The sequence below is a fragment of the Oribacterium sp. KHPX15 genome (assembly GCF_900107835.1).
Lineage (GTDB): Bacteria > Bacillota > Clostridia > Lachnospirales > Lachnospiraceae > Oribacterium.
Map to the genome: position 1 here is coordinate 1 of NZ_FNRG01000021.1, position 57,671 is coordinate 57,671.

Sequence of the window (57,671 nt, forward strand, 5' to 3'; positions counted from 1 at the left end):
GAATCAGGAGAGCCCCCAGTGCCATACGTAGTGGTTTTGCAGGCATTCCACAATCAGAAGGAAACAGATCTGCATACACAGCTTCTATTTCATCCCAGGGAATCATAGCAGCTTTTTTTATCCATTTATTCTCTGGATCAAGTTTTAGACCCATTGGCTGATTGAAATCTCCGAGACTAAACTGATGATTTTGATTTTTCTTATACATGGGATTCTCCGCGAAAAGTGCAAGGTTTTTGAGAAACTATGATGTAATTCCTTGCATCAATTATCTCACGTATAGGCAAAAAAGTCAGCAATTTCAAGGCATTTTAGTTCTTGAGCATACACTATTTAGTTTATGACTGCTTTTCTTCTTTTTCATATAGTTCTCTGTATTCTGCGCAACCGGCCATCAACTCGGAATGTTTGCCTTCGGCAATGATCTGGCCGTCCTTTAAGTATAGAATCCTGTCCGCATTCACGATAGTCGAGAGTCTATGGGCAATGATCATGACTGTACATTGTCCCTTGATCCTGTCAAGTGATTCCCTGATTCTGTCCTGTGTCACATTGTCAAGGGCACTTGTTGCTTCATCAAGTAAGAGAATCTTCGTTTCTCTTAGAAGTGCTCTTGCGATCGCAAGTCTTTGTCTTTGTCCTCCGGACAAACTGATCCCGCCCTCACCAACTACAGTATCGTATTTTTCAGGCTTGGATTCGATTTCCTCATCAATGCAAGCTAACTTAGCAGCTCTTTTCATTTCGTCTTCGGTCATATCCGGTTTAACAATGCGAAGGTTCTCGCGTATGCTCATCTGGAATATGTAAGGTGACTGAGTTACCACACTCATACTTCCCCGAAGAGAATCTCTGTCGAGATCTTTTATGTTTGTCCCATCGATAGTGATCATTCCGGAGAAAGGATCATAGAGTCTGCTGATAAGATTCATGATGGTTGTCTTTCCTGAGCCGCTTCTTCCAACCAACGCTACTGTTTCACCGGGTAATATCTTAAAACTCAGATCATTTAAAACCCATCTGGTAGAGGTTTTCAGTTTTCCAATATTATATGAAAATCTGACATTCCTGAATTCTATTTCACCCTTAAGGTTCTCTTTATGAATATTTCCAAATGACTCTTTCGGGAAAACATTGTTATCCGTAATATCCTGAAGTCTTTCACTGGAAAGATTAAACTGTGTAACAAAATCAAGGATTGTTCCCAAAAGTGTAATTGCCGGTGTACCAAGACTTGTATAATAATTAAATAAAACAAGTGCCGTGGCAACATCCAATTTTCCATCGGAGAGCAAGCATCCTAAAAGGGCAACAAATAAAAGAGCTCCGCTTTCACGTACTAACGAAATAAACAGTTTGTACTTTCTGTTTCCTGCATCCCATTTCATTCTGGAATCATTTGCATTTGTGATACTCTCCTGAAGGTCACTTTCAAACTGCTGCTGTGCGTTTACCAGTTTGATATCCTTACCGCCTCGCACCATTTCGCCAACAATTCCGGTATATCTTTCTGCAAAATTCCTATAAATACGCCCATTTTCATGGGAAACCTTCTGCCGTTTTAATTCCGTAACAATCTGCAAGGATAGTAATATCACAACTGCAAGGAAAACCGGCAGACTGACGATAAACATCGCAGCCAGTATTCCGACATACTGGCAGATTTGGGATATATTATCTGCCAAGGTATTAAAGGCTGTGGCAAGGTTTGAAGTATCAACTGTAAGCCTCTGGATAAAAAGTCCTGTTCCGTTTTCTTCTACTGCCCTGTTCTCAATTCTAAGAACATTTTTGGATATTTCTACTTCAAGCAGAGTCAGTGTTTTATTGTAAACTACATTGTAAGCCCAGTTGCAGCCTGACATTATTGCAGCATTAGCCAGATTAACAACAAATAGTATAAGAGCTGTCCACAATACCTGATATACTGCTTTATCCGTCAGATGGACGATGATCTTTGCACTCAAAACCGGTGCTATGATCAAAAAAACCACACTTACAAGCTGAAGCACCACGGCAAGAGTGAGATATCCTTTGCTCTGCCCGGTATATTTCCAGGTAAAGATAAGATTCTCTCTTAATGAGCCTCTTATTTTAAAGGCATAGGTCAATATATTTCTGCCGATACCTTTTTTCGTATTTTTGTATTGAAAAGAAGGCGCAGAATTCCATTTATGGATGGTTTTGATCAGAACAAGAGAATCGGTCTCTTTTAACGGATTGAATTCGTCTCCTTCAAGTGTTATCCGAACATAAAAAATATCCGATCTCTTTTTCAGGCTAACTGTCAATGCAGCATTTTCCAAAAACACATTTTGATAATCCAGAAGGATTTCTTCCAGGGAAATTCTGAATCGCAGACAGTCATCCTTTGGGACACCTGCCTTTTCCAGTTCTGTAAGCATTTCCGCCAAAAGAGAGTTTATGGAGTTATTATCCAGTGACCATTTATTCTTCATATCATAAACTGCTTAAATATTCATCGAGCTGTCTTTGTGCTTCTTCCCTGACCTTATCAAGCCCGGCAGCTTCCATCTGCCTGGTAATCTCTTCTGCCGCTTCATCTGTATCTGATGTTCCTGTCACCAATTCTGCGCTGTAACTACTCCATATAGCATCAAGCGCAGCAATTTCAGCTTCTACATTTGTTGGATCAAAAGAAAATCCCTTCGTATCGCTGATCCTTGCATGCTTATAACCGTCATATACCTTCTCCCACTGGCCCGGGTCTGCAGGATTATCCTTGTCAGCAGATACTACCGAAGCGCTTATTGCAGGACCTGTAACATAGGCATCCTGCATATAATGTTTATTTCCATCCGCAGTGCGTATTACAGTATCTTCATAATATTCAAAATGTTTCCCCTTAATTCCATAAGCGAGAGTATCTCTGAATTGTCTGTCTGTATACAAAAGTTCCATATATTTAAGGCATGCTTCTGCATTCTTTTCAGACGCTGCAGCATTGATTGCAATAAGCGAACCCTGCTGGGTAGCCCTGGACATGTTGGGACCGATAAAACGAACGAGCTTAACATTAAATCCGTAAGCTTCCGGATCTGACCACCCCATGAATCCTGTCCATGCTGTACCGGTTCGTACCGGTGTCTTTATCGACTTAGGAACCTCTGTAGTTGTAGCCGCATCCGGGTTAATGTAAGAAAGCGCATACCACTTATGAAGAAGTCGCAGCATTCCCATGTATTCCTCATCATCAAAAACAGAGATGATTTTTGTTCCATCAGGAGTCCCTGCCTTACTATATGGTATTACAAGATACTTGGACACAATTCTTTCATGTACCTGGAAAGCGCCTGACAACCCCGTACCCGGAATGTAAAACGGATAATCACCCGGATGATCATCCTTCCACTGCTTGAGATAAGGTTCGAGATCCGCAAAGGTCATTTCCTCCGGGAGAATCATTCCTTTTTCTTTTTCAAAATAGTCACTGTTCATTCGGAAGAATACTTCTGCTCCAAGATCTTTCAGCATCGGTACGCCGTATATCTTTCCATGAAGTGTTCCGATTTCCCACCATGGATCAACAGCTTTATAAAGATCCGGTGCTGTTTTATGAAGCATATCAGTAATGTCATAGTAATATCCCTTGCCGGCATTGCCGTCAAAATCATTGCACCAGTCACAGCTGAAAGTCATGTCATAATACTCTCCTGTCTGTAGATCCAGGTCAAACTGTTCCTCTGACTTATATATCATTTTTACTGTAACACCAATTTTTTCTTTTGATATTTCATTGGCTGCCTTTAGTACCTCCTCAGAGTCATCGGGTGCTGTTCCGTTAGGAGCATATGTCCACCAAATAAGCTCTATGGGCGCATCACCCGGCCCTTTACTATCATCTGTCGGACTTACCTCATTATTCAGGGCATTTCCACATCCTGATACAGCAAAGATCACCAAAAGAACTAATGACATACATAATTTTTTCATTTTTGTCATCGCTCGTCTTTCCTCATATTTAAACGGATATCTCATTCCATCTCTAAACATAAAACTTATCGTTTCCCTTTGTCGTATATCTCTCCCAATGCACGGGGACTGTTGTTATGCTTACTGAAGAATACCAGGAGCAGCAGTGTCACAACGTATGGAATTATCCTTACGATATCATTGTAGGTTGAAGGCATGCCCAATTGCTGGATAAGTGCCTGGCCTCCGCTTCTGGCAAACCCAAATATAAGGCAGGCTTCAAGGGTCGGAAGTATGGACCAGTTGCCGAATATCAGGGCTGCGATGGAAAGATATCCGAAGCCAAGATAAATATCCGGTGAAAAGTTTGCTGTTATTGAATAGGCATAGCTCATACCTGCAATTGCAGAAAGGCCACCGGAGATGATTACGGAGATCAGCCTTATGCGGTTAACATCGATTCCGGCTGCATCTGCTGCATGAGGATTATCACCGCAGGCTCTTAAATGCATTCCAAAGGGAGTTTTATACATCACGTACCACATAATTACGGCAATAATTATAATGATCACTTCAAAGGGATATACATTTCTGAAAAAAGCTCCGATAACCGGGATGCCGGAAATGCCGGGAACGGAAAACCTGATACTTGTTCCAAGGACAAACTTATTGGAAGTCTTGCCAAATATACTTTCATTCAAACGCTTTGTCAGGAAGCTTGTAAGTGCTGCCGCAAGAATATTTACTACTACACCACTGATGACCTGATTGGCTTTAAACTTTATACAGAGAAGCACATGGACCAGCGAAAACAGCATGCCGCCCAATGCTGCAGCAATAAAGGAAATGTAATAAGGCACCTGGGAAGAACCTCCGAACTGCTGCATTAACAGAACTGCGGTAAAGGCTCCGAAGAAAGCTCCGAAACCCTGAAGACCCTCCAGAGCAAGGTTGGTTATACCGCTCTTTTCACTGTATATTCCGCCTATTGCCATTATGAACATGGGAAGTGCAAAAGCAAGACCGTCTATAATAATGTTATCTATCATACTCTCTTCACATCCTTTTTGTCATTTTGCTCCATGCTTATCTTTTCGATATACATCCTGAGGAATTCCGAGCAGGCAGCAAATATCAGTATCACTGAAGTTATAAGGTCAGCTATTTCTATTTCGACTCCCTGCTGTGAGCTCATATATATGGATCCATTGGATATTGCGGTTATCAGGAAGGATGCAAATATACATCCTATGGGGTCACAGCATCCAAGCAGTGCCACGGCTATGGCATTGAAACCCATGCTCGGGACCACTCCCGGACGAATGGAGGCATTGTAACCACAAAAATAGGTGACACCGGCAAGTCCGGCAAGGGCGCCGGAGATGATCATGGCAAGCATCATATTCTTTGAAATACTGATTCCTGCATAGTTTGCAGCCTTTTTCCCAAGGCCTACAGCCTGTATCTCAAATCCGGTGGTTGTTCTGTTGATCAAATACCGGACGAGGATTGCGACTATAATGGCAAGGGGAAAGGCAAGGGGTATACAAAACTTAAGACCAAAGGCTTTGACATTAACAAGTGTAAGTCTTGCTTCATCGGCAATCACTATGCTTTGTCTTGAAGTCGGTTCCAGGAAAAAGGTGTTTATGAAAAATGTAAATATATACATAAGCGTATAATTTATCATAATGGACGAAACCACTTCATTTATATTAAACCTGTACTTAAGCCATCCTATCAGAGCTCCTACCAGCGCACCGGAAACCGCACCTATTATAAGCACCAGTGGTTTAGCCAGGAAGGCAGGAAGTGAGGAATATCCAACAGTTAAAGTTGCGATGAATCCTGCTGTCAGCATCATTCCGGAAACACCGATATTAAACAGTCCGGCTTTTAGGGCAACAGCCACAGCCAGAGCTGCAAATATCATGGGTGTAAGAGTGTCAAGGAAACTCATGAAATCGGTAAACATATTCTGCCGTCCGGCATACTTTTGCTTCATAAGAAGCCCTGAGCCCTGAAGCAGATTACCATATGCTGAAAATGGATTCTTTCCCATGGCTATGAATATTATTGCTCCAACAAAAAGACTTATGATGATTGAAAACAGGGATATTCTGACCATTTGCAGCTTCTCTCCGCCAAGAAGCTTTATAAGTATTTTTTTCATGCGCTCTCACCTCGATTCCCAACACCCATCATAAATCTTCCTACTTCATCTATAGTAAGCTCTGAAGCTTTCGCAATGCGGTTTATTCTTCCGTCAAATATGACTCCGATTGTATCGGCACAATCCATTACCTCATCCAGCTCAAGTGATATGAGTAGTACAGCTGCCCCTCTGTCTCTTTCGGCGATCATCTGCTTATGGATGTTTGAAATGGCACCTATATCAAGACCTCTTGTGGGCTGCATGAATATGATAAGAGGGGTTTGCAGTTCCAGCTCTCTGGCTATGATCGCCTTCTGCTGATTGCCTCCCGACATGGTCCGGACGATGGTATTGATTCCCTTGCTGCTTCTTATGTCATAATCCTTAATAAGCCTCTCTCCGTTTTCTGTCATGGCCTTTAAATCAAGGCGTGAATTATGTGACATTTTGGGACGATAATACTCTTTAAGTGAAAGATTTTTCTTAAGATCAAAACCAAGAACAAGGCCTACATTGTGTCTGTCCTCCGGAATATAAGCTACACCCTCTTCTGTTCGTTTTCTTATGGAATAAGAACTTAAATCTTTTCCGTTAAGGATTATTCTTCCGCTTTTTGTCTTTATTAAACCGGCTATTGCATCCGCCAGTTCATTTTGACCATTTCCGGAAACTCCAGCCAGAGCAAATATCTCTCCCGAGTGAATCTCGAAGGAAACGTCCTTGACTGCCTCATAGCCCACCTCGTTACATACAGTGAGTCCCTCAACCTTGAGTACTACCTCTCCGGGTTTTGCTTCGCTCTTTTCCGAAGTAAAGGAAATATCTCTGCCTACCATAAGTCTTGCCAGCTCTTCGGTAGAAGCTTCCGGAACATTCAGAACATCGATCAGCTTTCCTCTGTTAAGGATGGCACATCTGTCGGCTATGGACTTAATCTCTTCAAGCTTATGAGTGATAATGATGATGGTCTTTCCGCCGTCACGAAGTCCTCTGATTATATCAAGAAGAAATTTTATTTCCTGAGGTGTAAGCACAGCTGTGGGCTCATCAAATATAAGTATTTCCGCATCACGGTACAGCATCTTGAGAATCTCCACCCTCTGCTGGGTAGAAACATTAAGATCACTGATAACTGCCGTCGGATTAACCTTAAGCCCATATTTATCAGAAAGCTCTGCTATGTCCTGATTTGCTTTTTTAATATTCACATGGGGAATGAAGCCCATAAGCTTATCCTGAGGTTCGGCTCCAAGGATGATATTCTCTGCAACGGTATAGTTTGATACAAGTCTGAAATGCTGATGTACCATGCCTATACCAAGCTTTGTTGCGTGACGCGGAGAAACTATATTGACTTTTTCACCGCGTATAAATATCTCCCCCTCATCAGGTTCGTACATACCAAACAGAACACTCATGAGTGTAGATTTGCCGGCTCCGTTTTCTCCCAGAAGAGCATATATCTCCCCTTTTTTAATGCTTATGGATACATCGTCATTTGCAACGAGTCCGGGAAAACGTTTTGTTATATGTTTCATCTCAATTATATATTCGGAATCCATAAAACTTCACTCCTATATCAGTAGCTGTAATGAAAAATCGGACGCGGACTATTTTGTCAGCGTCCGATATCATCGGCCCTATTGGTTTATCAGTCTAACCGAAAGGCAGATGTCTGCTTTGCAGAACGACGACCTGTGGGAGCCCCATCTGTCCGGTTACTCAGCATCCAGTCCTGTGAAATTGTCAGGAGTCATACCATTAAAATTATCGGCGGGAACGATGGTTCCGTTTTTAATGAGTTCATAAGCTTTATTTATCTTCTCAATGGTATCGGCCGAAAGCTGACATCTGGAGGAGTCACTTACGTATCCTACAGAATCCGTATCTGCGCCAAGGATGTAATTACCGCCTTTGAAGGAACCGTCCGAAATTGTCTCAAGAACCCTCTTGTCATTAACTCCCATTACTTTAAGAGCCGAAGTGAGAATTACATTATCATTGCCATTCACACCATCATCATACTGGTCAGTATCACAGCCTATCATATAATCCTTTGCAGAGCTTTCTTTAATGGCTGTGAGAACTCCTGTTCCTGAACCTCCTGCAGCAACGAATATGATATCACAGCCTTCTTTGATAAGGGCATCGCCAACAACCTTGCCATTTGCAGGATCGCCGAAAGAACCTACGTAGTTACCGCCTACATTAGCCCCTGTCATATCGGTACCTGCATATGAAGCCAGTTCAACTATCTCAACATCTGTTCCATAATGCTTATTTGCATAATTAACTCCGCACATAAATCCATACTGATAATTTACGTTTGACGAAACTGCTATTCCATTTACAACTGCAACCTTCTTGGTAACGGTAGATAATGCCGCAGCCATTCCTGCAAGGAAGCCTGCTTCCTGCTCCTTAAATGTCATGGCATAAACATTATCAAGCTCGACTTCCTTTCCATCCGCATCTGAAGGAAAAGTATCGACCAGAATGAATTTTTTATCGGGATTGTCTGCAGCAATCTCGCCGATTCCCGCGAACTGGTAACCGTCGCATACCATTACATCATAATCCACGACAATATCTCCAACAGCTTTTACAGCAGCATCTATAGCTCCTGACTTTTCCTGAACCGGGGTTACCGTTGAACCGGGATGTGCATCAATAAAACTAAGGATTCCATTGTAGTTTTCCTGGTGAAATGAACCATCGTCTACACCGGTCGGAGAAGTTACTATCGCGATCTTAAGTCCTGTTCCCTCTGTTTTGTTTACGTTATCATTAGCCGGTTTTGCACCTCCACCGCAGCCTGTAAGAGCTGCTGCCATTACAATACTCAAAAATACTGAAATAATTCTTTTTTTCATAGCACATCACTTTCTTTATATTATTAATAAGGGGATACAAGAAAATTATACTCTGTATGACCAAAAAATACTACCATTTTGAATATCCCTGATAAGGTTCTCCACTGCAAACCAATCGTATTCCTAAGTCTTTATATCAAATTCATTTACATAGCTCCTCTATGTCCCTGATACAGGTTTTAATGCATTTTTCCCTGTCCGGAGCATCCTTATGTCTGTCAATGTAATCAAGGATTCTGATGCATCCAAATATCCTGGCTCTCTCTGCTGTTTCTTTTACGGTAGCAGGATCTGACCCTTCCATATATATTTCCAAAGTCCTCAAGATTTTCAGGGGATTCGTTTACATAGTCCGCAGCAGAACAGGCATCCAGAAGCTCGTAGACAACGCCATAGCTGTCGCCCACCCTGACAATGTCATAGGAAATCGCCGTGGGTACGCCTTTTACAAAGGCCCATCTTGCCAGTTCCTTCTCCTTCCGGATGTCCTCCATGAGCACGAAGGGACGATATACTTTTACGATGGTATCCTCCGCAATCCGGTAAACCTCACCGTGGGCACCTTCACCAATCTTTGGAGCACCATCGATATTTATCTGTCTTAAATTCTGCTTAATTTCCATTTCAGCACTCCTCTATATGGTTTAGTCGGCGTCAATCAGTACTTGTATAATGACTTTGCAAAAAAAAGGCCCCGGCAACAGCCGGGACCGCATAAGCTTAAATTATTGAATATGTAACTTTAGATTCTTGCCACTCCTGACTTTCTTGCAGCCTCTGCTGTTGCCTTGGCTACGGCATCCTTTACACGTGGGTCAAATGCCTTCGGAAGGATGTAGTCAGCATTGAGCTCCTCATCGGATACAAGGCTTGCGATAGCCTTTGCGGCTGCGATCTTCATCTCATCGTTGATGTCAGATGCGCGAACATCCAGGGCTCCACGGAAGATTCCCGGGAAGCAGAGAACGTTGTTGATCTGGTTAGGGAAGTCTGAACGTCCGGTTGAAACTACTGCTGCGCCGGCTTCCTTTGCCTCATCAGGGAAGATCTCCGGTGTAGGGTTGGCACATGCAAAGATGATAGGATCCTTAGCCATGGTGCGGACCATTTCCTTTGTGAGTGTTCCAGGTGCGGATACGCCGATGAAGCAATCAGCTCCCTTGATAACCTCTGCAAGGGTTCCCTTCTCGTGGTTAAAGTTTGTGATCTTTGCCATCTCCTGCTTGATAGGATTGAGGTCTTCTCTTCCCTCATAGATGGCACCCTTACGGTCTGTCATGATAACGTTCTTGAGTCCCATAGCCATAAGAAGCTTAATGATGGCGATTCCGGCAGCACCTGCACCGGAAGTTACGATCTTGATATCCTCGATCTTCTTTCCTACTACCTTAAGTGCATTCATAAGACCTGCAAGAGTGATAACTGCTGTTCCGTGCTGATCATCATGGAATATAGGAATATCGGAAACTTCCTTAAGCTTCTTCTCGATCTCGAAACATCTCGGAGCGGAAATATCCTCAAGGTTGATTCCGCCGAAGGAACCGAGAAGCATCTCTATTGTATGAACGATCTCATCAGGATCCTTGGAACGAACGCAGAGAGGAATAGCATCCACATCGCCGAACGCTTTGAAAAGTACACACTTTCCTTCCATAACCGGCATACCTGCTTCAGGTCCGATGTCGCCAAGACCCAGAACTGCGGTTCCGTCTGTTACAACGGCAACTGTGTTCCATCTTCTGGTAAGCTCATAAGACTTGTTAACATCCTTCTGGATCTCAAGACAAGGCTGAGCAACGCCCGGTGTATATGCGATAGATAGTGCTTCGGAAGAATCAACTGCCGCTCTTGAAACAACCTCTATCTTGCCCTTCCACTCATAATGCTTCTCCAATGATACCTTTGCGTAATCCATAATTTTTTCTCCTTTTATTTTGTATTAGAATAGTCTGCATTAACTTGAGACCATGCCTTCCCGGCTATTATTTTCAAACCATCTTCTCCGGCCTAACCGTTTCGTCATATTGCTCTCCGGTTAAGAAACCGATAGAAAGAACAGCTTCACGAAGTGTTGTATTCTCTTCAAATGCCTTATGTGCGCATTTTGCTGCATTCTCATAGCCGATCACAGGGCTTAAGCAGGTTACAAGCATAAGGGAATTTTTGAGATTCTCCTCCATTTTGTCTTTCTTTGCCTTTATGCCTGACGCACAGTTCTTGTCAAAAGAAACTATACCATCTGCAAGGAGCCTGATGGACTGCATCATGTTATAGGCGAGCACCGGCATGAAGACATTAAGCTCGAAGTTACCCTGGGATGCACCGATGCCTATGGTGGCATCATTGCCCATAACCTGGATGGCAACCATGGTCATGGCCTCACACTGTGTAGGGTTAACCTTGCCCGGCATGATGGAGCTTCCCGGCTCGTTCTCAGGTATGCTTATCTCACCGAGACCGCAGCGGGGTCCGTTGGCAAGCCATCTTACATCATTGGCGATCTTCATAAGATTTGCGGCAAGTCCCTTTAAAGCACCGCTTACGTAAACATATCCGTCCTTTGAAGTTAGTGCATGGAACTTGTTCTCGCTTGGCTTGAATTCCTGTCCGGTTATAGATGAAATCTCTTCACAGCATATCCTGTCAAAACCCTCGGGACAGTTAAGACCTGTTCCTACGGCAGTTCCGCCTATGGCAAGCTTTCTGAGATGTGCTGAAGCCTCTAGGATCTGAGACTTTGACTCCTCAAGCATTCCTCTCCAGCCTGAAATTTCCTGGCTGAACCTGAGGGGTACCGCATCCTGAAGATGTGTGCGGCCGATCTTAATGATGTCTTCATTTTCCTTTTCAAGACGCTTGAAGGTTTCTATAAGCGTGTCCACAGCCGGAATCAGATTCTCGTGTATGGCGATAACTGCAGCCATGTTCATGGCGGTGGGGAAAGTGTCATTGGAAGACTGGGACATATTTACATGGTCATTTGGATGAATGCTTACCTCCGGATGATCATGCACCGCAACATGGGCTATGACTTCATTCATGTTCATGTTGGACTGGGTGCCGGAACCTGTCTGCCATACCTTAAGTGGAAACTCCTCCGGATATTTGTTATCCATGATATCTTCGCAGGCTCCTATGATAGCTTCCGCTTTATCCTTAGCAAGCTTTCCAAGCTTCAGATTAGCACCTGCTGCCGCAGACTTAAGCACTGCAAATGCAAAAATAACCTCTCTCGGTATAGTTTCTGTACCTATACGGAAGTTCTCAAGAGAACGCTCAGTCTGGGCTCCCCAGAAATGATCCGCCGGAACCTTTACTTCTCCCATTGTGTCATGCTCGATCCTGTATTCCATATTTGCCACCTCATTTTTTTACTTCCATGCGAAATTCGAAATCTGATTTTGTGTTCCATAGTCAAATCCCGAAAAACAACACTCACATCATAACATGATGTGAGCGTCAAAGTCGACATCTAATCATTTTGTGGGTAGCTTTCTGCAGAGAACCTGCACGATAAGAACCGTCCCCAGTGGGTTATGCTCTAGGCGTAGCTGTGTACTCCCGGAAGCAGGGTATTCACACCGATATATGTAAATATTACGCATATAAAGCCTATGATGGAAAACCAGGCAGCCCGTTTCTCTTTCCATCCGCTTCTGAGTCTCAGATGAAGATAGATAAAATAGATAAACCAGGTAACCAAAGACCAGGTTTCCTTCGGATCCCAGGACCAGTAGCTTCCCCAGGCATTTTCTGCCCAGATAGCTCCGGAGATCATGCAGAAACTAAGGAATAAAACGCCTAGACTTACAGCTCTGTAGCTTATGAGGTCAAGCTTCTCACCGGAGGGCACGTGTTGCTCAAAAAAAGCATTGGCAACTGATCTTGTACGAAGAAGATACATGATAGAAATGGCAAAGGAAACTCCAAAGGCACCATAGGCTATGATGGCAGTGGATACGTGGAATCCCAGCCAATTGCTCCTGAGTGATGGCATGAGCTCATGTACCTCTTTACTCTGCATTGCGGCATAACCTATCATCAGAAATATCACAGGAACGGAGAAGGTAGCCAATGCCTGAAACTTGTATTTGTATATAAAAATGATGGACACAAAGCATAAACCCCAGGCAAATGCAGACGCAAACTCATACTGGTTGGTGAGGGGAAGTCTTCCTGCATTTATACCTCTTATAAGCATCACAACAGTATGGAGAAGGAAGCCTGTAATCAAAGTTCCGTTTCCTAACTTTGTGACCTTAAGGTTTTTGAACACAAAGAAAACAAAAAAGAGGATCATGCTGACAAAATATAAAAGCATGGCCACCGTAAACAAGTTGTTTTCTAAATTAAAAAGTGTTTCACTTTTCATAGTTATTTCCTTTCAACTTCGCCTTAACTCTGTCAGCAAAAAGAATTCCGCTCTTACCGCCGCTTCCAAAGACCAAATATCCATCACCCTCCTGTTTCAACCATATTTTCTCCGGCTGAACATACAGAGAAAGGAATAATCCCAAAAGAAGAACCACACCACCCAAAAGTACAAAATAAGTGAAACTGTCCTTTTTGATCTGGATAAGCGTATAGTTTCTCGGGTTGTCAAATGTCACGGTATATTCGTCTATGGTCAGCTCTTCACCTTCCATAAGTGTGTTCATCCCAAGTACCGAACCCTGGAAATAAACAATATACAGATAAGCAGGATTATTGAGTTTGGAGCTCAGGGTCAAGGGACCCTTTTCTCTGTCGTAATGATAATCGGGATAAAATGCCATGAATCCGATCTGCAGATCCGTTTTATCAGATACAGTCACATAATTCCCTGCTTCTACCGCTTCTTCCTGGAGAAGCTCGCCGTTTTCAAGTATGTGCATGTCTGCAGCCCATCCAGTGGAATTCTGAAAGAACTTCATTCCAAACAATGATGCAGGAGCATTGACAGAAACACTGGCACTTTCCTTTGCACCCGTTGCTGCATTTCGAACTGTGATATCCGAGGTGTACTGTTCCACCGTATCATCAGCTCTCAGACCGATGTTAAAATCATCAATCTGAAGAATATAATCCGTATCTCCAATCTGTTTTGCATCTCCCGGTAGGCCATAAACGGTATACTCCACTTTAGTCATCTGCCCAAAAGAAAAACCCAGTATCAAAAGAAGCACTCCTATGTGAGTGATAAGCGGGCCTAAAAGTCCTGCCTTATGTCTGACTCCAACTATATAACTCTGCTTTGTTTCGGTTTGCTTTGTTTCGGATTGCTTTGTTCCGGATTGCCTCGAAAAACCCAGACTTTTCAGAAATGCCTCCGGGTCTTTTGAAAGTCTTCCGATATAGTGCGGACTGCTCTCTACTGAGACATTGTTTGAAATGCTGTTTTCATCCGGAAGATCTCCGAAGCTCTTCCACCTTTTTATAAGTGCCGGTGTCCTTAATATGGAGCAGGTAAAGAGATTGAGGCACAGGATGACAGTAAATGCCACGAACCACCAGCTGTGAAAAACATCGTCAAGACTCAGTGCCATTATCAGCCCCGCTGTTCTGTCGCCATATTGCTGCTGGTATAACTTCATGATCTGACCTTGTGGTATCACAGAACCTATGACACATCCGATGATCAAAAGTCCCAGTAAGACCAGGGCAAGCTTCATGGACGAAATGAATTTGTAGAATTTTTTAAAACCGTTCATATCCCATCCCCAAATTTTTGCATACATAAGTCCTACGCATTGCTTCGCTTACGAACTATCAGAATGCAATGTAGCCTGATGCAAGACTTATGCTCTAATTATACAATAAGAGAGGAGGAAAAATCCTCCTCTCTTTAGATATGCACTGAATATTAGTTTAAGTCTATCAATAAGGCGCTATAAGCATTTCTCTTGGAAATCCATCATACCTTGTGAGCCTGTATCTTCTCCATTGCCTGATTAATCATTTCCTCTGAGGTATCCAGACACTTATAAGCAAGCTCACTGTTGTGTGCGCCCTCTGCATTCTCAACGTAATCCCAGTCAAAGTACCACTCGGCATCACTGTAAATCTCACGAACTTCGTTTAATTCATCCTCTGTCCACTTGCCGCTCTGATTTGCTTCAACGAGAGCCTTCTTAAGCTCTACAAGCTTGTCCCCGACCTCATCCTCACGGGCATGAACCTTCTCCTGGATGCCGTGAACGAATTCAACCATATCTGTACTTCCATGGCACTGAGCACAACTCTCAAGAAGGGTCTTACTCTCCAATGGACTAACAAGCTCATGTGATTTATAGGTACTTCCATCAGCTCTTGTAACTGTTTCCATATGACAGTCAGCACAGCTAAGCATCTTTCCATGCTTTCCTAAAAGGAATGTCTCGAATTCGGGATGCTGAGCCTTGAGCATCTTGGCGCCTGTAGATTCCTGTGTCCAGTCGGTGAAGCCGATTTCCTTATAGTACTTAAGCTCCGGTTCAGGTCCCATGGTATCGAGACTGCTGTAAGGAACTGTACATTCAAGGATCTCCGGCTTGAAATAGTATTCTGTATGGCACTGACCGCAGGCAACATTCGCTGCATGGATGGAGCCAACATTATCACCAAGCGCGTCTGCCATATACTGATGGGTCACTGTAAGCTGTCCCATGGCTTCGTTATTACCATGACAGTTATAGCAGCTGATGCCTTCATTCAGGGAGGCAAAAACCTCTTCAAAATCCTTGGTATAAGCATCAACACCTATATCATTGACCAGCTTGGTGAAGTTAACAGTCTTACAGGTAAGACAGTTGGCCTTTGCATGAGGTCTTGCTGTTTCATGAACATCATCAAGATCGTAGTAATGGCCTCTGGCACTCTTATAGTCCTTTGCGAAACCGTAACCCTCATACAGTTCAACCAGATAAGGATCCTCTACGAGATAGTCAGTCTGATAATCATGCTTGCTGTTCAGTTTGATGGACTCAACGATATCCGGAAAGACCTTTGCCCACTCATCTGCAGAAATGACTCCGTCCGGATTCGAAGCTTTCGGCGTCATTGCTGCCGCCTCCTGTTCAGTTTTGGCAACCTCCTGCTTCGGAATACTCATCTTGTACAGGTTTACAATCAGCCCGAACAACAGAAAGGGAACTGCCATGACTACCAACCAGTAATCTTTTAATAGCTTTTTCATGATAGACCTCAACTTTCCTAAGCCTACTATATCTTCAAGAAATCAATAATACTCAACAAGAAAAAACACGATCATTTTTGTGCGCACCAAAAAAAGCGGATACCTACACTTATTTACAGTTTAAACCAAAGGAATGATTTTTTCCATACCTATCGACACCGAAATTTATTTTTATTGCATTCCGTTAAAGTTTGGTCCGGTTAAGCTATGACCTGTGCCAGCTTACCATTTCCAAGCTGAACTGTTATTCCTTTAGCATTTCTTCCAGGGCCTTCTTATATATTTCTTTTCTTTCCTTCTGGCTGTGAATCTCCTGCCGGATCCGGTTTCTGAGTTTGCCCATTTCGTCATTTATCTCGCCGATATTTTCAGGCAGACACTTTGAAATCCTATCCCTAAGGTATTGTGTGACGAGTGGACTTTTTCCGCTGCTGCTGGCTGAGACCACAACATCTCCCTGCCGGTAGATTGCCGGAAAAATAAAACTGCACTTTTCTTCCTCATCTACAGCATTTACAAGTATTCGTTCTTTTTTGCATAGTTCGGAAATGTGAGCATTGACCTCCCCATCCCCGGTGGCAACAATCACCAGAAAATAATCCCTTGATTTTAACAAAAGATCCTCATCTTCAAACTCCTTTTCTTTCAGAACCGCAGCTTTAGGAAATTCATGTTTAAATTCCTTAGCTATCACAAAAACTTTAGCCCCGTAGGACAACATGGTTTCTGCTTTCCGAAGTGCAGTTGCTCCGCCTCCGATTATGAGAACCGCTCTGTTCTCCAGATTGATCATTATAGGGAAATATGCCATTCCGGTTTTCTCTCCTGTCGTAAATCTTTTCATCTATTGCTGCCGGTTAAGCTGCAATAATATGTCTTTAGATCGTTCCCTCGGTAAAATACTTCATCCCGATTTTCTTCAGTTCCCTTACAGTCCTTAGCTCCACATATTTTTTATGGAGAATGTTTTCCTTTAACATATCCATTATGCCATGGTACTCATCCTCGGTTTTTGCATGAAGCATGGTGTAAAAGTTATAATCAAAATCCGGGTCCTTTTCCCTTAGGTAGCAGTGGGACAGATTCTGACAGGAAAGAAGCTTATCCGGGAGCCGGTCTATGTCCTCTTCCCTTATATCCCAAACCACCATAGAGTTTATACTGTAGCCGACTTTATGATGGCTTAGTGCTGCGGATATCCTCTTCAACCTTTTTTCCTCATTAAGCTTCCCGGTCATGCGGAGCACATCCTGTTCTTCCATGCCGATTTTTTCACCTATGACTTCAAAAGGTCTTGAACATATAGGGAACTGTTCCTGAAGCTCACGAATCAGGCGGATTTTCTCAGGGGTAACCTTCGGAAGATGTTCTCCCACATCTTTACCCACCTCCGTAAGATTCGAGTCTCCTGTGATGTCGGTCATAAGTGCACTCTTTTTCACAGAATCGATTCTGACACTTATCTGCGGGTCTGTAACCCCGCTCTCACTTTGTATCTCCTCTTTACCATCGAGATCAAACAACACCTTAAGCTTGAACATCTTAGTCTTTTTAAAGACATAGATCTTTTCCACTAATCCGCTTTCCCGTATCTCAGAAAGAATACGGGTTCTGTCTGCTTCATCTTTTGTCGATACTGTAAACCACCCATTTATTCGATGGTCTCTCAGGTAGTTATGAGTGATACAAGGATACCTGTCCAAAAGTTCTTTGTATAGTTCAATGTTTTCTTCCTGCACCACAGCTCCGCAAAGCGCAGACTGATATCCAAGAGACCCGGCATCAAAGAATCCTGATATCCTTCGAATGATCCCCGACTCCTTCATACTGTTGATTCTTTCGAGGACTGCTTCTTCCGTTAATCCCACACTGTCTGCGATCAGCAGGAAAGGCTTTTCCGTCAGACTGATACCATTTTGGATTTGTTGAAGTATAGCTTTGTCTGAATCATCAAAAATCATTAATAATTCCTCTACCAATTCTTTTTAAATATCAGTATCAGCCCCAACGATTCGGATCAATTATGCTCACTCACTGAATTCTACCTATTACATATCACACACATACGTGAAAATATGTCAATCCGTAAAAACCTTTCTTTCCTCCGCCGTCAGATAGCAAGCCGGATCCATTCCCCAGAAATCTCCGCTTACGGCTTCCGCTCTGGTTCTAAAATTGCCGTTACAGCAGTTCAGCCAACAGCAGGCTTTACAGGTTTCCGGCAACAGCCCGTGTCTGTCCTTAAGCCCTGCCTGTACTGGATTTTCGGTTGAAGTCCAAATCTCCCCAAAGGGCTTTTCCAGAACATTACCGAAGGTATGCTGAGGCGAAAACTGATCGGGATGAACATTACCTAGATAGTCAATGTTTCCGAAAGCCATGCCGGATCTATTGCCGCCATTCATCTTAAGCATCGACAGGATATACTTTGCCCGCTCCGGATCCTTATCCCTGAACTTGAGATAAAGGTAAGGTCCGTCAGCATGATTGTCCACCATCAGAACTTCCTTTTTGAGACCTCTCCTGTGAAAATCCAGTGTCCTCTCGAAAATAAGATCAAGAACCGCTCTGGTCTCTTCAGCAGTCAGATCCTCATCACGTATAGCCGACCCTCTGCCGGAATATACGAGATGATAGAAACAGATACGGTCAACATCCTCTTTCTCCAAAACGTCAAGCACATCCCCGACTTCACTGTAATTCTCTTTATTTATAGTGAATCTTAGTCCGACACGCTGCCCGACGGCCCGACAGTTTCTGATGCCCTCCATGGCCCTTTTATACGCGCCGTCAACTCCCCTGAAGAAATCATTGGTCTTCTCAAGTCCATCCAGGCTGATGCCTACATATCCGACTCCGATGTCTTTTATCTTCTGCGCAGTTTCCCGATCGATAAGCGTGCCATTGGTCGAAAGTGTCGGCCTGATGCCTCTCTTTGCGGCATGCTCCGCAAGAGTAAAAAAATCTATTCTTGATAAAGGTTCTCCTCCCGAAAAAAGGATCACCGGTACATGAAAATCCGCAAGGTCATCTATAACCTTGAGAGCCTGTTCCGTAGTAAGCTCTCCTTCATATTTTTTGTTTTCCGAACCCGCATAGCAGTGTCTGCATTTTAGATTACAGCTTCTGGTATAATTCCAGACCACCACCGGACCTTTGCCCTCTGAAACTCCGTTACGTTGTTCGGCAGCCCCCTTTTTATAGCGAAGCTCATCGCCAAAATAAGTACCGTCAGTCAGCATCCTGGTAAGACTAAGCATTGGACTTCTCCTTTATCCTTCCGTAGGCACAGTAAGGATCCTCCGCAAGGATGTCTCCGTTGTTGTAGTATGCGGCTCTGGCTCTGCAGCCACCGCAGGAATCTTTGTATCCACAGTTTTCACAGCTTCCCTTGTAATCCTTGGTTCTCAGTTTCCTGAATAGGTCGCTGTTTTTCCAGATATAATCAAATTCTTTTTCTCTAATGTCTCCGGCCTCCTCAAGCATGTACGCGCATGGACGCACCTTCCCCACCGGACTTACGATGCAGTAGGTGAGTCCCGCAAGACAGCCCCTGGAAAATCTCGGACTTACCTTTACATCCAGTTGCTTTGCGACTCTCATAAACTGCGGTGCACAGGTCGGCTTTATGGTTATGGGAACCTCATTCTGCTTTAGCATGATATCCTTAAGCAGCTGCTCGTAAGCTTCCACCTGCACCTGATGGTCCTCTATCATTTTTCCTCTTCCAACAGGAATAAGGAAAAAGATGTAAACTGCGATAGCTCCAACCTTCACACCAAAATCAATGATGTCGAGTATCTCGTCCCTGTTCCAGTCCATAACTGTTACATGAAGCTGGAACGGAAGACCAAGCTTCCTACAGTTCTCTATACCCTCCATGGTTTTTTCATAGGCTCTGTCATTCCCACGAAATTCATTATGTTTTTTGGGATCAAGGCTATCAAGGCTTATGCCCATTGCACCGGCTCCGGCATTCTTTAGTTTTTCAACCACACCTTCCGTAAGCAGTGTGCCGTTAGTACCGAATACCGGACGAAGTCCCTTTTCCTTAGCATAGCCCACAAGCTCAAATATATCCGGCCTGGTCAAAGCTTCCCCGCCGCTGAATATCATTATCCTGAAACCGGCTCTTTGTATTCCGTCAATGAGCTTCTTAGCCTCATCGGTTGTCAGCTCTTCAGCCTTTTTGTCACCGGCATCCTGATAACAATGCTTACATTTAAGATTACAACTATTGGTTGTCATCCATGAAACGATCACGTTAATCTCCTTCTTGAGCCGCTTATCATATTTCACTAAGATAAAATTCTGATCGGCTCTTCAACAAGTGTATATTTCACCGTGAAGTTTTGACACACTTCTTTCGGTCTGCATGGCTAATGTTTCATATCTTTCAATATGACTTCACTTATTCCCCCTGCAGTATATTCCCCTGCCATCAGGAAGTCTCCGTCATAGTGTTCCTTAAGTTTTTTCGCAGTGCTTGGCCCTATACAAACCGGCACAGTTCCATCCGAAAGTGAACAAAAAGTAAAAAATGCTTCAACACCTCTTCCGCTTCCAAATATCACGTAATCAGAATCCACTTTCTTTTTAATATCTCCGGCAAGCTCATCAGATATCAGTGTTCTGTATATCGGTACATCTTCAAAATCTATTCCGCCCTTTTCAAGTTCCTCCGAAAGAGCCTCTGAACTTATCTCCGCTCTCAGAAGAAGGCATCGATCATTCTTTCCGAGATGCTCCGCAAGCTCACGGCCAAGCACCTCCGCAGTATATTCCGACGGTACAAAATCCGTGTGGAATCCATGGGCCCGAAGGTCTTCAACCGTCCCTGAACCAATGCAGGCGAATTTCAGCTTCATGATTGAACGCAGATCTATCTGACTTTCCATTAGATATGAGAAGAATGCCTCGATCCCGTTTCTGCTGGTGAAAACTATCCAACTGTAGTCTTCGAAGTTTTTTGGCATCTTATCAAATAAAAACCTGACTTCCATTGTGGTCATGGGAACAAGCTTTGCTTCAAGATTCTCAAGTGCCTTACACTGGATATTCACAAATCTTTCAGTACCGGTAACTGTAATTGTCTTTTTTTCTGCATCAGACCTTAGATCCATTCCCGCAACCGGACCTATAACTATGATCCCCGGGGTCAATGCCTTTCCCTCGCACACATCCGCTATATCAGAAAGCTTACCGTCCAGACGCTGCTCCTCACTGCTGTATGCTTTGGCCAATACGCTTACCGGAGTATCCTCCGGCTTTCCAAACTCAATCAGTTTCCCGCATATCTCTCTCAGATTCTTTATCCCCATAAGAAATACAAGTGTGCCGGGATTTTTTGCAAGATTCTTCCAAGCCACCTTTATTTCGCCATCTTCCATTGTATGGCCGGTGACCACAGTAAAGGATCTGGCAACGCCCCGATGGGTGACAGGAATTCCGAATCTTTCAGGAACAGCAACACAGGATGTCACACCGGGAATGACCTCATGGCGGATGTTTTCTTCCATGAGGGCAAGGATCTCCTCGCCGCCTCTTCCGAAAACGAAACTGTCCCCACCCTTAAGGCGGACAACATTATTTCCTTCCTGCGCTTCCCGGATCAGTATGCGGTTTATCTCCTCCTGAGGAAGACTGTGCTTTTCCGATCTTTTCCCAACATATATTCGTTTTGCTTTCTGTGGTATCCGGGAAAGAACTTCCCCGGCCAGAAGATCATCGTAGACTACGACATCAGCCTCACTTATAGCTTCAAGCCCCTTCAAGGTTATAAGTCCTTCACCGCAGCCTGCTCCCACCAGAGTAACTTTTCCCGTACAGTTTCCGGTTAATTCCTTTGCCATATCCTCACAGATGATCATATGGTCCTTAACCTTACATGTCCGCTCACATCTTCTGCCCCTGAACATTGCGGAAATACGTACCTCTTTTCCGTTTATTTCAGCATGTGCTCCTATAGGAAGAGTGCAATCTGCTTTCATTCTGCTGAAAAGATATCTTTCTATCCCGAATCGAAGCTTCGTTACCGGATCTGATATTCTGTCAAGAAGCTCCACGATCTCTTTATCCTTTTCCCTACATTCAACGGCAATCATCCCCTGGCAAACGGCAGGGATGCACTCCCTGATATCAAGCCTTCTAATGTCATATTCCTGTAGATCCAGATCTAGTCTGTCCAGCGCTGCTGCCGCAACAACTATGGCCGTGTACTGACCCTCACTTAATTTTCTGAGTCTCGTGTCAACATTACCACGAAGGTTTTCAAAAACCGCCTCGGGATAAAGTTGTTTTAATTCACTTATCCTTCTGGGGCTTCCGGTGCCTATGACCATAGGTTGTTCAGGTTCCGCGCCCTTTAGAGTCACAAGGCAATCCCTTGCTTCACCTCTCTTTGGCACGCCGCCTATCACTAGCCCCTCTTCCAGATCGTAGGGAAGATCCTTTGCGCTGTGAACAGCAATGTCAGCATTACCCTCTATAAGTTCCGTCTCAAGAGAACGAATGAAAAGCCCATTCCCGCCTATTTTGGATAATGCATCCTTCTGATTATGATCCCCTTTGGAGTGAACCACCTTGATCTCATAATCTATATTTTGTTTCTTAAGAAGCTCACAAACTATGTCTGTCTGAGCCAGGGCAAGCTTGCTTCCTCTTGTCGCAATGATCAGTTTTTTCATAATGTCATGTTATCAGTCGAAATGATTTTAACCGATATAGTTTTTAACGAGTGGATAAACACGATTATAGGTTACTGCGGCCAGAGCACAGATTATAAAGTCCGGAATGACAGTGCTCAGAAACCACACCTCTATCAGGGCAATTACGCTGATGGATTTTCCGTTTGTGAGAACATAGTTATACATTATGAAATAGTATAGAAGCCCGAAGAAGTAATAAGCCATCTCACCAAGAAATGCCGCCAGTATAAGCTTTCTCATACCTTTTCCACTCTTGCTTTCAGTAACGAGGCCGCTGATCCAGGCTGCTGCTATGAATCCGATTATAAATCCAAAGGTTGGCTTCATCATATACTGGATACCGCCTCCATGTGCAAAAACAGGAACTCCCATAAGTCCGACCAGCACATAAGCAAGCACGCTGTAGAAACCATTTTTGCTGCCGAGGAACATCCCGGCCATAACAGCAAAAAATATCTGCAGTGAAAATGTTACCTGCCATATTCCGATGGGGAGCATGATCTTTATAAATGCTCCTACAGCCATGAGTGCTGTGAAAAGACCACATAAGACAAGTGATGTCGATTTAGTTATATTCAGATTCTTTGTCATTTCCTTTCCCCTTCTTTTCCCTAAAATAAAATTCCTAAATCCACAAAATGATAGATAGATTATATCATGTATAAGTTCTTATTTCTATCGCAGTAATCCATCCGGGACGGTTCTCGCCGGCGAAAACCGTCCCCGGTGGGTTATCGGCATATATTAATTAAATAGAAAAAGGTCATGAGCGACTGCCCATGACCTTTTACATCTTACGGATTACTCCGCATTTTGTTTTTTCTTTTTCTTGTAGACACTAAGCCATGCGCCCAGTATCGCAAGTGAGAAGACTGCTGTGATTCCGTAGATTGTCATATGAGACATATCTCCGGTTCCCGGACGTCTGGCTGCTCCGAGAACTCTTGGCTCCTCCGGCATATCTCTGTCGGCACCGAGAACACTTCCTTCATCAGGAGTTTCTCTGTCAGCACCTTTAACGCTTCCGCCTGAAGGTGAACCCGGATCACGTGAAGAAGATCCGTTTCCGCCTTTTCCTCCGCCGGTTCTCAGTCGGTTGGTAAACTCAACCTCTGAGGTCTGTCCGTTTTCAAGATAAACTCTTGCTGCCTCGATTCCGTTTCCGGTCACAGCAACCTGACCATAGGTCACGGATGAATATGAAGTATCGTAGCCGCTTACACTCTCCTCGGAAAGAACATAGTAGATACGCTTTCCATCTGCTGTATATACCGGAACATCAGCCCAGACAGCTGCATCGGACCAGTTATTGGCTGCTGACAATGTTACTGTCTTTGATATTCCATCAATGTTTATCTCATTTTCCTTTCCGCCTGTAACGGTAAGTGTCTTGAGATTTACCTTGATTTCTGCAGGACGTCTGTTTTTGCTGTTATTTTCATCATCCCAAACCTTTGAAACTCTGAGTGATCCGGTATCCATACGGTTTGTAATGTCCGTGCGGAAACCTGTTTCGGTCTTTTCGGTTGTTGATGTATAAACATAAGCACCGACTGTTCCCTTTACAAAACCATCGTCCTCAACATTAACTTTGCTTCCGTCAGAGAGAATGATACTGCTCTCAACTGCACGGTAGCTGTACTCATTGCCATCCTTGTCGAACCTTGGAAGATCCTTTACGGTCCAGCTTGAATCTGTCTTGTTGATCACATGAGTCATCAGTGATTCTTTACCATCAACAGTTTCGTAAACATTTGCCCAGTCAGCTGCTCCGGTCTTTCTCTGGAGTACAACCTCGGCTCCTGTTACACCATCTCCGATTCCGGCAAATTCATTGTCCCAGTTCTTACGTACGACGATATCTACAGGGTCAAGTGTGTTCTTAATGCTGAACTCCCACTTCTCCGCCTCGTTCTTCTCGATGGAAGACTCGGTTGCAAGAGTGATATCACCTTCGTAACCCTTAACCTCTGTTTCTTCAACGCTGTAGGTGATTCTGCTTCCTACAAGTCCCCTCTTATAAGCAGGGAGTCCTGTCCATGAAGCCTTCCAGCCGTTTGAGGCTTTGAGTGTTTCAGGATTGGTTATCTTCTTGTCCTCGTCATATGCAAGTTCCAGATTCGTGACTTCTTCAGTCACTTCGATGCCATCTTCATTTGTATAAGTAGCATACAGTGTAACCTTGATTTCCTTAGGTCTGTCGCCATACTTATCATCCATATCATCCCACTTCTTTACAGCATCGATATCTACTGTACTGATTCTGTGGATATTGGAGTAAGTACTTATGGACATCTCCCCTTCGGTAAGATTGATTCCGACGTCTTCTTTCGGCTCTGCCTCGAGAACTTCATCTGCAAAGCCTAAAAGATCAAGTACCCATGTTGCTATGTTACGAACCAGATCAACAAAACCATCGACTATTCTTTCGATAAATGTCTCTGATTTAATTGCCCTCATCTCATAATGTGAAACTTCATCTTCTACTGCTCTGTAGCTGTATGCATCACCCTTGGCATCTTCTACAGGAAGCTGTGACCATGTTGCTATAGACCACTGTCCGTTACCTGCCTCAGTCTGATTTGTAATAGTTCTGTCAAACTTAGCCGGTAACTGTGTCCATTCACCATCCCCGGTTTTACGCTCCAGGTGGAATGTAACTTCCTCAGGACGTAAACCGTCACGGTTCTCATCATCATCCCAGATCTTGGTGATAGCATAATCACCCTTCTTCAGGATATTGCTGAGTGTAGCTTTCTGCAGTCTGTCTTCAGCCTGTTCTGTCTCTCCTATGCTGTAGTTGTAGCCTCCGACAGTATTTTTGGTGACATTAACTTTGAGATTCTTTACCTCCTGTCCATTCTTATCGTAAATTATAATATTTGTTTCCTTTGCCCTATAAATGTATGGAGTTCCCTTATTGTTTCTTACAGGAAGGTCATCCCATTTATAAGTGTAATCATTATCCTCGGAAAGAACTTCAGAAACAGTAGCTATGTTCTGTCCATTCTTTGCATTAACAGCAAACCAGTTCTCACCATCGTATGAATACTCAAGTTCAACATTTATATGTCTCTTGTACTCTTCATTTGCATTGGTAGGATCTGTATCTTCTGTATCCCAGGCCTTCTTTACTATGAAGGAAGTGGTTGCAAGCTTGTTTGTGAACTCAACTATTGTAGAGTCTGTTGCTATAGCAAATTCATTTGTTGTGTTTGAATCGTTTTCATCTGCACGAACCAGGTTAGTGGCATCATACGAAGGAAGTTCAACTTCCTTGTCGTCTATAACAACGTACTCCTGAACAGTGTACTTAATAACTGTTCCGTCTGCATCGTATATCGGAAGCTTTGACCATGAAGCCTTATAACCGTTTCCGGCGCTAAGTGTTCTGGTCTCTTCAGATATAGATTTCCTACCGGACTCATCTTTCATGTCTACGGATGCTGTAAGTCTTACGTTGATATCTGTACGAAGTCCGTACTTATCATCCATATCATCCCAGTTCTTGGTTACAGAAATGCTTCCCAGTCTGAGACTGTTGGTGAAATCTGATTTAAGTACTTTCGTGTAAATGTCTTCGGACTTTTCAGGATCAGAGTTCTCCGACCTATATTCGTAAGCCGTTGTACCTCCTTCCTGATTGCCGGTACTCTTATCATCGAGAGTCACCTTGAAGTCATCATCCTTGAGAACTGTTCCGTCCTTAAGAACGATAGCCTTCTCAACTGCTCTGTATGAATATTCACTGCCATTAGGATCCTTGGCAGGTAAGTATTCAAAAGATACAGTCTTGTTCGCTGCTGCATCAGCATGTGAGAGTTCTGCGCTAAGTACCTTGCCTTCGCTCATCACATCTGACCACTCACCGTCACCCTTTCTTCTCTGAAGCTCGAACACTATATGATCAACCTTAGAGTCGAAACCACGTACTTCATCCTTCCATGTCTTGGTAACATCAAGTCTTGTGAGATCAAGTGTGTTGGTTACGGTTGTTTCGAAGTAGTAAGGATTCTTCTCAATGATTTTGCCATTTTTATCCTTGATATCCTCAGTTACATTGTAAACTGATTCAACCTTACTGAATTCACCAAAGCCTGTTCCATTGGTTTCTCCCTCAAGTTCTCCGGAAATGCTGTCAGGATTCTCGACAGTTCTCACAATCGTGCTTCCGTCTGCACCCTCAGGATATGTAACCGAGTACTCCACAGCACGGTACTTTATCTCATGATACGTATGATTTACATCATCGTAAGCATAAGGGAAAAGTCCTGTCTTCTCTGCAATACTGTAGGCGCCTGTCTCCTTTCCATTTTCATCCACTGTTTTCCAGAATACAGATTCCATTGTCACCGGAATATTTTCGTTGGTATCCGGATCCTTCTCTTTAAGCTCAAGTCGCTTCCATTCGTTTTTACCATCCTGGATCTGATAGTAAATATGGTATGTGATGGTCTCAGGTAAAGCTTTCTTATTGTAGAGTTCCAAAAGCTTTTCTCCTGAAATCTCCTTATTACCCTTACCGGTCTTAAACTTCTTGACCGCATGAAGATCAATGGTCTTGAATACGTTCTTTCGGCCGGTAACTGTAACAACTTTACCGCTCTCATCAACGACTTTACCGTCAGGTGGATTGGTTCCGTCTACACCGCCGTCAAGATATACCACTCCGTCAGGTGTATTCTTTACGCCTGCACCTCCGTACCAGAAGCTGCCGTCTCTTGTCTCAACAACAAACGGAGCATAATCCTTCCAGCCTTCAGGTTTAACCTCTTCTACATAGTATCTGTAGTAGTAACCTCTTGTTGGCTCATACTTCAGAAGCTCACTTATTGTAGCAGTCCATCCGTTAGCCTCATTAAGAGTGAATGTATAATCCTGATCGTCTTTTTTGATTAATGTTCTGTTATCTGCTGCCGTACTGTTGTTGTGATACAGTCTGTAAAGATTGAAATGAATTTCCTCAGGAAGGATGTTGATTCCATCATATCCGCTATCCTTAGTATCCCAAAGCTTTAAGACCTTAAGTGGCTCACGGTCCTTTCTATAGGTATTGATGATACCTGCAGCACCGTTACCCTTACCGCTGTCAATGTCATAGCTGCCATCTACTGCGACATCATATCCATCCCAGCTGCTGTCATGACGGACTACCTTTCTTTCTTCAATAGTACTTGTTGTTGCCTTCGCAGACCTGGTTTCATCAAAAGTAATTTTTGATGAAGCTCCGGTCTTCAGGTTTTCTTTCGCTTCAAGTTTTGCATGACCATTCTCAAGAATGTAATTACCATCCTCGTCAACGGCTACAGAAGCATTGTATACATCATAAGCTCTGGTGTAAGGTACTTTTCCGCCATCGGATGTCTCCTCAACCTTTTCAGAAATCACATACTTATATGGATTAAGGTTTGGTGCGTAGTACACCAGATCATTCCACTCAGCATATGCGTATCCCGACTTATCAGGATCGTTCTTGTCAATCTTATATGTCAGCTCCTGCTCATCAAGTATCTTACCGGTGCCGTTAATGATATTACCATCTGCATTCTGGAGATATCTGTAAAGACGAATGGTGATCTTAGGCATATCATTGCCATGAACAGGATCCAGATACTTCTCGTCATATTCATTTTCGGGTTTGAATCCATCCCACTTCTTACAGAACTTGACTGAATAGTTCTTGGTCTCCTTGTACTTATTGACCGCCTTGATACCATTTGTCAAAGTATCATTTTCCTTTACCTCAAAGTCATAGGCTGCATGCAGAACCTTTATTCTTTCTGCTGTTTCCTTTTCTCCTTTCTTTGCGTCAAGTATGGAATACGTATCCGCTTCCTTTACAAAATATGTGTAAGGACGTCCTGTATTATCATACTTCGGTACATATGCCTGAACCTTATTTTCATCATTTTCGGTTTTGTTACCCTTGTAGAATGTGAAGTTTCTCTTATAGAGTTCATTTGCTCCCTCAAGTATAGCTACGAGATTGTTGTCGGTAGCCTCGAGATCCTCCTGACCCATAAGATCCCTTATTATGTCATACTCAGGAACCTTTTCTTCCTTTGGACTTCCCTCCGGTTCTCCGTAAGGTCTTCTCCAGAGTTCGAGTTCTACATCCGGAAGATTCTTATTGCTGTAACCATCCGGAAGGTTTTCATAAATCTTAACACCGCTAACTGTACGCTTGTTTCTCGGTCTGTTAACAAGTGTACCGGCATCATCTTCATTAAGTTCAACCTTCGCTGCAACTATAGTCTTGCCATCATACTCAAAAGTCTGAAGCCTCTTATCAAGATATGAATAAGTTGCTATGGTTTTTGAAAGATCTGTATATTGCGGAGATCCCTCAAATGCACCTATCTCTGCATACTCGTTGGTATTCTCAGAAGCATAAGACTCACCGATATAGTAGTCATACTCGTAGAATTCCTCGGTAAATCTTGACTGAGGGTTGTACTTTACCTGCCACCAGTTATGAGCCTTCTGATCAAAACTTGTTGTATCCCAGTCGTAATCGATGTAGCTCTTCGTATCGAGAAGCTCAACATGATCTACTTTATTCTCATCTGTGTATTTACGATAGAGATGGGAATAGATGTCCGGTCTGTCATTATCTCTGTCATCGTAGTCATCCCAGAACTTATTCACTACAGGAGTAATAGTTGCTGAGAGAGTATTCTTGATGGCAAATGAATACCTGTCACCTGTATGGTGATCTTTTCCAAGCTCGAATTCAGCAGTATTTCCGCTCATTACATAAGCGTCTTTATACTTCTTTGCCGCATCCTCTCTTCCTGTCCTGTAAATGAATTCCTCGTACTTATCCTCAGAATTCTTCACAAGATGTGGATTATAGTCTATAAGCTCACCCTTATCATCGTACTTACGATATGGGCCAAGCTTAGCTGACCAATCATTGGACTCGTCCAATGTTACATCAACTAATTCATTTCCAACCTGTACCTTCAGCTTTAAGGAATCCGGTCTGGAAATATCTTTCATACGACCGTCAACCCATTCTTTTTTGATGTCAATGTATATAACACCGACTCTTACATTGGAGATTGCAAAGTCAAAGTTTCTGTTACCTATTACATTACCGTCTTCGTTGTACTGGTAGTTGATGTATCTGTTGGTTCCGGACTCGTCCTTCGCACTCTCACTGTTACAGATCAGTACATCGTAATCATAGAAATCACCCTGTACGAAACCGTAATCATCATCTTCATACTGCTTTTTCTGAAGCTCTGAGAAAGTCTCCTCTTTACCTTCATACTTATTCCAGAAATGTCCAAGGTAGTAATCCTTGTTAGAGAAATCATCAACGATGGTTCTGCCGGCACCTATATAGTAGTGAACCGGATTATCTCCCATATAGGTTTCTATAACACGAAAATCACCTGATGTTGCAGTAGGGCTGTAATCATTATCTCTCCAGGCAACAAACTGATCATGAACCTCTGACGGTATCTTCATAAATGAATATTTTGAATATACCTCATCATTCGGTGCTATATATGACGGTGTACCAACTGAATTCCATGTGCTTTCTCCGGCTGCCTTATACTGAAGTTCAAAGGTTACCTTCTGCCTTTTCTGAGATTCCTCTCCATCAAGCCACTCCTTATAGACAGTTATATACTCACCTTTACCGAGATTGTTGCTGATTCTGATCTCGTCAACAAGATATTTATCCCTGTCTGCAATATACGGAATGATATCAGTATCACTTGTACCGCTATAAACCTCCTCTGAGATTATATTCTCATATGTCGGATTATATCCGCGATCCATGGCATCCTCATGTTCGAAAACAGAGTATGTGTATTCAGCGCCCTGAAGATCATATCTTGGAAGCAGCTTTTTATCTCTGTAATAATTTATGAGAGTTTTGTTATCGCCTTCAACAGCCTCCTCTGGAATTTCCATGGGACTTTCGAATCTGTCAACGATAATTACATCAGTAAAATCCTGCTGTAACTGGCTAAGATCAGTTATTTCCTTTGAAACCAGATTACCTTCGCCGTCATAGCTCCTGATTATGCTGCCCACCTTGTAGGTTTTACTGATAACACCTATCTTTTCGTTATCCCGGAAAACATCAAAACTAACTGTTGCTTCTTTTCTTTCGATATCACCAAGTGAAATTCCTTCAGGGAATCTCTTGGTGATCTTGACCTGTGCATTACCGACAAGTCTGTTTGTGATATCGACATTTACATTACCGTCGGCATTAACCTCGGTTTCCATTTCCTGTACATATCTGTATCCATCAGCTGTCAGATAATATATTGGGCCATCTTCAATTTTTATCTTCTCGGCAGCCTTGAATCCCTCCTGATCATTCTCATCTGCCACCTTGGTTGAAACATAGCCTTCATCTACATAGTAGTAAAGTCTTCTTCCCTCTTTATCGTACTTATCCAAAGTCCAGCTATGACTCTTTGACTTCTGCTCAGAAGAGAATCCTGTAAGAACTGAAGTTGATGCCAGCTTTACCTTTCCATCCTTGTCACGGCTGTAAACATTGAGCTCAACCTCTGCATCAATATCCTGTCTTGCAGTTGCAGTCCAGGTCTTGGTTGCCTTAACAGTTACTTTATCAGTTATGAGATTTACGAGCTTCTCGCCATTAAGTATGAATTGTCCGCCATGAAGAGTGGTATCGTTTGGATCCTCACTATCAGGTCTTCTGATGAGGCTTCTTACATAGCTGTTGGAACCGCCTTCTGTATGTTCCTTTCCTATATAGATAAGCTGAACACCGTCACCGTTATATGCTGAAAGTGCACCGCTGCCTGGAATCGTCAGCTCATAGAGCTTGTTCTCACCGTTATCGATATTCTTTACTATAGGAACATAAACCTGATCCTGGATAGGAGATCTGTAGGTCCATCTGTCTTCACTGGTTCTTGCATATCTGTAGACAAGGATGCTTGCCTTAGGTCTTGCTTCGACAATATCCTGTGTAGCTTCATCCTTCCACAGCTTATACATCACATAGTCTGTATCACCGGCAAGTATGTTAACGAGAGTTCCGCCATTATATACACCATTGGTTTTATTGGAGGCATTTCCAACATTATTATATGTTGGTTCATAACGACGATTGGTTATAGCATTGCCTTCTTCACCTGTAGTTCGCTCAAGTCCGGTAATCTTTTCCTGAGTCAGATAATAGTGAACATTATAGTCACCCTTATCGTAAGCATATCCCTTAACCGTTACAGTCCAGGTATTATCTCCGTTATCTGTAACTGTAGCTGCGCATTCCTCATAGTCTGAAACCAGATAGTCTTTTTCTTCCTTATCCTTCCAAATAACAGACATTGTAGCAGGATGATCGGCATCACCCTTTACAATCTTATAAAGAGAAACATACTGCTTCCAGTTTTCGATAGATGGTCTGTCACTGCCAAGTTTATCTATATCGTTCCACTGTATGGTTGTAGTGAATGTCTGGATCTCATAGTTTCGAAGAACACTACCGTTTGGATCTTCGTCACCATTCTCATTCTCATACTTACTGAAATAATGCTTCTTTAACTCATCCTCTTCAGCAAGACGATACCTGATATTTGTCTCAACTGTCTCGTTACGCACAACGGCGCCGGTATCGTTCTTTTCACGTATTACATCTACCTTCTTATCAAAAAGAACATCTTTGAAATTATATACATATGATGTCTGAGTTTTAACGATATTGGCATTCACCGGTAAAGGAACATTAGCCTCAGAATAACCAAGTTCCTTCATGGCATCAGCATCAAGTTTTTTCCACTCCGTATAATCAGGACCTAAGGAGTACTCAAGATACATGTAGCTGCTTACATCCACATCCTTGTTGCCCACAAATTTGTTCTTTTCTTCAGGAGTCTTTCCGCCGTCTTCCCAATACTTCTTGACAGACTGGTTTGTACTTCTTCCTTCAATGAAGAATATGTTTTCTTTCTTATTTGAATTCTCCTGTTTTCTTAAGAGATCGATAGCATTAGTTTCACCTATACCGGTTATCACCTGATATTTGGTATCATCTGTTACATCAAGGTACATTCTTAATGTCTCGTCATCTGACTTAACAGTAAAACTATACTCTTTCTTATTGGCATCCAGTTTGATCGTTAATGTATCATTTTTATATGATGATCCACTGGGCAGACCACTTACGCTGACAGCCCTTCCTGCGGCTGCGTCACGATCCAGTATTTTAAATGTTAAATAAGTAGGATTGTTCTTATCGGAAGATACCGGTACATTCTCAAGCTTGAGATATACAGGATATTCTATATACTCCGCATAGGTAAGTGTAAGTACAGCGTCTTCAGTAAGGTCAAATGTTCCCTTGCTTGTCTTGTACTGGAAATCGCTGAGCTGTTTGATATTTGTATAATCTGTATCCCCTACTCTGAGGCTCGCACTTCTGTATCTGTATCCGCTTACTGTAAAGAGCTTCGAAATATCCGTAAGTGTCTTGGGATCTCTCGAATTTGCAGTATATGCAGTGATAGGATTCTTCTTTTCAGTATCCTTTTCATCATATATTTCTACAGTTAAATTGGGGACGATATAATCAATCTTAAATTGATTGTCTGCTTTAAGATTGTTTTCATCTGTAATCTTCGCAGCAAGTACGATATTGTTTACTGCTTTGTTTGGAGTTACTGCAGAAATCTTTGCATCTTTGCTCTTTGTGATAACACTGAAGCTTGCAACATTTGCAGAAACCGTGATATCCAATGTTCCTTCAGAGCCGGCAGTGTACGGTGTATCTTCCCCGCCTTTTGTTCTGACGATTACTTCATCTCCGGCTTTAAGATCCTTTAATGAATAAGTAATAGCATCATCGTCAGCGGCCTCAAATGTTTCTCCGCCCTTCTTTATCTCTTGTCCCACACTATATGCGTAGGTTTTTACATTAGTAATCTCAAAAGATGTAGGCGCATCCTGTTTATTGGAAAGAACCTGTCCTGAAATCTCTCCGGTTTCGGAAACCATGGTATAGTCCTTATTCTGGTACTCCTTAGGATTGATTGACAGAATGTCTGTAACGGCGATAGTGAATGACACATCGCTTGCGTTAACATTGAATTCCTTCTTATCATCGTTCTCTGATGTAACAACGAGCTCACGTGTTTCACCATTCTCACCGGTGATAACGATAGTTGCCTTACCGCCATTACTTCCAAAACCGGTAAGCTCATATGTAACCTCTCCGGTGAGATCTTTCGTTGTCTGCTTTACATAGAAAGTATCATCGAGAGCCCAGCTCACGCTCTTATGCGTAAGTGTTCCATCAGTTTCTCCGGAAACTGCCGATATCTCGCTTGATGTAGCACGATAAGTAACTCCGTCTCTTGTAACTTTTGTAACAGCAAAAGACATACTGTCGGAATCTGATATAAGTCCAAGAGCAGTTTCAGCCGGTACATCATCGATTACTGAGCCGGTTTTATGTTCATTATAGAATTCTTCAAGTGCTGACGGGTCAGAGGAAATCTGTTCTATAAATGTCTTGAATTCATCCTCTGTTTCAGCAGCATCATAATTTGCAGCAACATTTGAACCCTCTGCACCTGTAAGCTCTACTGTGAGAGTATCTCCATCTCTGGAACTAAAGGATTCACTGGAAAGATCTGTATAGTATCCCTTAACCTTCGCTTTATCGGAATAAAATGCGATTGTATATACAGAAAAGTCCTCTGTGTTTACACTGAGTTCTCCGTCTACGGATACATTGATACTGTCATCCGATTCAGGTGCATCCTGTCTCTCTTCATCTACAGATACATTCTCGGGTTCCTCAGCCTTAACAAGCTCAGGTGCCTCAAGTTTCTCTTCCTGATCGGCACCACTTACGAGATCATCCCATGCTTCAAAAATGTTTTCTATAAATGATTCTTTATCGTCATCAGCTTTAGCTGCCTTTTCGACATCTTCTTTATCAATATCCTTGAAGTGATAAACGGAAATGTACTTGTCTTCTGACTCAGCCGCATCAAGGATCTTCTTTGACTTGAAGGTAATGTTTACTTTTCTGTCACCTTCTGTAACAGGATCAAGTTCCTTTCCTTCAGCATCAACAACCTTGATATCATAAGACAATGTGCTATCGATAACCTTGTCATCATCCAGCGCCTTTTCTACCGCCTCATCTATCTTTAAGTTGTCTCTGTCCTTAGTAATCTTCTCTACCTTAAGGCTGCTGTCATTGGGGAATACTCCTGCGGGAGCCGCAACCACGATTTCCACATCGTCGTCTGACCATACAGCCGAAAACTCTACGGCCGCCTCTTCCAAAACCTCTACGCTTATTGTCGGAAGTGAAGAATCAAACAGGACATACTTATCCTCGTCTTCTACTTCAGAAGTAAATCTATATATGCCCGGCTCATCAGTATCATATTCCCCTCCGAAGCTTGCATCATTCTCCCATGAAAGAGGAAGCTTTATAACAGAGTATCCGTCGAGGTCAAGACCTGTTTCCTTTTCTATATTTTTGATAGATGGTTTATCCTTAGAGGACAGCAGTTTCTTAACCTCTTCCCGCTGTTCATCCGTTATAAAGTCAATATTCTTGCTTATAACTGATTTTGTTGCCTCATCGAGGGTTGAAACCGACTCATCATCAATCTCGCTTATGGATGCTTTTTTTGTATCTGAATCTGCCGCTTCATTGACTTCGCTTGCTGATGCATATTCTATACTTATGTCTGCATCATCATCCTCGTCTGTCTCTGCATCCGCATCTGCATCACAGGCCAGTGCAAATATGGTCTTTGGCAGATCGAGACTTGACTCAGGTGTGCCAAACTCAACAACCTGATACGCCACATCTTCCGGCAGGTCGGCCAATGCCTTTACTGCATAATGCGATATGGAACGTACGGCAGACGGGCTTTCCATCGCATAGCCCGTGACCCCGGCACTTAATCCGGAATCAACAACCATAAGTACGCACAATACCAATGATAGTAATTGCTTCGTTAACTTATTCATACTACTTTCCCCATTTGTTAAATGATTCTTTGCCCCATATGACATATTTCTCCAAAATGTCGATTCATTTTAGCATTAAAAGAGTTACAAATTAGATTAAATTTAATGCTAATTATTAAAAAATTTTAAACAAACTTAGTAATTTTTATTAATATTAAATGCCGCATGGATGTATTTAAGTTTTTGTGTTATTTAGTAAAACAAAATAATGATAAACCGATTTACCAAACATTTTTAGAAAGCCACCGGGGACGGTTCTCACTGGCGAGAACCGTCCCCGGTGGCTTAAGACATCTTCAGTTATGACCGTTTTTTATATTAAAATCATTCCTTATTCGGAGAAAAAATATTACAATATTGTATAAACAGGTTTTTTAACGTCGTGATAATTTAATACGAAATCTTTATTTACAAGGGGAGTGTATATGGGTAATGTAATGAACTTTAAGTGTCCCTGCTGTGCAGCGAAACTGGTCTACAACGGAGAGGTACAGGAAATGGCTTGTGAGTATTGCGGCTCACAGTTCAGCATGGAACAGATAAAAGCTGCGGAGGAATCTCTGAAGGATGATGCCGGCGGCAATAATATGGTATGGGACACACCGGATCAGCAGATAATAAGTGATGAAAACGGAAAGGTACAGGGTTACAGATGCCAGTCCTGCGGAGCCGAGATGGTTGCTGACGAAAATACTGCCGCAACAGAATGTCCGTATTGCGGAAATCCTTCCATCATACCTCAGTCCTTCGAAGGTCTGTACCGTCCGGATCTGATGATTCCCTTTGCCGTAGGTAAAAAACAGGCAAGCGAAAAACTTAAGGAATTCACAAGAGGCAAAAAACTCCTGCCGGATTCCTTTACAGCCGGAAATCGTATAGAAAAGATTACGGGTATTTACGTACCTTTCTGGCTCTACAGCTGCCATGCCTCCGGTTCTGTTTCCTTTGACGGAGTAAAGGCAAAAAGCTGGGAAGATGCTAATTTCAAATATGTGAGAAAGGATCACTACCATATTACAAGATCCGGAGATATGGATTTCCATAGAATCCCTGTAGATGCTGCATCCCAAATGGATGATGCCACCATGGATTCATTGGAACCCTTTGACTTCGGAAAAGCAACAGCATATGATCCCGCATACTTCTCCGGATATCTTGCTGACCGCTATGATGTAATGGAAAGTGATGCTCAGCCAAGAGCCAACGAAAGGGTCCAGAATACCTTCAGGAATAAAATGAGGGAAGCTGTAAACGGATATACGGAAGTATCACAGAAAAGCGAGAGCATAAACCTGACTGATGCAAAAGCAGAATATGCCATGCTTCCGGTATGGATGATGACCACAAAATATGAAGGCAAATCATATACCTTCGGCATTAACGGCCAGAGCGGCAAGCTGGTGGGAAGTCTCCCCATAGATATGAATAAATACTATAAGTATCTGGGTATTGCCAGCCTGATATCATTCATCATATTCTTCGCACTATCGTTCCTCATATCATCAAACGGTATAACACTTACAGGAGTACTTATTCCAGCAGTAATCGCCCTCCTCATCGGATGGCTGTACGCAAACGGCCTGAAGAGTGCAATGAACACCATCGCTCCTAAGCGTACCGCAGCGGGCTACCTGAAGGATAGTTCCCTGAAATTTGCCGCCAATGTTGACCGCTTCCTGTATTACAAAACAGAAAAAACAGAAAAGCCGCAGAACAAGAAGTAAAACCAACGATAATCAGCCCCGGGAGGAAAATTCCTGCCGGGGCTGCGTTTTGCAAACGCATATTACTGTACTGTCATAAATGAACAAGACCGGTTCTCAATCACGGGAACCGGTCTTTTAATGTCATAAGATTTAATGTTATTTCTATAAATGTTATTTTCTGTAGCCTCCGGCTGTTACCGGCTTGATTCTTTCCTTCTCATCCTTATCGCCGAATCTGTAGAACTTATTGATCAAAATGAGACTTTCGGTTCCGTCCTTGAATGTCGAGCGGAAGATGGTGGACGCACACTGAATATCGTAGTAATCATTCATAAGATTTGCATAACATTCGGAAAAATGCTTGTCTGTGGGGTTAAGCTTTGTAGTAGTATTGTCTACATTGGTCACCTCTCCATAGAAGTACTCAAAATCATCAAGGAGACTTAAGTAGGAATAATCATTTACAAAATCTTCATCATCTCCATAATAATCATAATATGCCGCAGTCAGATCTCTGGCAGTTACATATCCCTCATCTCCGTCATATACGTATAAGAAATCATCAATGGCATCTGCATAAAAATCTGCAGGGTATTTTATATTGCAGCCTCTTGAAGCAGATTTCATCATCCATCTTCCATCCTCATCATTATAAGAGAATGTAAGATCATCATCATATCTTCCGTAGGCTCTGGTTATCTTATTATCACCTGATGCGTCAGTTGATTTCTCACTTTCCGGGATATATGGAGTCAGAAGATCTCCTTCATCGTCTACAAGACGAACATTACTTGATATAGTGATCTTTTGTGGATCCCCACCATCTTCGGTCAACTCCAGTGTGTTTCCGTCAACCTTAAAGGAACCATCGGAAGTCACATCACCACTCTTGATGTCATAAATCTCATATTTTCCCGTATCATACAATGCAAGATATATGCTGTCTTCTTTTTCATACTTCCAGTTACCGGCCAAATCATCAACGGAATAACTCCGCTCTTCTCTGTCCAATGCAGCACGTACTATGGGATCTTCAGAGTTCTCATCCATTTTTTCTCCGGATTTAGTATCCGACACAGAGTCAAAATCTATATTGAAGTCTTCCTGTTCATCATCCTCCTGACTCCTGGTGTCTTCTTTTTCATCGGACTTAGACTCTTCAGTTTCTGCCGCCTCAGTACCGGCTTCTTCCGTGGTTTCTGCCACTTCGGTGACAAACTCATCCGTAGCTCCTGCCACAGGCACCTCATTAGCACCGCAGGCAGCAATGCTGAAAGCTGCGATCACACCCAGTGCACCGATAAAACCTTTCTTAAATCTCTTTTTCATTACTTCCTCCTTTTTTCATTATATTGAAATGATTTTATTTTTTTCAGGCGGCATTTTAAGGACAGGCTCAAATGTCTTCCATTACCTTTCTGCCTAAACAACACCTGAATTAGATACAATATATTCTCAGGGCTCTACACGTATCCAGTCTGTATAGTAGGTGTTCTTATAAACATCTTCCAAAATAAAGTGAATAACGGTTGAAGGGTCCTCCATGAGCATATACCCGACAGTTAACCCTTCCTCAGGAACAGTGACCCTTTCTCCCATCATACATGGGGTTTTTTCACCATCGTAACTGTGAAAGAATGATACGTAATCCAGCGTATCTCCTGCTTTAAGCTGTTTGAGATTTCGTATTCCGTCCCCTCCTTCTTCGTCCATTTCTTCCACTATCCAGTATCCCTGAACCGTTGCCCAACCATCTCCCTCTTCCGGCTGAACAAATTCCACGCGGATCCAAATGTAGTCATCATCATTGAGAATGGCAGGAATATATCCATAGTCATAAGCACTTCCGTCTGTCCTCATTCCCAAATCCTGCATATAATACGGAACGAAAACATCATTAAGTGTTACCCAGGAATTGTCATAGCTTGCGATAATGTTGCCGTCGCCTGTGTTTTCTTTCCATATGTCAATTCCCATTTCCATATAACCTTCGCCGGTATCCAGCCACACCTCAAGTCCGCAAAACGTCATGGTATCCAACTGTTCATGGGTAATATCTATCACATAGTTTCCGTCAACTTCCCTGTAGGGAATTAATTCCGGTATTTTGGTATCTGTCTCCTCTTCATAGAGCCTTGCAATATCATTACGGTACCAATCCTTTTTGGTATAGCCGTTTCCTTCTTTTGTTTCATCATCTGCCTGTGCCATGATAGTACAGAAGCTGGAAAGACTTTCTTTGTACGCCGGATCATAATTCAATGCATCGAAAACCGTGATCATCTGATCGAACTTCTCAAGGTTTTTATCCGGAAAGTACATGGCCAATCCATTTGCGCCCTTTATATTGGACTTCTGATAGATAACCGCATCAGAAACTGCTTTCTTCAGTTCCTCCTTACCCGAAAGCTCAGTCTTTTCCAGAAAATCTATGATATCCACCTGCTCATAATTGCCGTCGCCAAAACCTCTGGCATCACTTCTTGCTTTTGCTATCCGGCTGTACTCCCGGTTTTCCACTGCTGTTTCCGAATTTTTTGAAAAATCTATAAGTGCATCGTACACCTTTCCGAATTTGCTCAGATCCAGCAGGGAAAGTGTGTAGTTGTCACCGCTTTCTTCATTGGAAGATGCAAAATCATCAACTATCTGTTTGCCAAACTTCTCCGGAGAAAGCCCGGGATCCTTAAGCAGCATTTTGACCCAGTCCGTGTAATACCATCCGTTTCCCGGCTCCATTTCCTCTGATGCTATAAGATAATCTGCATAAGGAGACAGCATATATGCGGTTTCCACAGTCCCCATGAGGCAGGCATCAAAACCGACAAAATCAAAATGCCGGCCTACCGCTTCAAAGGCTTTCTGCATCTGCTGAAGTCTCATCATGTAACCTGAAAACTGTTCATCTGCTCCGAAACCAAGCATCGATCCGCCGCCATGATTCCACAAAATGATGTCATAATGATCTGCAGGATAAGCATTGACACCCCAGTACATAAAGTCGGCCAATGTCTCCGGCTTTGACATATTGGCGAGTTCCAGCTCGTCCTTCGGAATCAGATCATCAGCACCTATTTCGAAACGCTGGAGCTTGTCTGAAGCTATGTTAAAGTCATCGCTCCACTGTTTACATCCCCCTGTCTCTACCAGGATTTTTACACCGGAATCATCAGCTCCCGCATCTCCCAGGGCTGCCTGAATCTCATGAATATCCTTTGTTGCCAAATGATTCTGTGATTCCAGATTTGAGCCCACCATGTAGATGAGAACAACTGTATCCAGGTGCCCGTCATATACCTCTATCTCCCGATCTGACAATTTCAGCTTCTTATCACCGGAGCTTTCTTCAGAGCTCTTCTTTCCCTTAAGACCTCTTGACATATCTTCCGTCTGACCGGTTTCTGCGGAAGAGGAAACGGATTCTGCGGACTTGTTACAGCCTGAAAATATAAGCATGGAAACGGCAAACAATACAAGTCCCGATTTCCCGATTTTCCTGATCATAATGAAAGCTCCTACTCTTTAAAATCCGGTGTTTAATATACCTACGGTTTTTGGCGCCGGCCAAAAGGTGTTTAACGAAATGTATTTTCGTACATATTTTCACGATCACGTTCTGAAACCTTTACATTACTTTAAACTAAAACAAATATTTTTTCAGCATTATAATTTTGGTGGATTTTGTTTTGCGTTTGTAAAATTTATTATAGCATCACGCTTCACATCCAATCCGATATAACAAAGCCGGTTCTCTAACTCGAAAACCGGCTTTATCCATTAATTCAATATTTTTCAATTTTAAACCTCTGTTATATCTGACAGGCCGGGGCTACCTCTATACCGTACCCCATGGTTTCTTCAACACATTATTTTTTCCAATGCCGTCGCAATCCCATCATGGTCATTATCCAAAGTAATCATGTTAAATCTGCTACGCAGATCTGCGGGGGCATTTCCCATGATGACCGGTCTTCCGACTGTTTCCAGCATATGAAGATCGTTATAGTTATCTCCGAAAGCAATTGTGTTTTCCAGTGCAATTCCCTTTATCCTGCAGTACTCATGCACTGCACTTGCCTTGGTTATTCCCTTCGGATTTATTTCCAGCAGGATGTCAGATGACTTTGCAATGGAAAGTTCAGGGAAACTACCTTTCAGACTTTCTTCGACCATATCTATGGTACCGGGCTTGCAAAACAGCAGCACCTTTCCTATCTTTTCGTTATCCGAAAACAATGAAAGATCATAACCTGTAGGAGATGCTTCAACTATTGCCGCTTCATTTATTATACCCGGATCATCCTTGCTATTTGCAATCCATTTTGCAACAGAATATGCACTCCATGCTGCAGGGAGTTTTGCAATTCGTACCTGTTCAAGTATCGCTTTCACAATTTTTATATTCATACCCGCTTCATATATAATGCTGCCATTTTTGTCTCTGATAACGGAACCTCCCAAAGCAATTACCGAGCAGCTGAGATTGTATCTTCGAATGATGGGTTCTATGCCTGATATCCCTCTTGAGGATGCAAGAACCAGCTCCCTTCCTGAGTCCGTCCAGATTTTAAGTGCAGTAACCGTCTTCTCTGATATTCTGTGATCAGAGTTAAGAAGCGTTCCGTCTATATCTGTAAAAATAACCCTGTATTTGTTTTTTTCCATATATTATCCTCATTTTCTGTTAGTGCTGGTTTAAGTCATTTTCATCTGATACATAGATACAGATCTAACCGACTCCGTAAAATCCCGCTTTCGTCGTTTATCTCTTACCTGCAGGTTTCGATCTAATGGACTCCATAAAAACAGAGCTACGGGAACAATTATACCATCGCTCCCATAGCCCTGTGTCTTTCACATAGTAGCGTATCTCATTATTGTCTCTTCAGAGAACTCGTCCTTTTGCAGCTCACCTGTGATTCTGCCCTCATTCATAACGCAGATTCTGTCGCAGGTTCCTATCAGTTCGGGAAGCTCCGAGCTGACCATAATGATGGAAAGTCCCTGTTCCAAAAGTGAATTAAGAATGGTATAGATTTCACGCTTGGATCCTACATCAACGCCTCTCGTAGGCTCATCTACAAGAAGTATCTTGCAGTCTGCAGCGATCCACTTACCGAGAACCACCTTTTGCTGGTTTCCACCGGAGAGATTTTTTACATTGGCATCTCTTCCCGGAGTTCTGATGTTGAAAAGCTCTATATACTTATCAGCGGCAGCTCTTTCCAGCTTTCTGATGATCTTTCCGAACTTATTACTGTAAAGCGGCAATGCCGGAAGAGATATATTAAAAACCAGACTGTTATTGAGCTGAAGCCCTTCAACTTTTCTTTCCTCAGGAACGATTCCGAATCCTGCCTCCAGTGCCTGTTTAATGTTGTCAAATTTACACTCCTTGCCAAAAAGTGTTATCTTGCCGCCATCAATCTTGTCCGCACCGATAATTGCTCTCAGGGTCTCCGTTCTGCCCGCACCGGCAAGTCCCGCAAGACCGAGAACCTCTCCCTTATGAAGTTCCAGGGAAACATTATCCAGCACACCCTTCCTGCTGAGACCTTCAACCTTAAGGACCACATCTCCGATTTTCACATTTCTTGGAGGATAGATATCGCCCATCTCACGACCTACCATCTTTTCAACAAGCTTATCGGTATCGTAATCCTTCGTTATACCGTTCTCAACAAGCTTACCATCCTTCATGATGGTGATCTTGTTGCAGAGTTCGAAGATTTCCTTTAAGCGGTGAGAGATGTAGACAAATGATATTCCCTGCTTTGAAAGTGACTTTACCAGTTCAAAAAGTGTTTTCAGTTCCTCATCCGCAAGAACCGCAGTAGGCTCATCAAGAACTATTATCTTGGCATTCTTGGACAGGGCTTTCGCGATCTCAACCATCTGTCTTTTAGCTACGCTTAAGTTTCCTACCTGCTCACCCGGATCAACGGGAAGATTCACACGGTCAAGAACCTCCTTGGCATCTGTCTTCATCTTCGCAAAGTCTATTTTTCCGAATTTATCTGTGGGATATCTGTTCTGATAGATATTTTCCGCCACGGTAAAATGAGGCAGGAGCATGAGTTCCTGATATATAACAGCCACTCCCTTTTCGATCATAAGAGCAGGAGTCGGATGCTCTATCTTTTCACCGTCAATGATAATCTCTCCCTCATCAAGAGTATAGGCTCCTGACAGTATCTTCATCAGCGTGGATTTTCCGGCACCATTTTCTCCAACTAACCCTAATATATCTCCGTCACAGAGTTCGATTGAGAGATCATCCAGTGCCTTGACACCCGGGAAAGATTTTGAAATATGATTCATTTTTAACATGGCGTTCTCTTCCTTCACATTTTATGAGCCAGGTATCAATAGTATCTGGCACCTGCCTGTAATCGACAGCACATTGACACACATCAGTGTGCAATGTGCTGCTGCTTTAATTACTGAAGACCTGTTCCGAGGTGCTCAGCAACGTTATCTTTTCCTACAAGAGTAGGTATGCAGTTTACAACTTCATCCTGTGGCTGGTTTGTAAGAACATTATATGCAGCGATCATAGCTTCCGGAGACATTGTAGGATAGATGATTGTGAATGCCATCTGTCCGTTCTCTACCATCTGGAATGCAGCCTCTTCACCGTCCATACCTGTGATAAGGATGCCTTCACCATCACGTCCTGCAGCAACTACAGTCTCAGCAACAGCTTCTGCCATCGGATCGTTGTGGCAGTAAATTGCCTGGATTTCGCCTTCACCATACTTCTGAAGCATGTCTTCCATATATGATGCAGCCTTAGCGGAATTGAAATCACAATCCTGTGAATCTACGATCTTCATATCAGGATACTTTGATGCTAATGTCTCTTCAAAGCCTGCCTGACGATCGATAGCAGCTGATGAACCTGTAGTTCCGCATACTTCGATGATATTGCCCTTGCCGCCCATCATCTCAGCAAGCTTGTCTGCAGCCATAACGCCCATTTCCTTGTTGTCGGCTACAACCTTTACGGTAACAGGTGTATCTACTTCACGGTCCATAGTTACAACCGGGATACCTGCATCCATTGCCTCTTTAACAGCATCTGTCAAACCGTCTGATGTAAGAGGGGATACCATGATGAGATCAACACCTCTGGAAATAAGATCCTCAATGTTGGCAGCCTGTGTTGCAACATCGCCCTGTGCATCTGTCTCAACCCACTTAAGGTTAGGATAATGATCCTTTGCATAGTCCTGGTTTCTTTCCTTGATTGCGATTGTATATGCAGCATCGGTAGCTCTCTGTGCATAACCGATTGTAAACTCTTCGTCTCCGCTTGGTTCACCTGTTGATGCTGCTTCTGTTGATGCTGCTTCTGTTGCAGCTTCCTTGGCTTCCTCTTTCTTTGTCTCAGCTGCAGTTTCCTTTGCTGCAGTTGTCTCAGCCTTAGTCTCAGCCGGTGCGGGAGCAGGTGCTGATCCACAACCGTATAAAGACGCTACCATAACTCCGGTTAATAATGCTGACAATACTCTCTTTTTCATTACTTCCTCCTTATCCTGTAAAAAAGATACATTAAGATTTTTGACGAATTGATTCGTCGGGTTTATTTCACATCGGGTCCGGTTCTGAAATGTCCCATCCTCATCCCGAAAGCAAAATCCTGTTAATCTCCATACCGCTGTCGTTCTGTCAGCGGCACAAATAGTCCTGAAATACTTTTTTCTCTGTTTACTTTTTCTTTCTTGCAGAAATTCCACCGAGCAGTACGGCGAAAATAACTATCAGACCCTGAACTATGTTCTGCATGTAAGAATTGATACCAACCAGGTTCATAATGTTTGACAAAACCGTAAGCAAACATGCACCTATAAGAGTTCCTGATATCTTACCGACACCACCCATGGTAGATATTCCACCGATATAGCACATTGAAAGTGCATCCAACTCGTAGCCTTCACCTGCAGTCGGGTCGCAGGAAGAAAGCTTAGAGGTAAGAACCAGTGCTGACATGAAGCATACAAATGCTGTAATGATGAAGCATATAAGCTGTGTCTTTTCAACATTTATACCGTTAAGTCGAGCCGCCTCACGGTTATCACCGATGGCGTAGACACTCCTTCCAAACCAGGTATAACGAAGGATATAAAATCCTATGAGGAACATTACCACGAAAATGATCACAGGTACCGGAATGAATCCGACATATCCCTGACCGATAAACTTGATGTCGATTCCTGTGGCTCTCCAGTTCTGAGGTGAACCGTTGGAAATGTATTTTGCCAATCCTCTCAGCGCTGTCATGGATCCAAGTGTCATGATGAACGGAGCAAGCTTTCCTTTTGAGATACCGAGACCGTTCAGAAATCCGATCAGTATGGCAACTACCAGTGTAACCGGTATTGCGATCAAAGGATTCACATTGTTCTTAAGCATCTGCGCGATCATGATTCCGTATACCGCAACCTGAGATCCTACCGAAAGATCAACGCCTCCTGTCAGACATACAAAAGTCATTCCGAGAGCAATGATTCCGTTTATGGAAATCTGTCTCATGACATTTATAATGTTTGCTCCCTTTAAAAAGCTCGGACTTACAAGTGCTCCAACAATACACAATACAATAAGTGCCCACAACGTCCCCATCTCAGAAATCCATTTTTTTGATGAATTCTCTTTTTTTGCGAAGCTCATATCATTTCTCTCCTTAGTACAGTAAATCTTTTTCTCTGTCACGTTCTGTATATTTGACGGTTTTAGGATATAAAAAAAATGACGCCGGTATAAGTACCAAACGTCATTACAATACAAAACAAATATCACTTATTATGATGACAAATGTCACTTGAAAAATTACATTCGTCATAACAGTTCAGTCGGTGGACCTTTACCATTTGTCATTTTCAGTTATTGATGGTTTTCAGGAAATTGTTAATGTTTCTTGCCTGAATCACCTGCTCCATACGGATATTGGCATCACTTTTCAGGATTTCATTAACAGCAGCATCAACTGCACTTACAGCTTCATTAAAGCCGGAGAAACGCTGAGTGAAAAAAGCCTTCTGCATAGTATATTCCAGGGCTTCGATGTTGGGGGAAGCAATACCTCCCAGTCTTATCTCATTTTCTTTTATGAGTTCAGCCTCTGTCACATCCCTGCAAACAGATATCCCTTCCGAAAATTTAAATATCTCAGCCTGAACTTCTTCATCACAGGTAAGCATTTTCATAAATTCCCAGGCTTCGTCTTCCATAGGCGTTCCCGAATACATGGCAACTGAGATGAGCTCAAGAAGAGACGCATTGTCACCGTCCGGTCCTGCCGGCATGGTGAGATAATCCCAGTCAAAATCCGCATAACGGCTTGCATGAACCGGATTGCTCAAATATGTTCTGTAGCTTGAAAAGTTCATTGGCTGAAAGGCAACATTGCCACGTTCAAAAGAAATATCCGCGCTTCCGGTACCTCGATTCAGAACATCCAGCTGATCAAGGAACATAAGCGCATTATATACTTTCTCATCCGTAAAATTACTCTCCATTCGTTCTTTGTCAAAGAGTGTCACATTATTGGAGGCAAAGGCTTCCTCCCACGAATAATCAACTACACCTGCCTGATCGATGGTTCCGTTGCCGTCAGTGTCTTTTGTGACTTTTTTGCAGATATCGTAGAAATCGTCCCAGGTCCAGTCTGAATCCGGAAGATCAATACCCTCATTCTCCAGTATTGTGCGATTTACAAACATAAGGTCGGGAGCACACTCAACAGGAAGTGAATACCTTATGCCATCTGATTCTCCTCCTGCATATGCTGCCTCATAATATTTCCCGGGATCAAAGGCTGTGTCTCTTTCTATTATACTGTCCAGATTTTTCAAGGCTCCTATATCGGAGAGCATATTGGAATCATCCGGAAGTACTATGAAAACATCCGGTGCTGTTCCCTGTATGATCTGTTCTGCCAGCCACTCGGAATAATCTTCTTTCAGGATTCCCTTCTCATAAACAACCCTGATATTGGAATTCTGCTCTTCATACTTTCTGATCATACTGTCGATAAACTTGTGCTGATTTCCGTTTTGCTGATTCCAATAGCTGTCAGAAAATACGCCCACCGTCAAAACATTTTTATGATGAAAAGGAAGTGTTCTCCACCAGTCAGTCCTCAGCAAAATAACAAAGATCAGAAGAAAAAGAGAAAGCCAATATCTGGTTTTTCTGTTATCCCACATACTCATCTTTTAGTTCCGTTCTTTATTTCTGCTGTTCATCCGATTGATCGCATCGGACTGTACTGCCCAGATCGCGAGCTGCGTCCTGTTCTTGAGACCAAGTTTGTTTAATATATTACTCAGATTATTTCTTATGGTTCCTTCGGAGAAATTGAGCTTTGTGGCGATTTCCTTATTGGAAAGACCTTCAACTATTCCTTCGATGATTGCCCATTCGCTATCCTTTATCTCCTCCAGGCTCTGTTCCGGCACTTCAACAGAATCCTTTGATTTTGCCATTTCCGAAAAGAGCTTGAGCACCTTATTGGTTATGTCGTCATTTATTATGGCTGTCCCGCTGTATACTTTTCGGATCGCTTCTATGAGCTTCTCAAAGGAAACTCCCTTCAGCAGATACCCGCTGGCACCGTTTTTTATGGCATTGAAAACATACTCATCATCATCAAAGGTGGTAAGTATGATTATCTTGATATCGGGTGTATTTTCCTTGATTATCTTGGTGCACACCACTCCGTCCATTTTGGGCATCCGCACGTCCATAAGGATCACATCCGGCTTGTTTTCTCTCACACTTCTGATAACATCCGTGCCGTTGGATACAGCATCCGTAACCTCAAAGTCTTCTACACCACTAAGTATCATTTTAAGGCTCTGACGCATCAGCTCCTGATCATCGGCAATCAATATTTTGATCATCGGTCTAATCTACCTCCGTTCCCCAGCGAATCGGTATCTCCGCCTGAAGCAAAAATCCGTTGTTTCCATCGCATATTATTTTTCCGCCAAGCATCTCCAGACGCTCCTCCATATGGCTGAGACCAAAACCCTTTTCAAAGTCAGGACAACCTGCGCCGTTATCCCTGATGATAATGTTTAGCTTTCCATCTGCTTTGCTGATCGTAACCCAGATATCCTGAGGCTTTCCGTGCCTTACAGAATTGGTGATGCCCTCCTGAACCGTTCGGTATATCGCCTCCGCTTCATCATCTCCGAAATTATCTCTTAGCTTCACAGAGCAGTCATAGTGAAAATGAATTCCCGTGGATCGACGCATTTCATCTATCATCTGCTCGATCGCAAGGTCAAGGGACATATTTTCCAGACCATCCGGCTTCAGGGCTCTTACGGATCTTCGTGCATCCTCCATACCTCTGTGAGCCACTTCCGAAATAGCTTTGAGCTGCTCCTTTACCAGTTCCCCATTGGTATCAAACAGCATGATACAGGCTTCTATTCCTGTTACGATTCCTGTCAGAGAATGCCCTATGGTATCGTGAATCTCTCTGGCCAGGCGGTTTCTCTCACTGGTCTGTGCCATCAGGGCTGACTTTTCCGAATACTCTTCGAGCTTGACATTTGCCTCCCTCAGCTGCTCATTGAGAGACAAAATACGTTCATTTTCACTCATCTGGATTCTGACCATGAAAAACATATAGCACATGAACAGGAATACATTGAGAAGTTTTCCAACATTGATTATTCCCTGAATAATCTTCGCATAATCACTTCTGTAATAGCTCAGATAATCAGAAAGTGAGGTCACCGGAATCCAGATAGACAAAATCTGACTTTCCAGCAGAAAATAACATATGCCAACAAGTACAAAGGTTATGTTACGGTTCCATTTGCCGGTAGGTCTTCTTATGAGATTTGCGATGATCATGAGAAACATTCCCATGTAGCTAAAGCTCATAATCCTGGAGAGTATGATAACTATAAATGTCTCCGTCAAAAGTTTAAATAAAAACTGTATCCCCTGATCTGTTTCGGTTGTAAGCAGCAAAAGTAAAGAAGCATAGAGCAGTCCGGCTGACAGAATCGGTTCAAAGGGGCGGTCGGGAATGAGCTTTGAGTTCATGAGGAATGACAGTGCCGAGCCTTCATGTATATACCCCCACAATGCATGGGACATGATAAACATAATAAAAAGCAGCATCCAGAAATTCAGATGCATCATCAGATTTATCAGCAAATCCGGCAACCGGTAATCTTTTATTATTTTTGCATTATTGCCATCTGTCTTTTTCATATTGATTAATGTTATCCTGTGTCACAATGTCTACAGGTACTGTGATTTTTGTTTCTATTTTGTTTCCGGCAATCAGATCATATAAAACCTCTGCCGCTGTTTCGCCTATTTTGGTGGGAAACTGAACAACAGAAGCCTTCATCGTTCCTGCTGCTATCAAAGCCTTCGCATCAGGAGAAGCGTCAACTCCGTATACATTAACATCTCCTGCAAGTCCCTTCTCCTTCAGGGCAGCCACAACACCTTCCGCGGCCGGATCATTCAGGCAGAATACCGTATCGAATTCGCGTTCCTTATCGAGATAATCCCTCATCTCGGAAAGAGCCTTTTCATATTGGCCATTGCAGTCAATCTGACACTCCAGGGTGTATGCAGGATTTTTAGAAACGGTGTTTAGGAATCCGGCTACACGCTGTCTTCCCGAAACTGCACTGTTGTGGGCCATAACCACAATCTTTCCTTCTTTTTGTGTTTTCAGCATGTATTCCCCATCCAGGCATCCGGCATTATAGTTGTCGGAAACAATAGTACAGTTAACCAGATTTTCAGTACTTACATTTGAATCTACTACGATCACATTGATGCCTTTTGCCCTGGCTTCTATAAGGACATCCACCAGTCCGTCAGGGTCAACCGGCGTCAGGATCAGAGCATCGATGCCCATTTTCATCATTTCCCTTATCTGCTCCTTCTGCCGCTGAACATCCATTCCCGGATCCCGCAGGATCACTCTGTCACCCTCTGCCTCAACCCTTACTCTTACCTGCTCATGGATTATCCTGAAGAATTCATTGCTCATGCTCATATAGCTTGCACCGATCAGTCTGGAGCCTTCCTTCTGATTCTTGGAAATGTCTATGGACCTGAGCATTATCAGAATACCGACTGAAAAAAGCACAAGGTACACTACCGTCAAAATTGTATAATACAATTGTCTATATTTTGTTTTTTTCATATCCCCACCTTATTCAGTCGGTGAACCAGGGGGACGGGGTTGGTGGTCCATTTTCCTAAAATGGACCACCAACCCCGTCCCCCCTGGCCCACCGACTGAACTGTTACATTCAATTGGGGTAATAGTAACTTGAATCCTCTGCTCCGTCAATCTTTTAACACAATGAATCACCCAATGATTTCAAAAGAAATCCACCGGGGACGGTTCTCAACCGCGAGAACCGTCCCCGGCGGATACCCTGTTGTTTTCGTAAAAACATTTTACATTGGCCAAAACCCATGGGATAATGTGCTACACAACATTCGTCGTTCCGGAGGAAATGATTCTGATCCGGAGTCAGAAAGGATTGTATATGGCTAAGGTTATTGTAGGCATGTCCGGAGGAGTGGACAGTGCAGTTGCGGCATATCTGCTGAAGCAGGAAATGTTCTGGAAGTTCATAAAGGCATCATCCACTATACTGTCGGCCAGAGAAAAGGTCTTGGTATCGCGCTGGGATATCCCGCTTATGTAAAGACTATAAGAGCCGACAGGAACGAGGTTGTTATCGGGAGTGAAGATTCGCTTTTCAGTGATGAGATAATATGCGGAAACATTAACCTTATGAGTATACCTGAGCTTACAGGGAAGCTTCATTGCAATGTTAAAATCCGGTATCATCATCCCGGACAGGGGGCGTGCCTTGAACGGATAGATGATGAACACATAAAGGTACATTTTGACTCTCCCGTGCGGGCTGCTGCTCCGGGGCAGGCAGCTGTGTTCTATGACGAAAACGACTGCGTGATTGGGGGAGGAGTAATCTGCTGACAAAAACATATCATCATTATCATTTCAAACCTTTACTGACAACCCTGTCTTCCTGTTCGCATCCGCAAAAAGTAATGACTACTTCTTCAGGTTTCTATTCAAAAAAACGGAAGAGCGTGGGTCTCGCTAAGACCTCTCTCTTCCGTTTTTTGTTAATGCTCAACTTCTGTTGGCGGGTATGCCAGAGCCGCCATGTATACGAAGTCGTCCTTGTCCCAGACAAAGGTCCACCACATATCAGGTGAATCTTCCTCACCTACGATAATGCGCACATCCGTGTTCCCGTCATCGTTATAATCATCAAACTCCACCGTAGCTTTTTCATATTGCTCATCGGTTAGCTTTTCGGGATAGTCTACCTGCAAAAATAAATTCTGTTTAGGCTCATCATAGTACAACTCAACTCTGTCACCGAAGACACAGGCGCAGACGTCAATATCCTGCCCGTCCAGACTGAGGTTTCCATAGCCGTCTATAGTTCCCCATGTCCGCCAGTCCTGTCCTTCGATGCCGCCTCCGTCCTCCTGTTTATTTTCCGCTGAGTTGATACTATTTTCCGTCGTGCTGACGCTATTTTCCACCGTGCTGATACCGGATGCCATGTCACAGGCCGTCAGAAAGCTCAGCAGCAAAACAGCGGATATAGTTAACATAATTTTTCTCATAATTATTTCCTCCCTTTAATCATCACCCCAAAGTTCAACGAAACTGTCAAATCTGGGGAGATTTATTTTCAAATATCCTCTTTTACTTCCATCCACCAGATGCTTATTTATGAGATTATTTCTGAATACATTATATGATGCCGGATTTTTCATCAAAGACTTTATGTCCTCTGTTTTCCCATCTTTTGTTTTACAGATGCATCTGACCATTTCCTTTTCGCCTTCTGTCAGCTTCTGCCATATCATATCATATGAATCTTTAAACATTATGTTCTCAAAGGCCGGCATTAGATCTTCAAGAGTCTCATTTTCCTTTTTGCAAAAATATAGTGAACCAAGAACCTGATACGCATAAGCATAACCCCGTGTTGTTTGTTCAATCTTTTTGGCTTCAAATGAGTCTATATTAAGTAAGTCCTGATATCTGTTCACTATGTCGTATTTGTTTAGAGCAGTTGCTTCAATAGCGTCAGCTCTTTTAAAAAAGGTAAGGTTTTTCTCAGTTGAAAATTCTTCAATGTTCTCCGAAAGTCCTGTCACAACAAGATAGAGTTCTGCTCCCACAACTATCATTGACCCTATTATTGAAAGAAGCTTGACTGTTTCTTCTGTTTTGGAAATATCATCTATCCCAACAAGTATCCTGTACTTCTTTTTGTTGGCTGTCTCTATCATTTTTATTATTGCAGCTTCTTCGGATTTATGAAACTTTTCAATGCTTTTTGTATTTGTGACCTTTACGCTCCCTTCTCCTGACGCACCATGAAAACTTCCTCCGAGAGATGCACTGAAACTTTTTTCAATTGTCTTGTTATTTATACCTAAACCTTTTTCGCTTGCAAGTAGATCATGAAATGTAGCAATTGTATTTCCGGCAGAGGAAAGGTTATATACAAGCCAGTTTTTCTCTTCCTTTAACGCCTTCATAATCCTTCCATATTCAACTGATTTGCCGGACCCACGAAGGCCTGTGATCTTATAAACATGTTTTTCAGATTCATCACTTTTAAAATTTGCAATTACAGTATCAGCAATACCTGTATCTATATATGCTTTGCCTGCCAGCCCCGGAGTTCTGGTAAACGGATCAATTTTGGGTGTCATTACTTTTCCTCCATGTTTTTTACTATATATCAGATAATTTTACGTTTCATTACTAAAAGCGTTGTTTTTTTACTTTTCATTACTATGATAGCAAAATTTTACTTTTGGCTCAATACTTTACTAATTTCAGATTACAAAAATAAAACCCGATGGCACTCTATTATCAAGTGTCATTGGGTTCTTTTTTTACAACTAGCAATTCCCCGTATACACATACTTCAGATTCTTTTCTGCCACAGTTTTCAGGTGATAAACATTAGCCACATCTGTGGCGTCTCTGTCAGTCATATGGAACTTTGGAAAGAATCTGGACAGGTGAAGGGGAATGTTTTCGCCAATCTGATTTCCTTCATTATCTGTAAGCTCGCGTATCCATCGGCTAAGTTCAAATATCTCATCATCGGTATCATTTTCACCGGGGATGATGAGAGTCGTCACTTCCACATGGCAATGCTTCACCGCTTCCTTGATGAAATCCATAACCATCCGGCGGTTTCCTTTCAGGAGATCCTCATAGTAATGATCCGTGAAGCCCTTGAGATCGATGTTCATTGCATCAACATATCCGAAAAGATCACCCACAGCAGAAGCATCAGCCATGCCATTTGTAACAAGAACTGTTTTCAAATCATGTTCTCTCAGCAGCTTTGCTGTGTCTAGAACGTACTCATAGGAAATGAGTGGCTCATTGTAGGTAAAGGCTACACCAATATTGCCATAAGGTTTCTCTGCCACAGCTATACGGCACAGCTCCTCCGGAGAAATGTATTTAGCCTTTTCAGGCCACTTTTCAACTTCCTCAGCCCATGAAATACCATAATTCTGGCAGAAAGGACATCTCAGATTACAGCCATAGCTTCCCACGGATACTATCATGCTTCCCGGAAAAAATCTGTTAAGAGGTTTTTTCTCTATGGGGTCCAGAGCTATGGATGTTACCTTCCCATAATTGTCCGGAACAATGCTTCCGTCCCGGCAGGTTCGCACTTTGCAAAACCCATATTTCCCTTCATCGATATGACAATGTCTGAAACATACATTACATTCTGCCATAACTGTTCTCCCAAAACCTTTTATAATCTACCGGGAAACCACCGGGAGACGGTTCTCGCCGGCGATAACCGTCCCCGGGTGGATTACTCCGGTATCAAACCTTCCTGTTCCCCTTCAGAACCTCCCTGTAGTCCTCCAGGTTCTTCCTGAGGAGTGTTGGTATCTGAAGCTCATAGGGACACTTGCTTATACATTTTCCGCAATTAACGCAGTCTTCAATCTTCTCCATCTCTTTCTGCCAATGTTCACTGAGCCAGCCCTTGCTGGGTGCCCGTCTCAGCATCAGAGACATTCTGTTGCAGTTGTTGATCTCGATACCAACCGTACACGGCATACAGTAGCCGCAGCCCCGGCAGAATTCTCCCATAAGCTCGTCGCGTTCTGACTTAATGAAGTTAAATATCTCATCATCCATAACAGGTGTCTCATCCATATAGGAAAGCCACTCTTCAAGTTCCGACTCCCTCTGTATTCCCCAGATGGGCACTGCACCGTCAAACTGTGATATAAAAGCCATGGCTGCCTTTGAATTCGTGATGAGACCCCCGGCCAGACCCTTCATGCAGATGAAGCCCACATTATGCTGGTTGGCAAGCTCAATCAGTTCTATCTCCTTTTCCGAAGCCAGATAGCTCATGGGATACTGAACCGTATCATACAGCTCAGACTCGATAAGCTCCTGTGCGATTCCATACTTGTGAGCAGTTCCGGAAATAAAACGTATCTTTCCCTGACGCCTTGCTTCCTCCATGCATTCATACATGCCGCTTCCGTCCCCCGGTCTGTAACAGGTATTCATCATATGGAACTGATAAATATCGATATAATCCGTCTTAAGATTTGAAAGGCTTGTCTCCAGATCCTTCCAAAAATCCTCCGGTGTTGTAGCCTTGGTTTTCGAAGCAATGAATATGTCTTTACGATCCACATATCCCGTTCCGAAGGCTTCCCCCAGCTTCACCTCACTGTCACTGTAGACTCTTGCCGTGTCAAAAAAGCGAATGCCTCCGTCGTAAGCCCGTCTTAAAATCTTTACAGCCTCCTCAACCGAAACCCTCTGTAAAGGTAATGCTCCGAACCCGTTCTGGGGCACTTCGATCCCTGTTCTTCCCAATACCACGTTTTTCATAGTTTTCTCTCCGTTTTAAAACTTAGGTTCATATAAAATACGATAAAAACTATTCTTAAAATTCTAACTGAATACAGCTGAAAAATACTCATACCACTGTTATATTCGACAATTTAAGATAAGGTTATAAGGATTTACTTGTTGAACGATTGCCTTCAATGGTATCATGTGAATGTTTATCAAAAATAAAGGAGTCATAATGCTTGAACTGTTCCTGACATTTGCAAAAATCGGAAGCTTTACCTTCGGCGGAGGGTACGCCATGATCTCCCTCATCGAAGACATTTGCGTAACAAAAAAGAAATGGATAACCCATGATGAGATGATGAATATGACCGTCATCGCGGAATCCACTCCGGGACCTATCGCCATAAACTGCGCCACCTTTGTGGGCTATAGGATAAAGGGGTTAAAAGGCGCCTTTGCCGCAACACTTGGCGTCATCCTTCCTTCATTCCTGATCATATATATCATCTCCTGTTTTCTGAGCAATTTTATGGAGATAAAAATAGTTGCCGATGCCTTCCGTGGCATTAAGCTTGCAGTGGGACTTTTGATATTTAACGCCGGAATCGGAATGCTTTCAAAAATGAAAAAGAAGCTGTTTCCTATCATTATCTTTACTTCATCAATGCTGCTGATGCTTTATTCAGAGCTTTCGGGATTCAAGGTCTCAACAGTTATCATGATGATGACGGCCGGCCTTATCGGTCTCATATACAACAGTTTACAGAAGGTAAAAAAGTGATGTGTTATGGAGCCCCGCGCCCTTCAGTGTCAGATACTGACACCCTGCTCTATTAACGCTGCTTTTGGGAGCCTTAATTGACATACATATGCAGATCTAATTGGCTCCTACTGATACCCTGCATTAAAGAAAGAGAAGACAACTAATGATATATCTTGAATTATTACTGGGATTTCTGCAGATAGGAATGTTTGCATTTGGCGGAGCCTATGGTGCGATTCCGCTTATACGTGACGTGGTCATGAGCTATGGATGGCTCAGCGAAGATCAGCTTACATACATGATAGCTGTAAGCGAGAGCACACCGGGTCCTATCATGGTAAACATGGCGACCTATATCGGAAGCAGTCAGGGTGGGGTGCCGGGTGCTGTTATAGCAACCTCCGCTGTTGCCTTACCGTCATTTATCATCATTCTCATCGTTTCAACCATACTAAAGAATTTTGCTGAAAATCCACATTTTCAGGCGGTGCTCCGTGGCATTAAGCCATGCATCATCGGCATCATCATATCCACAGGGCTTTATTTGATCATAAATAACTGCCGTTCCGGCGAAGGCCTTAACTATGTGAATATCCTGATAACCCTCATCCTGATAATGTTTATGCTTCTGCACAAGCGCTTCCTGAAAAGTAAGGCTTCTCCGATACATCTTATTATTTTCGCAGCAATACTGGGAATAGCATTTGGATGAGTAAAATCACCAACTATTGTAATAATAAAACCCGGTGTTTTCATAAAAGAATTTTACATTGATCAAATCCCATGGGATAATGTGCTACACAATAATCATCCCGGAGGTCTTATGGAAAAGAAGAAATCAAAGGCAATACTATATATCTGTTCATCCGCATTCTTCTTTAATCTCATGAACATTTTTGTACGTCTCTCAGGCGACGTGCCAAGCATACAGAAAAGCTTTTTCCGCAATCTGGTTGCCGTGTTTGTAGCGTTTTTTATGCTGATAAAAAGCGGCGAGGGTTTCCACCCGCAAAAAAAGAATCTCCCCATCCTTTTAGGGAGATCCTTTTTCGGAACCATCGGTATCCTCTGTAACTTTTATGCAGTAGATCATTTGCCTTTGCCTAATGCTTCCATCCTGAATAAAATGGCACCCTTCATGGTTCTCATTTTTTCATATTTCATTTTAAAGGAGAAGCTGAAGCCCATACACTTCCTGATCATTCTGATTGCATTTACCGGATGCTTTTTTGTAGTGAAGCCTTCACCCGACAATATGGATCTGGTAGGTTCTTTATCAGGACTTATAGGCGGGATTTCCGCCGGGCTTGCATACACTTTGGTAAGACTGGCAGGTCTCCGGGGCGAAAAGGGCGCTACCATAGTGCTGTTTTTCTCGGCATTTTCCTGCCTTTCGGTGCTTCCCTATATTGCATTAAACTATCATCCTATGAGCCTGCATCAGCTCACCATGCTCCTTCTT

The 57,671-nt window shown here is 42.9% G+C and carries 39 protein-coding genes and 1 pseudogene (1 of these 40 running past the window's edge); 6 read left to right on the forward strand and 34 right to left on the reverse strand.

Annotated elements, in window-relative coordinates; all coding sequences use genetic code 11:
• The 20 genes and pseudogenes from BLV86_RS12145 to BLV86_RS12240 all read right to left on the reverse strand — a co-directional run.
• Nucleotides 1-208 (reverse strand): annotated as a pseudogene (locus BLV86_RS12145) (IS5/IS1182 family transposase); the annotation flags it as partial.
• Nucleotides 209-338: 130 nt separating this feature from the next.
• The gene (locus tag BLV86_RS12150) at nt 339-2,459 is read right to left on the reverse strand and encodes an ABC transporter ATP-binding protein (RefSeq protein WP_090817759.1); all 2,121 of its coding nucleotides are present in this window, start codon (nt 2,457-2,459) and stop codon (nt 339-341) included.
• 1 nt (nt 2,460) lies between these two features.
• Nucleotides 2,461-3,963: an ABC transporter substrate-binding protein gene (locus BLV86_RS12155; RefSeq protein ID WP_175456537.1), complete on the reverse strand. Its 1,503-nt coding sequence runs from the start codon at nt 3,961-3,963 to the stop codon at nt 2,461-2,463.
• A 56-nt stretch (nt 3,964-4,019) separates the two neighbouring features.
• Complete coding sequence (locus BLV86_RS12160; RefSeq protein ID WP_242873300.1) at nt 4,020-4,982, reverse strand: ABC transporter permease; 963 nt, start codon at nt 4,980-4,982, stop codon at nt 4,020-4,022.
• Nucleotides 4,979-6,106 (reverse strand): ABC transporter permease, encoded by a 1,128-nt coding sequence (locus tag BLV86_RS12165; RefSeq protein ID WP_090817764.1) that lies wholly within the window; start codon nt 6,104-6,106, stop codon nt 4,979-4,981. Before BLV86_RS12165 ends, BLV86_RS12160 begins: the two co-directional genes overlap by 4 nt.
• Nucleotides 6,103-7,650 carry an ABC transporter ATP-binding protein gene (locus BLV86_RS12170; protein WP_090817767.1) on the reverse strand — a complete coding sequence of 516 codons (1,548 nt, stop codon included), beginning with the start codon at nt 7,648-7,650 and terminating at the stop codon, nt 6,103-6,105. Before BLV86_RS12170 ends, BLV86_RS12165 begins: the two co-directional genes overlap by 4 nt.
• Nucleotides 7,651-7,806: 156 nt before the next feature.
• Nucleotides 7,807-8,961: a BMP family lipoprotein gene (locus BLV86_RS12175; RefSeq protein WP_090817770.1), complete on the reverse strand. Its 1,155-nt coding sequence runs from the start codon at nt 8,959-8,961 to the stop codon at nt 7,807-7,809.
• Nucleotides 8,962-9,188: 227 nt separating this feature from the next.
• Nucleotides 9,189-9,584: a hypothetical protein gene (locus BLV86_RS12180; protein WP_090817773.1), complete on the reverse strand. Its 396-nt coding sequence runs from the start codon at nt 9,582-9,584 to the stop codon at nt 9,189-9,191.
• A gap of 119 nt (nt 9,585-9,703) precedes the next feature.
• Nucleotides 9,704-10,876: an NAD(P)-dependent malic enzyme gene (locus BLV86_RS12185; protein WP_090817776.1), complete on the reverse strand. Its 1,173-nt coding sequence runs from the start codon at nt 10,874-10,876 to the stop codon at nt 9,704-9,706.
• Between the two features lie 73 nt (nt 10,877-10,949).
• Nucleotides 10,950-12,314 (reverse strand): class II fumarate hydratase, encoded by a 1,365-nt coding sequence (fumC, locus tag BLV86_RS12190; protein ID WP_090817779.1) that lies wholly within the window; start codon nt 12,312-12,314, stop codon nt 10,950-10,952.
• A 188-nt stretch (nt 12,315-12,502) separates the two neighbouring features.
• Nucleotides 12,503-13,333 (reverse strand): c-type cytochrome biogenesis protein CcsB, encoded by an 831-nt coding sequence (gene ccsB / locus BLV86_RS12195; protein ID WP_029201294.1) that lies wholly within the window; start codon nt 13,331-13,333, stop codon nt 12,503-12,505.
• Nucleotides 13,323-14,651, reverse strand: coding sequence for a cytochrome c biogenesis ResB family protein (locus BLV86_RS12200; protein ID WP_175456538.1), 1,329 nt, complete (start codon nt 14,649-14,651; stop codon nt 13,323-13,325). Before BLV86_RS12200 ends, ccsB begins: the two co-directional genes overlap by 11 nt.
• A gap of 203 nt (nt 14,652-14,854) precedes the next feature.
• A complete protein-coding gene (locus tag BLV86_RS12205; protein ID WP_090817785.1) occupies nt 14,855-16,114 on the reverse strand; it encodes an ammonia-forming cytochrome c nitrite reductase subunit c552 in 1,260 nt (419 codons plus the stop codon).
• Between the two features lie 244 nt (nt 16,115-16,358).
• Nucleotides 16,359-16,958 carry a precorrin-2 dehydrogenase/sirohydrochlorin ferrochelatase family protein gene (locus tag BLV86_RS12210; protein WP_081827994.1) on the reverse strand — a complete coding sequence of 200 codons (600 nt, stop codon included), beginning with the start codon at nt 16,956-16,958 and terminating at the stop codon, nt 16,359-16,361.
• Between the two features lie 34 nt (nt 16,959-16,992).
• Nucleotides 16,993-18,075: a siroheme decarboxylase subunit alpha gene (gene ahbA, locus BLV86_RS12215; RefSeq protein WP_029201291.1), complete on the reverse strand. Its 1,083-nt coding sequence runs from the start codon at nt 18,073-18,075 to the stop codon at nt 16,993-16,995.
• A 117-nt stretch (nt 18,076-18,192) separates the two neighbouring features.
• Nucleotides 18,193-19,374, reverse strand: a complete 1,182-nt coding sequence (locus BLV86_RS12220; protein WP_031547847.1) for a radical SAM/SPASM domain-containing protein — start codon at nt 19,372-19,374, stop codon at nt 18,193-18,195.
• Nucleotides 19,367-20,377, reverse strand: coding sequence for a putative heme d1 biosynthesis radical SAM protein NirJ2 (nirJ2, locus tag BLV86_RS12225; protein WP_090817789.1), 1,011 nt, complete (start codon nt 20,375-20,377; stop codon nt 19,367-19,369). The genes BLV86_RS12220 and nirJ2 overlap by 8 nt, the downstream gene beginning before the upstream one ends.
• A 116-nt stretch (nt 20,378-20,493) precedes the next feature.
• Nucleotides 20,494-22,800 carry a uroporphyrinogen-III C-methyltransferase gene (gene cobA, locus BLV86_RS12230; RefSeq protein ID WP_090817792.1) on the reverse strand — a complete coding sequence of 769 codons (2,307 nt, stop codon included), beginning with the start codon at nt 22,798-22,800 and terminating at the stop codon, nt 20,494-20,496.
• A 27-nt stretch (nt 22,801-22,827) separates the two neighbouring features.
• Nucleotides 22,828-23,412, reverse strand: coding sequence for a biotin transporter BioY (locus tag BLV86_RS12235; protein ID WP_090817795.1), 585 nt, complete (start codon nt 23,410-23,412; stop codon nt 22,828-22,830).
• Between the two features lie 210 nt (nt 23,413-23,622).
• Nucleotides 23,623-35,817 carry a Cna B-type domain-containing protein gene (locus tag BLV86_RS12240; protein ID WP_175456539.1) on the reverse strand — a complete coding sequence of 4,065 codons (12,195 nt, stop codon included), beginning with the start codon at nt 35,815-35,817 and terminating at the stop codon, nt 23,623-23,625.
• Between the two features lie 425 nt (nt 35,818-36,242).
• On the opposite strand from BLV86_RS12240, the gene BLV86_RS12245 reads away from it, so the two are divergent.
• Nucleotides 36,243-37,541, forward strand: coding sequence for a hypothetical protein (locus tag BLV86_RS12245; RefSeq protein WP_049962195.1), 1,299 nt, complete (start codon nt 36,243-36,245; stop codon nt 37,539-37,541).
• A gap of 153 nt (nt 37,542-37,694) precedes the next feature.
• Here the strand turns inward: BLV86_RS12245 and BLV86_RS12250 are convergent, their stop codons facing one another.
• The 10 genes from BLV86_RS12250 to BLV86_RS12295 all read right to left on the reverse strand — a co-directional run bounded on the left by BLV86_RS12250 (nt 37,695) and on the right by BLV86_RS12295 (nt 50,718).
• Complete coding sequence (locus BLV86_RS12250) at nt 37,695-38,852, reverse strand: hypothetical protein (protein WP_090817800.1); 1,158 nt, start codon at nt 38,850-38,852, stop codon at nt 37,695-37,697.
• Between the two features lie 126 nt (nt 38,853-38,978).
• Nucleotides 38,979-41,027: a clostripain-related cysteine peptidase gene (locus tag BLV86_RS12255; protein WP_090817803.1), complete on the reverse strand. Its 2,049-nt coding sequence runs from the start codon at nt 41,025-41,027 to the stop codon at nt 38,979-38,981.
• A 354-nt stretch (nt 41,028-41,381) separates the two neighbouring features.
• Nucleotides 41,382-42,188, reverse strand: coding sequence for a Cof-type HAD-IIB family hydrolase (locus BLV86_RS12260; RefSeq protein WP_090817805.1), 807 nt, complete (start codon nt 42,186-42,188; stop codon nt 41,382-41,384).
• A 189-nt stretch (nt 42,189-42,377) separates the two neighbouring features.
• Nucleotides 42,378-43,853, reverse strand: coding sequence for a sugar ABC transporter ATP-binding protein (locus BLV86_RS12265; RefSeq protein ID WP_031547864.1), 1,476 nt, complete (start codon nt 43,851-43,853; stop codon nt 42,378-42,380).
• Nucleotides 43,854-43,963: 110 nt separating this feature from the next.
• Complete coding sequence (locus BLV86_RS12270; RefSeq protein WP_090817808.1) at nt 43,964-45,046, reverse strand: substrate-binding domain-containing protein; 1,083 nt, start codon at nt 45,044-45,046, stop codon at nt 43,964-43,966.
• Nucleotides 45,047-45,233: 187 nt separating this feature from the next.
• Nucleotides 45,234-46,196: an ABC transporter permease gene (locus BLV86_RS12275; RefSeq protein ID WP_090817811.1), complete on the reverse strand. Its 963-nt coding sequence runs from the start codon at nt 46,194-46,196 to the stop codon at nt 45,234-45,236.
• Nucleotides 46,197-46,405: 209 nt separating this feature from the next.
• A complete protein-coding gene (locus BLV86_RS12280) occupies nt 46,406-47,740 on the reverse strand; it encodes an ABC transporter substrate-binding protein (RefSeq protein WP_090817814.1) in 1,335 nt (444 codons plus the stop codon).
• A 3-nt stretch (nt 47,741-47,743) separates the two neighbouring features.
• A complete protein-coding gene (locus tag BLV86_RS12285; protein ID WP_090817816.1) occupies nt 47,744-48,430 on the reverse strand; it encodes a response regulator transcription factor in 687 nt (228 codons plus the stop codon).
• Between the two features lie 4 nt (nt 48,431-48,434).
• Nucleotides 48,435-49,763: a sensor histidine kinase gene (locus tag BLV86_RS18340; protein ID WP_090817819.1), complete on the reverse strand. Its 1,329-nt coding sequence runs from the start codon at nt 49,761-49,763 to the stop codon at nt 48,435-48,437.
• Complete coding sequence (locus BLV86_RS12295; protein ID WP_090817823.1) at nt 49,741-50,718, reverse strand: sugar ABC transporter substrate-binding protein; 978 nt, start codon at nt 50,716-50,718, stop codon at nt 49,741-49,743. The genes BLV86_RS18340 and BLV86_RS12295 overlap by 23 nt, the downstream gene beginning before the upstream one ends.
• Before the next feature lie 373 nt (nt 50,719-51,091).
• Here BLV86_RS12295 and BLV86_RS18785 point away from each other — a divergent pair, with 373 nt between their 5' ends.
• Both BLV86_RS18785 and BLV86_RS18790 read left to right on the forward strand, forming a co-directional pair.
• Nucleotides 51,092-51,232 carry a hypothetical protein gene (locus tag BLV86_RS18785; RefSeq protein WP_442950764.1) on the forward strand — a complete coding sequence of 47 codons (141 nt, stop codon included), beginning with the start codon at nt 51,092-51,094 and terminating at the stop codon, nt 51,230-51,232.
• Entirely contained in the window at nt 51,169-51,528 is a 360-nt protein-coding gene (locus BLV86_RS18790) for an aminomethyltransferase beta-barrel domain-containing protein (protein WP_442950765.1), read from the forward strand. The genes BLV86_RS18785 and BLV86_RS18790 overlap by 64 nt, the downstream gene beginning before the upstream one ends.
• A gap of 152 nt (nt 51,529-51,680) precedes the next feature.
• Here BLV86_RS18790 and BLV86_RS12305 read toward each other — a convergent pair whose 3' ends face one another.
• From BLV86_RS12305 to BLV86_RS12320, 4 genes are all read right to left on the reverse strand, one after another.
• The gene (locus tag BLV86_RS12305) at nt 51,681-52,193 is read right to left on the reverse strand and encodes a hypothetical protein (protein WP_090817830.1); all 513 of its coding nucleotides are present in this window, start codon (nt 52,191-52,193) and stop codon (nt 51,681-51,683) included.
• A 15-nt stretch (nt 52,194-52,208) separates the two neighbouring features.
• Nucleotides 52,209-53,297: a hypothetical protein gene (locus tag BLV86_RS12310; RefSeq protein ID WP_090817833.1), complete on the reverse strand. Its 1,089-nt coding sequence runs from the start codon at nt 53,295-53,297 to the stop codon at nt 52,209-52,211.
• Between the two features lie 192 nt (nt 53,298-53,489).
• Nucleotides 53,490-54,350 (reverse strand): AmmeMemoRadiSam system radical SAM enzyme, encoded by an 861-nt coding sequence (amrS, locus tag BLV86_RS12315; protein WP_090817837.1) that lies wholly within the window; start codon nt 54,348-54,350, stop codon nt 53,490-53,492.
• 94 nt (nt 54,351-54,444) lie between these two features.
• Complete coding sequence (locus BLV86_RS12320; RefSeq protein WP_090817840.1) at nt 54,445-55,479, reverse strand: aldo/keto reductase; 1,035 nt, start codon at nt 55,477-55,479, stop codon at nt 54,445-54,447.
• 199 nt (nt 55,480-55,678) lie between these two features.
• On the opposite strand from BLV86_RS12320, the gene BLV86_RS12325 reads away from it, so the two are divergent.
• The 3 genes from BLV86_RS12325 to BLV86_RS12335 all read left to right on the forward strand — a co-directional run.
• On the forward strand, nt 55,679-56,227 hold the full coding sequence (locus BLV86_RS12325) for a chromate transporter (RefSeq protein WP_242873302.1): 549 nt from the start codon (nt 55,679-55,681) through the stop codon (nt 56,225-56,227).
• Between the two features lie 145 nt (nt 56,228-56,372).
• The gene (locus BLV86_RS12330) at nt 56,373-56,921 is read left to right on the forward strand and encodes a chromate transporter (protein WP_090817845.1); all 549 of its coding nucleotides are present in this window, start codon (nt 56,373-56,375) and stop codon (nt 56,919-56,921) included.
• A gap of 111 nt (nt 56,922-57,032) precedes the next feature.
• On the forward strand, nt 57,033-57,671 hold the 5' portion of the coding sequence (locus tag BLV86_RS12335; RefSeq protein ID WP_090817848.1) for a DMT family transporter. The gene runs 216 nt beyond the window's last position; 639 of the gene's 855 nt are visible here — the first part of the coding sequence; the start codon lies at nt 57,033-57,035; the stop codon falls past the right edge of the window.

What these genes read in the sequence shown, in the direction of transcription:
- BLV86_RS12150 (WP_090817759.1), bottom strand. Translation starts at nt 2,459, where the DNA reads ATGAAGAATAAATGGTCACTGGATAATAACTCCATAAACTCTCTTTTG.
- BLV86_RS12155 (WP_175456537.1), bottom strand. Translation starts at nt 3,963, where the DNA reads ATGACAAAAATGAAAAAATTATGTATGTCATTAGTTCTTTTGGTGATC.
- BLV86_RS12160 (WP_242873300.1), bottom strand. Translation starts at nt 4,982, where the DNA reads ATGATAGATAACATTATTATAGACGGTCTTGCTTTTGCACTTCCCATG.
- BLV86_RS12165 (WP_090817764.1), bottom strand. Translation starts at nt 6,106, where the DNA reads ATGAAAAAAATACTTATAAAGCTTCTTGGCGGAGAGAAGCTGCAAATG.
- BLV86_RS12170 (WP_090817767.1), bottom strand. Translation starts at nt 7,650, where the DNA reads ATGGATTCCGAATATATAATTGAGATGAAACATATAACAAAACGTTTT.
- BLV86_RS12175 (WP_090817770.1), bottom strand. Translation starts at nt 8,961, where the DNA reads ATGAAAAAAAGAATTATTTCAGTATTTTTGAGTATTGTAATGGCAGCA.
- BLV86_RS12180 (WP_090817773.1), bottom strand. Translation starts at nt 9,584, where the DNA reads ATGGAAATTAAGCAGAATTTAAGACAGATAAATATCGATGGTGCTCCA.
- BLV86_RS12185 (WP_090817776.1), bottom strand. Translation starts at nt 10,876, where the DNA reads ATGGATTACGCAAAGGTATCATTGGAGAAGCATTATGAGTGGAAGGGC.
- fumC (WP_090817779.1), bottom strand. Translation starts at nt 12,314, where the DNA reads ATGGAATACAGGATCGAGCATGACACAATGGGAGAAGTAAAGGTTCCG.
- ccsB (WP_029201294.1), bottom strand. Translation starts at nt 13,333, where the DNA reads ATGAAAAGTGAAACACTTTTTAATTTAGAAAACAACTTGTTTACGGTG.
- BLV86_RS12200 (WP_175456538.1), bottom strand. Translation starts at nt 14,651, where the DNA reads ATGAACGGTTTTAAAAAATTCTACAAATTCATTTCGTCCATGAAGCTT.
- BLV86_RS12205 (WP_090817785.1), bottom strand. Translation starts at nt 16,114, where the DNA reads ATGAAAAAGCTATTAAAAGATTACTGGTTGGTAGTCATGGCAGTTCCC.
- BLV86_RS12210 (WP_081827994.1), bottom strand. Translation starts at nt 16,958, where the DNA reads ATGAAAAGATTTACGACAGGAGAGAAAACCGGAATGGCATATTTCCCT.
- ahbA (WP_029201291.1), bottom strand. Translation starts at nt 18,075, where the DNA reads ATGATTTTTGATGATTCAGACAAAGCTATACTTCAACAAATCCAAAAT.
- BLV86_RS12220 (WP_031547847.1), bottom strand. Translation starts at nt 19,374, where the DNA reads ATGCTTAGTCTTACCAGGATGCTGACTGACGGTACTTATTTTGGCGAT.
- cobA (WP_090817792.1), bottom strand. Translation starts at nt 22,800, where the DNA reads ATGAAAAAACTGATCATTGCGACAAGAGGAAGCAAGCTTGCCCTGGCT.
- BLV86_RS12235 (WP_090817795.1), bottom strand. Translation starts at nt 23,412, where the DNA reads ATGACAAAGAATCTGAATATAACTAAATCGACATCACTTGTCTTATGT.
- BLV86_RS12240 (WP_175456539.1), bottom strand. Translation starts at nt 35,817, where the DNA reads ATGAATAAGTTAACGAAGCAATTACTATCATTGGTATTGTGCGTACTT.
- BLV86_RS12245 (WP_049962195.1), top strand. Translation starts at nt 36,243, where the DNA reads ATGGGTAATGTAATGAACTTTAAGTGTCCCTGCTGTGCAGCGAAACTG.
- BLV86_RS12250 (WP_090817800.1), bottom strand. Translation starts at nt 38,852, where the DNA reads ATGAAAAAGAGATTTAAGAAAGGTTTTATCGGTGCACTGGGTGTGATC.
- BLV86_RS12255 (WP_090817803.1), bottom strand. Translation starts at nt 41,027, where the DNA reads ATGATCAGGAAAATCGGGAAATCGGGACTTGTATTGTTTGCCGTTTCC.
- BLV86_RS12260 (WP_090817805.1), bottom strand. Translation starts at nt 42,188, where the DNA reads ATGGAAAAAAACAAATACAGGGTTATTTTTACAGATATAGACGGAACG.
- BLV86_RS12265 (WP_031547864.1), bottom strand. Translation starts at nt 43,853, where the DNA reads ATGTTAAAAATGAATCATATTTCAAAATCTTTCCCGGGTGTCAAGGCA.
- BLV86_RS12270 (WP_090817808.1), bottom strand. Translation starts at nt 45,046, where the DNA reads ATGAAAAAGAGAGTATTGTCAGCATTATTAACCGGAGTTATGGTAGCG.
- BLV86_RS12275 (WP_090817811.1), bottom strand. Translation starts at nt 46,196, where the DNA reads ATGAGCTTCGCAAAAAAAGAGAATTCATCAAAAAAATGGATTTCTGAG.
- BLV86_RS12280 (WP_090817814.1), bottom strand. Translation starts at nt 47,740, where the DNA reads ATGAGTATGTGGGATAACAGAAAAACCAGATATTGGCTTTCTCTTTTT.
- BLV86_RS12285 (WP_090817816.1), bottom strand. Translation starts at nt 48,430, where the DNA reads ATGATCAAAATATTGATTGCCGATGATCAGGAGCTGATGCGTCAGAGC.
- BLV86_RS18340 (WP_090817819.1), bottom strand. Translation starts at nt 49,763, where the DNA reads ATGAAAAAGACAGATGGCAATAATGCAAAAATAATAAAAGATTACCGG.
- BLV86_RS12295 (WP_090817823.1), bottom strand. Translation starts at nt 50,718, where the DNA reads ATGAAAAAAACAAAATATAGACAATTGTATTATACAATTTTGACGGTA.
- BLV86_RS18785 (WP_442950764.1), top strand. Translation starts at nt 51,092, where the DNA reads ATGTCCGGAGGAGTGGACAGTGCAGTTGCGGCATATCTGCTGAAGCAG.
- BLV86_RS12305 (WP_090817830.1), bottom strand. Translation starts at nt 52,193, where the DNA reads ATGAGAAAAATTATGTTAACTATATCCGCTGTTTTGCTGCTGAGCTTT.
- BLV86_RS12310 (WP_090817833.1), bottom strand. Translation starts at nt 53,297, where the DNA reads ATGACACCCAAAATTGATCCGTTTACCAGAACTCCGGGGCTGGCAGGC.
- amrS (WP_090817837.1), bottom strand. Translation starts at nt 54,350, where the DNA reads ATGGCAGAATGTAATGTATGTTTCAGACATTGTCATATCGATGAAGGG.
- BLV86_RS12320 (WP_090817840.1), bottom strand. Translation starts at nt 55,479, where the DNA reads ATGAAAAACGTGGTATTGGGAAGAACAGGGATCGAAGTGCCCCAGAAC.
- BLV86_RS12325 (WP_242873302.1), top strand. Translation starts at nt 55,679, where the DNA reads ATGCTTGAACTGTTCCTGACATTTGCAAAAATCGGAAGCTTTACCTTC.
- BLV86_RS12330 (WP_090817845.1), top strand. Translation starts at nt 56,373, where the DNA reads ATGATATATCTTGAATTATTACTGGGATTTCTGCAGATAGGAATGTTT.